The 57671-nt window shown below is 57.1% G+C and carries 47 protein-coding genes (2 of these 47 cut by a window edge); 17 read left to right on the top strand and 30 right to left on the bottom strand.

Annotation, left to right across the window (positions count from 1 at the left end; translation table 11 throughout):
- The 4 genes from J4D97_RS00440 to J4D97_RS00425 all read right to left on the bottom strand — a co-directional run.
- On the bottom strand, positions 1-493 hold the 5' portion of the coding sequence (locus J4D97_RS00440) for an ABC transporter permease (protein ID WP_208305912.1). It extends 926 nt beyond the left edge of the window; the window shows 493 of its 1419 coding nt (coding positions 1-493); its start codon is at positions 491-493; its stop codon lies beyond the left edge, outside the window.
- Between the two features lie 179 nt (positions 494-672).
- Complete coding sequence (locus J4D97_RS00435; RefSeq protein ID WP_243900074.1) at positions 673-1380, bottom strand: ABC transporter ATP-binding protein; 708 nt, start codon at positions 1378-1380, stop codon at positions 673-675.
- Between the two features lie 146 nt (positions 1381-1526).
- Positions 1527-3923, bottom strand: coding sequence for a TonB-dependent receptor (locus J4D97_RS00430; protein ID WP_243900116.1), 2397 nt, complete (start codon positions 3921-3923; stop codon positions 1527-1529).
- Between the two features lie 868 nt (positions 3924-4791).
- A complete protein-coding gene (locus J4D97_RS00425; RefSeq protein ID WP_208306474.1) occupies positions 4792-5244 on the bottom strand; it encodes a type I restriction enzyme HsdR N-terminal domain-containing protein in 453 nt (150 codons plus the stop codon).
- 263 nt (positions 5245-5507) lie between these two features.
- Here J4D97_RS00425 and J4D97_RS00420 point away from each other — a divergent pair, with 263 nt between their 5' ends.
- A complete protein-coding gene (locus J4D97_RS00420; protein ID WP_185283062.1) occupies positions 5508-6281 on the top strand; it encodes an AMP nucleosidase in 774 nt (257 codons plus the stop codon).
- Positions 6282-6542: 261 nt separating this feature from the next.
- Complete coding sequence (locus J4D97_RS00415; protein WP_208305910.1) at positions 6543-8198, top strand: amidohydrolase; 1656 nt, start codon at positions 6543-6545, stop codon at positions 8196-8198.
- A 52-nt stretch (positions 8199-8250) separates the two neighbouring features.
- On the opposite strand, the gene J4D97_RS00410 is transcribed toward J4D97_RS00415, so the two are convergent.
- Positions 8251-8760 (bottom strand): DinB family protein, encoded by a 510-nt coding sequence (locus J4D97_RS00410; protein ID WP_208305909.1) that lies wholly within the window; start codon positions 8758-8760, stop codon positions 8251-8253.
- Positions 8761-9026: 266 nt separating this feature from the next.
- Here J4D97_RS00410 and J4D97_RS00405 point away from each other — a divergent pair, with 266 nt between their 5' ends.
- From J4D97_RS00405 to J4D97_RS00390, 4 genes are all read left to right on the top strand, one after another.
- Positions 9027-9884: a fumarylacetoacetate hydrolase family protein gene (locus J4D97_RS00405; protein WP_208305908.1), complete on the top strand. Its 858-nt coding sequence runs from the start codon at positions 9027-9029 to the stop codon at positions 9882-9884.
- Positions 9871-10701, top strand: a complete 831-nt coding sequence (locus tag J4D97_RS00400) for an amidohydrolase family protein (RefSeq protein ID WP_208305907.1) — start codon at positions 9871-9873, stop codon at positions 10699-10701. Before J4D97_RS00405 ends, J4D97_RS00400 begins: the two co-directional genes overlap by 14 nt.
- Positions 10702-10880: 179 nt before the next feature.
- Positions 10881-11669, top strand: a complete 789-nt coding sequence (locus J4D97_RS00395) for an SDR family oxidoreductase (RefSeq protein ID WP_208305906.1) — start codon at positions 10881-10883, stop codon at positions 11667-11669.
- Between the two features lie 82 nt (positions 11670-11751).
- Positions 11752-12768 (top strand): zinc-binding alcohol dehydrogenase family protein, encoded by a 1017-nt coding sequence (locus J4D97_RS00390; protein WP_208305905.1) that lies wholly within the window; start codon positions 11752-11754, stop codon positions 12766-12768.
- Between the two features lie 66 nt (positions 12769-12834).
- Here J4D97_RS00390 and J4D97_RS00385 read toward each other — a convergent pair whose 3' ends face one another.
- The 6 genes from J4D97_RS00385 to J4D97_RS00360 all read right to left on the bottom strand — a co-directional run bounded on the left by J4D97_RS00385 (position 12835) and on the right by J4D97_RS00360 (position 20454).
- Complete coding sequence (locus J4D97_RS00385) at positions 12835-14253, bottom strand: MFS transporter (RefSeq protein WP_208305904.1); 1419 nt, start codon at positions 14251-14253, stop codon at positions 12835-12837.
- 102 nt (positions 14254-14355) lie between these two features.
- The gene (locus J4D97_RS00380) at positions 14356-14970 is read right to left on the bottom strand and encodes a nucleotidyltransferase family protein (RefSeq protein WP_208305903.1); all 615 of its coding nucleotides are present in this window, start codon (positions 14968-14970) and stop codon (positions 14356-14358) included.
- Between the two features lie 23 nt (positions 14971-14993).
- Complete coding sequence (locus tag J4D97_RS00375) at positions 14994-16190, bottom strand: XdhC family protein (RefSeq protein WP_208305902.1); 1197 nt, start codon at positions 16188-16190, stop codon at positions 14994-14996.
- 108 nt (positions 16191-16298) lie between these two features.
- Positions 16299-18674: a xanthine dehydrogenase family protein molybdopterin-binding subunit gene (locus tag J4D97_RS00370; protein WP_208305901.1), complete on the bottom strand. Its 2376-nt coding sequence runs from the start codon at positions 18672-18674 to the stop codon at positions 16299-16301.
- A 142-nt stretch (positions 18675-18816) separates the two neighbouring features.
- Positions 18817-19806 (bottom strand): FAD binding domain-containing protein, encoded by a 990-nt coding sequence (locus J4D97_RS00365; protein ID WP_208305900.1) that lies wholly within the window; start codon positions 19804-19806, stop codon positions 18817-18819.
- A gap of 6 nt (positions 19807-19812) precedes the next feature.
- Positions 19813-20454: a (2Fe-2S)-binding protein gene (locus J4D97_RS00360; protein ID WP_243900073.1), complete on the bottom strand. Its 642-nt coding sequence runs from the start codon at positions 20452-20454 to the stop codon at positions 19813-19815.
- A 338-nt stretch (positions 20455-20792) separates the two neighbouring features.
- Between J4D97_RS00360 and J4D97_RS00355 the strand changes: the two genes are divergently transcribed.
- Positions 20793-21458: a hypothetical protein gene (locus tag J4D97_RS00355; protein ID WP_208305899.1), complete on the top strand. Its 666-nt coding sequence runs from the start codon at positions 20793-20795 to the stop codon at positions 21456-21458.
- 184 nt (positions 21459-21642) lie between these two features.
- Here J4D97_RS00355 and J4D97_RS00350 read toward each other — a convergent pair whose 3' ends face one another.
- From J4D97_RS00350 to J4D97_RS00295, 12 genes are all read right to left on the bottom strand, one after another.
- On the bottom strand, positions 21643-24309 hold the full coding sequence (locus J4D97_RS00350; RefSeq protein WP_208305898.1) for an MGH1-like glycoside hydrolase domain-containing protein: 2667 nt from the start codon (positions 24307-24309) through the stop codon (positions 21643-21645).
- 93 nt (positions 24310-24402) lie between these two features.
- Positions 24403-25224 (bottom strand): SDR family oxidoreductase, encoded by an 822-nt coding sequence (locus J4D97_RS00345; RefSeq protein WP_243900072.1) that lies wholly within the window; start codon positions 25222-25224, stop codon positions 24403-24405.
- Positions 25225-25406: 182 nt separating this feature from the next.
- Complete coding sequence (locus J4D97_RS00340; protein WP_243900071.1) at positions 25407-28382, bottom strand: lamin tail domain-containing protein; 2976 nt, start codon at positions 28380-28382, stop codon at positions 25407-25409.
- 214 nt (positions 28383-28596) lie between these two features.
- Positions 28597-31122 (bottom strand): T9SS type A sorting domain-containing protein, encoded by a 2526-nt coding sequence (locus J4D97_RS00335; RefSeq protein ID WP_208305896.1) that lies wholly within the window; start codon positions 31120-31122, stop codon positions 28597-28599.
- 1219 nt (positions 31123-32341) lie between these two features.
- Complete coding sequence (gene murI, locus J4D97_RS00330) at positions 32342-33166, bottom strand: glutamate racemase (RefSeq protein WP_208305895.1); 825 nt, start codon at positions 33164-33166, stop codon at positions 32342-32344.
- Positions 33167-33234: 68 nt separating this feature from the next.
- Entirely contained in the window at positions 33235-34674 is a 1440-nt protein-coding gene (locus J4D97_RS00325) for a carboxypeptidase-like regulatory domain-containing protein (RefSeq protein ID WP_208305894.1), read from the bottom strand.
- 177 nt (positions 34675-34851) lie between these two features.
- Positions 34852-35223 carry a curli-like amyloid fiber formation chaperone CsgH gene (csgH, locus tag J4D97_RS00320; RefSeq protein ID WP_208305893.1) on the bottom strand — a complete coding sequence of 124 codons (372 nt, stop codon included), beginning with the start codon at positions 35221-35223 and terminating at the stop codon, positions 34852-34854.
- A 164-nt stretch (positions 35224-35387) separates the two neighbouring features.
- On the bottom strand, positions 35388-35975 hold the full coding sequence (locus J4D97_RS00315; protein WP_208305892.1) for a hypothetical protein: 588 nt from the start codon (positions 35973-35975) through the stop codon (positions 35388-35390).
- Between the two features lie 125 nt (positions 35976-36100).
- The gene (locus J4D97_RS00310; RefSeq protein ID WP_185283041.1) at positions 36101-36913 is read right to left on the bottom strand and encodes a hypothetical protein; all 813 of its coding nucleotides are present in this window, start codon (positions 36911-36913) and stop codon (positions 36101-36103) included.
- A gap of 250 nt (positions 36914-37163) precedes the next feature.
- Positions 37164-38570, bottom strand: coding sequence for a CsgG/HfaB family protein (locus J4D97_RS00305; RefSeq protein WP_208305891.1), 1407 nt, complete (start codon positions 38568-38570; stop codon positions 37164-37166).
- Between the two features lie 55 nt (positions 38571-38625).
- A complete protein-coding gene (locus tag J4D97_RS00300) occupies positions 38626-39054 on the bottom strand; it encodes a curli production assembly/transport component CsgF (RefSeq protein ID WP_243900069.1) in 429 nt (142 codons plus the stop codon).
- Between the two features lie 59 nt (positions 39055-39113).
- On the bottom strand, positions 39114-39677 hold the full coding sequence (locus J4D97_RS00295; protein WP_208305890.1) for a CsgE family curli-type amyloid fiber assembly protein: 564 nt from the start codon (positions 39675-39677) through the stop codon (positions 39114-39116).
- 397 nt (positions 39678-40074) lie between these two features.
- On the opposite strand from J4D97_RS00295, the gene J4D97_RS00290 reads away from it, so the two are divergent.
- Complete coding sequence (locus tag J4D97_RS00290; RefSeq protein WP_208305889.1) at positions 40075-41982, top strand: ABC-F family ATP-binding cassette domain-containing protein; 1908 nt, start codon at positions 40075-40077, stop codon at positions 41980-41982.
- A gap of 59 nt (positions 41983-42041) precedes the next feature.
- Here the strand turns inward: J4D97_RS00290 and J4D97_RS00285 are convergent, their stop codons facing one another.
- The gene (locus J4D97_RS00285) at positions 42042-42794 is read right to left on the bottom strand and encodes a hypothetical protein (protein ID WP_208305888.1); all 753 of its coding nucleotides are present in this window, start codon (positions 42792-42794) and stop codon (positions 42042-42044) included.
- Positions 42795-43019: 225 nt separating this feature from the next.
- Positions 43020-43406 (bottom strand): hypothetical protein, encoded by a 387-nt coding sequence (locus tag J4D97_RS00280; protein ID WP_185283036.1) that lies wholly within the window; start codon positions 43404-43406, stop codon positions 43020-43022.
- Positions 43407-43678: 272 nt separating this feature from the next.
- Between J4D97_RS00280 and J4D97_RS00275 the strand changes: the two genes are divergently transcribed.
- Entirely contained in the window at positions 43679-45415 is a 1737-nt protein-coding gene (locus tag J4D97_RS00275) for a phospho-sugar mutase (RefSeq protein ID WP_208305887.1), read from the top strand.
- A 179-nt stretch (positions 45416-45594) separates the two neighbouring features.
- Here the strand turns inward: J4D97_RS00275 and J4D97_RS00270 are convergent, their stop codons facing one another.
- From J4D97_RS00270 to J4D97_RS00260, 3 genes are all read right to left on the bottom strand, one after another.
- A complete protein-coding gene (locus tag J4D97_RS00270) occupies positions 45595-46869 on the bottom strand; it encodes an aspartyl protease family protein (RefSeq protein WP_208305886.1) in 1275 nt (424 codons plus the stop codon).
- A 71-nt stretch (positions 46870-46940) separates the two neighbouring features.
- Positions 46941-48008, bottom strand: coding sequence for an o-succinylbenzoate synthase (locus J4D97_RS00265; RefSeq protein WP_208305885.1), 1068 nt, complete (start codon positions 48006-48008; stop codon positions 46941-46943).
- A 124-nt stretch (positions 48009-48132) separates the two neighbouring features.
- Complete coding sequence (locus J4D97_RS00260) at positions 48133-48384, bottom strand: KGG domain-containing protein (RefSeq protein WP_185283032.1); 252 nt, start codon at positions 48382-48384, stop codon at positions 48133-48135.
- 253 nt (positions 48385-48637) lie between these two features.
- Between J4D97_RS00260 and egtB the strand changes: the two genes are divergently transcribed.
- The 6 genes from egtB to J4D97_RS00230 all read left to right on the top strand — a co-directional run bounded on the left by egtB (position 48638) and on the right by J4D97_RS00230 (position 55056).
- Positions 48638-49945 (top strand): ergothioneine biosynthesis protein EgtB, encoded by a 1308-nt coding sequence (gene egtB, locus J4D97_RS00255; RefSeq protein WP_208305884.1) that lies wholly within the window; start codon positions 48638-48640, stop codon positions 49943-49945.
- 179 nt (positions 49946-50124) lie between these two features.
- A complete protein-coding gene (gene egtD, locus J4D97_RS00250; RefSeq protein WP_208305883.1) occupies positions 50125-51123 on the top strand; it encodes an L-histidine N(alpha)-methyltransferase in 999 nt (332 codons plus the stop codon).
- Between the two features lie 49 nt (positions 51124-51172).
- Complete coding sequence (locus J4D97_RS00245; protein ID WP_208305882.1) at positions 51173-52294, top strand: pyridoxal phosphate-dependent aminotransferase; 1122 nt, start codon at positions 51173-51175, stop codon at positions 52292-52294.
- Positions 52295-52468: 174 nt separating this feature from the next.
- Positions 52469-53860, top strand: a complete 1392-nt coding sequence (locus J4D97_RS00240; protein WP_208305881.1) for an MATE family efflux transporter — start codon at positions 52469-52471, stop codon at positions 53858-53860.
- Positions 53861-54091: 231 nt separating this feature from the next.
- Complete coding sequence (locus tag J4D97_RS00235; RefSeq protein WP_208305880.1) at positions 54092-54658, top strand: DUF922 domain-containing protein; 567 nt, start codon at positions 54092-54094, stop codon at positions 54656-54658.
- A gap of 41 nt (positions 54659-54699) precedes the next feature.
- Positions 54700-55056: a tRNA-binding protein gene (locus J4D97_RS00230; protein WP_208305879.1), complete on the top strand. Its 357-nt coding sequence runs from the start codon at positions 54700-54702 to the stop codon at positions 55054-55056.
- A gap of 82 nt (positions 55057-55138) precedes the next feature.
- Here J4D97_RS00230 and J4D97_RS00225 read toward each other — a convergent pair whose 3' ends face one another.
- Complete coding sequence (locus J4D97_RS00225) at positions 55139-55516, bottom strand: DUF4296 domain-containing protein (RefSeq protein WP_185283025.1); 378 nt, start codon at positions 55514-55516, stop codon at positions 55139-55141.
- 37 nt (positions 55517-55553) lie between these two features.
- Between J4D97_RS00225 and J4D97_RS00220 the strand changes: the two genes are divergently transcribed.
- Together J4D97_RS00220 and J4D97_RS00215 are read left to right on the top strand one after the other, a co-directional pair.
- On the top strand, positions 55554-56456 hold the full coding sequence (locus J4D97_RS00220) for a DUF58 domain-containing protein (RefSeq protein ID WP_185283024.1): 903 nt from the start codon (positions 55554-55556) through the stop codon (positions 56454-56456).
- Positions 56449-57396 carry a hypothetical protein gene (locus tag J4D97_RS00215; RefSeq protein WP_208305878.1) on the top strand — a complete coding sequence of 316 codons (948 nt, stop codon included), beginning with the start codon at positions 56449-56451 and terminating at the stop codon, positions 57394-57396. The genes J4D97_RS00220 and J4D97_RS00215 overlap by 8 nt, the downstream gene beginning before the upstream one ends.
- Positions 57397-57550: 154 nt before the next feature.
- Here J4D97_RS00215 and J4D97_RS00210 read toward each other — a convergent pair whose 3' ends face one another.
- Positions 57551-57671 carry the end of an alpha/beta hydrolase gene (locus tag J4D97_RS00210; protein ID WP_208305877.1) on the bottom strand. Its footprint extends 677 nt past the window's final position, so 121 of the gene's 798 nt are visible here — the last part of the coding sequence; its start codon lies beyond the right edge, outside the window; it ends in the stop codon at positions 57551-57553.

Raw genomic sequence — 57671 nt, 5'->3', positions numbered from 1 at the left:
CGCCCTGACTAACAAGTAGCTTGAGCGTACCCGTCTCGCGTTCCTCCGTGAAAGCGCTGAAACACAGGAAAACAATGAGCAGCGGCACCAGCACTTGCAGCACAAACGCCACCGTCAGCTCCCCAAACCGAATCAGAGAGCCCGACTGCTGGGCCTGGCTGAAGTTGACGCTGTTCTGCTGGTGCGCCTCCAGAAACACCGACGCGCCAGTGAACGAGTCCAGCCCCGCATCCAGAAAGCTTAGCCCCGAGCGCGGCCGGAAGGCAAACGAGCCGTAGTGCGCCACCCGGTGCGGGTGGCGGTTGGGCTGGTGGTGAAACTGGTCGTTAACGGTTTGCTGGGCCACCATGCGCTCCTGTTGCAGGGTGCGGTAGCTGGCCCTACCTACCAGCGTGGCCGCCAGCAGCAGGGCCAGCAGCAACACGCTCAGCACCACAAAACGCCGGTCGCGCAGGGTGCTCACGAATTCTTTTTGGGCAATGCTCTGTATCATGAAATGGTTTTCTTAAGCTGTTCTAATCTGCGAGTCGCCCGCCGGTCCGACGCCGTAGGCGTCCGACCGGTTGTCGTTGCACGAGCTTCGTGCTGATGTTGCGGACGCCTAGTGCGAGCGGCGCGGCTGCCAGCAAACGACGACCGGTCGGACGCCTGCGGCGTCGGACCGGCAGGCGACTACTGCATGTAGGTGAGATAGAGCTGCTCCAACTCGTTGGCGTTCAATGTGGCCGTGGGGCGCACGTCTACCAGTTCGCCCTCGCGCATGATGCCTACTCGTGTGCCTACCTCCTTGGCTCGGAAGATGTCGTGCGTGGCCATGAATACGGCCGTGCCTTGCTGGCTCAGCTGGCGCAGTAGTTCCGAAAACTCGTTGCTGGCCTTAGGGTCGAGGCCGGAGGTAGGCTCGTCGAGCAGCAGCACCTTGGCGTGCTTGGCCACGGCAATGGCAATGCCTACCTTCTGGCGCATGCCTTTGGAGTAGGTACTCACGCGCCGCTGCACGGCCTCGACGGGTAGTCCGGCTTGGTCCAGGTAGGCCAGTAACTCCTTCTCTTTGTAGGAGAAACCCGCCAGGCTACTGAACAACGACAGATTCTCCAGCCCTGTGAGGTGTGGGTAGAGCATCACGTTTTCGGGAATGTAAGCCAAGTGCTGCTTGATCTTGAGCGGATTAGCGGCCACCTCCAACCCATTCAGGTAGGCCGCCCCGGCCGTTGGCTCAATGAAACCCAGAAACAGGTTGATGGTCGTGCTCTTGCCAGCACCGTTTTGGCCCAGCAAGCAGAACACTTCGCCCTCTTCAATCTGCAAGTTCAGGCCACGCAACGCCAGCTTATCGGGATACTGCTTGCGTAGGTCTTTGGCTTCGAGGATGTAGGTCATGTGTTGTTTATGGTTTAGCACTAGCTCCCCTCCATTTCTGAGGGGCTGGGATGGCTCTGGCTAGAGTTAAAGAGCTAGATTTAGTATCGTTCTGACAAGTTTTACCACCCCCTACCCCCTCCTTAAAAAAGGAGGGGAGCTAGCTTCTAGAAAGTATACCCCAGCGTTGCCATGAAATTGCGGGGGGCACCGGGACTGGTGCGGAAGAAATCGTAGCCGCCCACGAAGTAGTATTTGTCGAACACGTTGTTCATGTTCACGTGGAAGTTGAAGCGGTTGATGGTGTAGAACAGCGCCACATCGGCCACGGTGTAGCTAGGCCACTGCGCCCAGTATTCCTCGCCTGTACCCACTGCTTTCACCTGGTTTTCGCTGCGGCGGTTGCCCACGTAGTTGCCGCCTATCCCTACCCCGAAGCCACGCAAGCCTGGCACTGTGAAGACGTATTTTGCCCACAGGCCGCCCATGTGCTTGGGCGCATTGGCGAGCGGCTGCCCGTCCTCAGCCTGCAAATCGGCATCCAGCACTTCCGTGCGGTTGAAGGCGTAGTTTAGGTTTAGACTGAGGTTTGGCAGCACGTTGCCGGTTAGCTCTACCTCCGCGCCACGCGAGCGGGCTATTCCGTTTTGGCGGTACACCTGCCCGCCTTCGGCCGTGAGGCCGTTGGTGGCTACCAGTTGATTACGCTTTTCAATCTGATACACCGCCACCGTACCAAACAGCGCCTTATCGAAGAACTCGCCCTTCAGACCAGTTTCTACTTGGTAGCTGGTTTCGGGGCTGAAAGCCGAGCTGCGGCCGTAGCGCTCCGGGAACCGGATATATTCGGGCTTCAACGGCCGGAAACCGGAGCTGTAGCTGGCGAAGTAGTTCAGGTTATCGAGCAGGGAGTAGGTCAGGCCGGCGCGGGGTAGCAAGCGGCGCTGCGGAACAGTGGTAGAGCCATCGGGGTAGTCGCGCTCGTCGGCAAACAGCTCGTAGCGCACGCCCAGCAGCACGCCCAGGCGCGGCGTCACTTCCAGCTGGTCTTGCGCGTAGATGCCCACCGTGTGGTACACCGAGTTGATGTAGTCGACGAAAAACTGCGGCAGGGGCCGGCGGATGTACTTAGTCGGGTCCTGAATTTCGTACAGCGGGCTCTTCAAATCAAAGGTCAGCGGAGTGGCAACACCGTTCACCAGCTTTTGCCGGGCCTCAAACATGGTGCTCTGCTTATCAGTATTGAAGCGGATGTAATCGGCGCCTACTACCACTTTGTGGGCAATTGGGCCGGTGTTGCGGTTCAGCGAGAAGTAGGTCGAGAGGTTTTTGGTGTACTCCTCGGCGCGGCGGTCGAAGTAGCGCAGGTTCACAACTGTGTTGGCGGGCGCATCGGCAAAGCTGTTCAGGGTGCGGTGCTCGCTCAGGTTTTCGTTGTAGGTGAAGTCGAGGTAGGACGCGCTCAGCGTCAGCCAATCCGTAAATTTGTGCGTGAGCGAGGCGTTCAGGTAGTAGGTGTTGGTGCGGAAGTAGTCGCTGGGCTGGCTCAGCGTCAAGGAGCGCGGGGTGGCGTACAAGTCGTTGGCCCGGATGGGTAGGCCGCGGTCGAGGTAGCCGTCGATGTGCGTGTACACCAGCTCGGCGTTCAGCGTGGTTTTGTCCGATACCAGGAAGGTCACGGTAGGCGCTATCATCAGCGACTTGGTGTCATTCACGTCGCGGAAGGTGTTGGTTTTTTCATAGCCCGCGTTGAAGCGGTAGAGCACGTTCTTCTGCTCGTTGAGCGGCCCCGTGAAGTCGGCCGTGGCGCGGGTGGTATTAAAGCTGCCCGTGGAAAACGTAACGGCTTTGCGAGCTTCGGCCAGCGGCTTTTTCGTTACCATATTAATGGTGCCGCCGGGGTTGATGTCGCCAAACAACGCCGCGCCGGGGCCTTTCAGCACCTCCACCCGCTCCAGGTTCACCGTGAGTGGCGCCTGCGTAAACGAGTTACCGTAGCTGAAACCCGAGCGCAGACCATTGAGCAACCGGAAGCCACTTTCGTAGCCGTTGCGGAAGCCGCGCACGGTGAAGTCGTCGTAGTGCGAGTATTGCGCCACGCCGGCCACGTTGCGAACCACATCAGTAAGGCGAAATACCTGCCGGTCCTCCATCAGCTCCTTGGTCACAGTCGAGATGGACTGCGGCACGTCGATAAGCGCCGTGGCCGTGCGCGTGCCCACAAAGCTGTAGTCACTCTTATAGGTAGTCTCTTTGCGGCCCAGTACTTCCACCTCCTGCAAGGCGTTGGAGCTGGCGTTCAGCCGTATTTCGACGGTGGCACGGGGTGCCTCGGCCGTGAGCAGCACCGTGCGGCGCTCCTCGCTGAAGTTGAGGGTGCGCGTGACGAGCGTTATTTGCTCCAGCGGCAGCTGATCGAGCGTAAAGCGGCCCTGCACATCGGTGAGGGCAGAAAAGCGCCCCGTGGTTTCTACTACTGATACGCCCTCAATGGGCTTATTATCGGCGCTGAGAATGCGCCCTGTAATCTGTCCTTGCTGTTGCGCGAAGGTCAACAGTGGCATCAACCAGAGAAAAGCGAATAAAAGTTGTCGCATAAAAGTGCTGTGAAACCTATGGCGTACGCCCAGGCCGGCCACTAGGAAGTGGCAGTTGAGAGAAGAAATTGAAGGGATGGCTCGCAAAGCGAGACTAGGCGCGGCAACCGCTAGCGCATTGCAACCTTACAAAGGCGCCCGAATGGCAATTGAGAATAGGCATGCTACCCTTCTTCGGGCCTAGTGGGCTACGTGCAAACGCTACCCACACACGATGAAGGTATGTTGCACTTGAAAAGGCAGCCCGAAACCGACGTAGAGCCCGAAAGACAACCAGTACAGAAACACGGTAGTAGTTCGGCAGAATAAGTCAGCTTGCTACCGAAACAAGACTACCCCACTGGCGGCCCACGTAAGGCAGGTCGGCATCCAGTATAAGAGACGCGATGTACAGCAGCCAACGGCCGATAGCAACGGTAGGCCGATGCGCGCCACGGTGCTACTATGCGCAACGCAGCTACATGCTGAAGAGGCGCATCATAAAAATGCTCCACCGCACAATGCTGGTGCTGAGACGTTAACAAGGCCTTGGCGCTACCCTGGCCTGCCACTGCCCGAGCCGGCTCGACGGTGGTATGCTTATGCGCGTGCAGGCTCAGCACAGCCGTCTCTGGCGTTATAATACGCCCGAGCAACAGCAGCAGCCACCAGGCTACTAGTTGATGACGGCAAGCTCGTGTTAGCAGCAACGCATGAAAACTAGATGAACCACAAAGGTAGGCAGGCATTTCACAATGCAACTCTGTTGCGGCATAAAAATATCTTCCGCGTCTCTATCCCTGCCTTCCTCTAATTTGCAGAAGCTGCTTCAACACTAGTTGCCAGATGCTGGCCCCTACCCTGCCGCCACGTAAGGGGGCACTTCACTCAGCCGCTCGTTGGTGCGCTGCTCAAAATCGACACGCCAGCAGTGATGCTCCAGGCCATTGGTGAGCAGCAGCAGCGGCGCCCCGATGGTTTGGTTGTAGGTAGCCGCCTGCATAGCCACCGCGGCCGTAATAGGAACGGAGGGCGCTTTACACTCTACCAACAGCAGGGGTTTGCCGTGGGCATCGTAAGCACAGAGGTCGGTGCGTTTGCGGCGCTGGTTGTAGGCGTGGCCGCGTTCCAGAGAAAGCAGGCCCAGTGGGTAGCCCAGATGGCCGGTGAGGTAGTGTACCACGTGCTGGCGCACCCATTCTTCGGGCGTCAGAACTACGTGCTTGCGGCGCAGCACGTCCCAGATTAGGATATTTCCGCCCGAATTTGTAACTTTGTAGTCGAAAGGCGGCAGGTTTAAGGCTTGCATCACCTCCAAAGGTACGGCCCAGAACTTCGGTTCCCGCTTTTTCGCTCCGTGCCGTCGTATCCTGATTTTTCAGGGACCGACGGTTTTTTTGTACCCGGATACATGGTTGTATGGCTATATGTTTGAATGGTTGTTTTCACAACCAGCTACTTCGCTACACCCAAAATCTGTGGAGCATGTGGGGCGTCGTGCTGAGCGCAGTCGAAGCATGACAACAAAAACAACAATTTAACAATCAATAACTTAAACTTAAAAATCACTCTATGAAAACAAAAGCTGACATTGTAGAAAACTGGCTGCCACGCTACACGGGCGTACCCCTGAAGGATTTCGGACAGTACATCCTGCTCACCAACTTCTTGAACTACGTGCACATGTTTGCCGAGCAGTTTGGGGTAGAGGTGCAGGGCCTCGATAAACCCATGCAAACGGCCACTGCCGACGGCATCACTATCATCAACTTCGGGATGGGCTCGCCCATGGCAGCTACCGTAATGGATTTGCTCTCAGCCGTGAAGCCCAAGGCAGCACTGTTTCTGGGTAAGTGCGGCGGCTTGAAAAGCAAGACCAAGCTCGGCGACCTGATCCTACCCATTGCCGCCATCCGGGGCGAGGGTACTTCCGACGACTACCTGCCCGCCGAGATTCCCGCCCTACCCTCCTTCCGGTTGCAGCGTGCGGTATCCTCTACTATCAAGAAGTACGAGAAGGACTACTGGACCGGCACCGTATACACCACCAACCGCCGCGTGTGGGAGCACGACACGGCCTTTAAAGACTACTTGCGCCAGATTCGGGCTATGGCGGTGGATATGGAAACGGCCACCATCTTCACGGTAGGCTTCGTGAACGAGATTCCGCACGGCGCGCTGCTGCTAGTGAGCGACAACCCCATGACGCCCGACGGCGTGAAAACGTCCGAGAGCGACAAGAAAGTAACCGCCGACTTTGTGACCACGCACCTGCAAATCGGCATCGAGTCGCTGCTGGAGCTGCGCAACTCCGGCGAATCGGTGAAGCACATGCGCTTCGAGTAAGGAGTTCCTACCTGCGCTTTCGGCCCTGCCCTACCCGGCAGGGCTTTTTTGTGGGTTGTAGTCATTTGTTATCCCTACCTTATCTGTCATCTTTCATCTGGTGTCCGCTTGCGAAGGACCTTATCACGGTAGAACAACAGGCGTAACAACGACTCGTTCTCGCGTGAGAAGGTCCTTCGCTACGCTCAGGATGACAATGACAAGTGGAGTTGGGATGACAGATAGGCATTGTACCTTTCGATTCCTTTTCTACCTTCCTCTATGACCCGACGCCTACTACCGCTTCTGTTCCTGCTTCCGTTTCTGAGTTGCCAGTCTACCAACCGCCAGCAAGCCGATCTGCTGGTATACAACGCCACCGTGTACACCGTTGACTCCACCTTCAGCAAAGCGCAGGCGTTTGTGGTGCAGGACGGCAAGTTTGTGGCAGTGGGCGCAGCCGATGCGTTGCGGGCGAAGTATCAGGCGAAGGAGGAAGTGGATGCCAACGGCCAGTTCATCTACCCCGGCTTCTACGACGCGCACTGCCACTTCTACCGCTACGCCCTGGGCCTGCGCTCCGCCGACCTGGTAGGCACCGAATCGTGGCCTGCGGTGGTAGGGCGCCTGACCCAGCACCACCAGGAGCAGCCCAATGCCACCTGGCTTACGGGTCGTGGCTGGGACCAAAACGATTGGCCCCGCAAGCAATTTCCTACCAAAGACACCCTAGACGCGCTGTTTCCCGGCACGCCCGTGTTCATTACCCGCGTGGATGGGCACGCTGCCCTGGCCAACCAAGCTGCCCTCGATTTGGCCGGCATCACGGCCAACACGCCTATTAGTGGCGGCGTGATTGGTCGCGACCGGCAGGGCAAGCTTACGGGCTTGCTGGTGGATAACGCCGTGAAGCTGGTATCGGCTAGAGTGCCGGACCCTACCCCTACCGAGGCCGAAGAGGCCCTGCTGCAAGCCCAGCAGAACTGCGTGGCCGTGGGCCTCACCAGCCTCGCCGATGCCGGTCTGGACCGCGCCGACATTGAGCGCATGGCCGCCTTGCAGAAGCTCGGTAAGTTGAAGCTGCGCCTCTACGCCATGCTCAACCCTACCCCCGAAAACAAGGCCTATTACCTACCCAAAGGCCCGGTGTTTCAGAACCGGATGACCATCTGCTCCTTTAAGGTGTACGCCGACGGAGCGCTGGGCTCGCGCGGCGCTAGTTTGCTGGCGCCCTACACCGACCACCCCGAGGAAACCGGCTTCCTGCTCCAACACCCCGAGTACTACCGCGACTTAGCGAAAGAATTGGCTGCCACCAAGTTTCAGATGAATACCCACGCCATCGGCGACTCCAGCAACCGCCTGCTGCTGGATATTTACGGCGCCGCGCTCCAAGGCCAAACCGACCGGCGCTGGCGCATCGAGCACGCCCAGGTGGTCAGCCGGGCTGATATTCCGAAGTTTGGTCAGTATCACATTGTGCCCTCCATTCAGCCTACTCACGCCACCTCCGATATGTACTGGGCCGGCGAGCGGCTGGGCCAGCAACGCCTCGAAACCGCCTACGCCTACCAGGAGTTACTGAAGCAATACGGCCAGGTAGCGCTGGGCAGCGACTTCCCGGTGGAGGACATCAATCCGCTCTATGGTTTCCACGCGGCCGTGGCCCGGCAGGATGCCAAGAATTACCCCACCGGCGGTTTTCAGATGCGCAACGCCCTGAGTCGCCCCGACGCCCTGCGCGGCATGACCACCTGGGCCGCCCACGCCGCCTTCGAGGAAAAACAGAAAGGCCAGATCAAGCCCGGCATGGCCGCCGATTTTGTGGTACTGGATACGGACTTGCTGCAAGCCCCCAACGACAAGTTGCGCGGCGCTAAGGTGCGCCAAACCTGGATTGCTGGCGAGCAAGTGTTTTCGATTAAAAAGAAGAATTAAATGCTGGAATGGCGCGAGGCTGTGCCTCGCGCCATTCCAGCATTTCTAATCCCTACTTCTCGTCGGCACTAGGGCCATAGAGACCGGGTATTGGAATATCGAGCAGGCGCAGGTACACGGTGAGTTGGCCGCGGTGATGAATGCTGTGGTTGAGGCCCATCAGGCGGATGGCCGTGGCTTTGGGCGACTCAAAAATGGTATGCTCGCCGCGGTGCAGGCGGAAGCTGTCGGTCAGTTTTTCGTCGTCGGAGGCTTGTAGCGCTTGGCGGAGGGTAGCGCTGTGCTCGTCGAAGCGGGCCAGCAGTTCCTCGTGGCTGGTGGGCGTGGGGCCGGGCTTCGGGCCGTTGGGGTCGAGGAAGTCGCGGGAGGCGTGCTCTACAAACAGCTGCTTGAATGCCAGCAGGTTTACAACGTGCGTGGCCAGTTGCCAAAGCGTCATGCTTTTGGGGTGCGGGCGGTAATCGGCTTGGTCGTGGGGGACGCGTTCTAGCACCCGGCGGGTACTAGCTAGCTCGTGGTCCAGTTCGCTCAGGATATTCTGTTGGATGGAGGAGGTGTGCATGCGTAATGGGAAAAAGTGAAAACAGATCAATAAACCCAAAACTCGTAAAAAGTTATGGATCGAAGAGCCGCGGATCTTACTCTATCTAGCTGCCTTTGCGTCTGTTTTCGGCGGTTTTGTTCGCTTTCCTTGCACAGGATGGGCCAGGAGGGTAGGCTGCATTGCGGACCATAGCTTATTGGCTCAGAAGCTGGAACGGACCTGCACTTGCTGTTTTTTTGATAGTATGCGGTCCGAAACGTTCTATTCTTTCTTTTCCTGATTGCATGAAACTGATCCGCTACGGCCAGCCCGGCCACGAAAAACCCGGTATTCTGCTCCACAACCAGCCCTACGATGTATCAGCCTTTGGCGAGGACTACAACGAGGCGTTTTTTGCCAACGGTGGCTTACAACGCCTCGCCAAGTTTGTCCAAAGTCACGAAGGCCGGCTCACGCCTCTCGCCGATGGCGAGCGGCTAGGACCGCCGGTAGCGCGGCCGTCTAAAATCCTGTGCATCGGCCTCAACTACGCCGACCACGCCAAGGAAACCGGCGCCACGCCCCCGCCTGAGCCAGTGCTGTTTATGAAATCAACCACCTCCTACATCGGCCCGCACGACGACATCATCATTCCCAAAAACTCGGTGAAAACCGACTGGGAAGTGGAGCTAGCTGTGGTGATTGGCAAACGCGCTTCCTACATAGAAGAGGCCGACGCGGCCGATTACATTGCCGGCTACGCCCTGCACAACGACGTGTCGGAAAGGGAGTTTCAGCTGGAACGCAGCGGCACCTGGGACAAGGGCAAGGGCTGCGACACCTTTGCGCCGGTAGGCCCGTTTCTGGCAACTCCCGACGAGGTAGGCGACGTGGACAACCTGCGTTTGTGGCTGTCGGTGAACGGAAAAATGATGCAGGACGGCACCACCGCCAACCTCATTTTCAAGATTCCCTTCCTGATTTCCTACCTCAGCCAGTTCATGACCCTGCTGCCCGGCGACATCATCTCCACCGGCACGCCGGCCGGGGTAGGGCTAGGCTTCAACCCGCCCGTGTACCTGAAGCCCGGCGACGTGGTGGAGCTGGGAATCGACGGCCTGGGCACGGCCCGCCAGCAGGTGAAAGCGTATGGCCGGAATTGACGCCCACCAGCATTTCTGGCATTTCGATGCCGTGCGCGACGCCTGGATAACGCCCGACATGGCCGCCATCCGGCGCGACTTCCTCCCCGCCGATCTGGCGCCGCTGCTCCAACAGCACAACCTAGATGGCTGCGTGGCCGTGCAGGCCAGCCAAAGCGAAGCCGAAACCGATTGGCTGCTGGCGCTGGCCGACGAGCACGCTTTCATCAAGGGTGTGGTAGGCTGGGTGGATTTGCAGGCCGACAACGTGGCTGAGCGCCTAGCCCACTACGCGCAGTTTGAGAAGCTGAAAGGCTTCCGGCACGTGTTACAAGGTGAGGAAGACCGCGCCCTGATGCTACGGCCCGCGTTTCGGCGCGGGCTCGCGGCGTTGTTCGACGCGGGCTTCACCTACGATTTGCTGATTTTGCCCGACCAGCTTGGCTACGCCGCCGAGCTGGCCGAGGCCTTCCCTACCCAGCCCTTCGTGGTCGACCACCTGGCCAAGCCCCTCATCAAAGCCAGCACGCTGGAACCGTGGGCGCAGGACATTCGGGCACTAGCCGCGCACGAAAACGTGCTGTGCAAGGTGTCCGGCCTGGTCACGGAGGCCGACTGGCAACACTGGCAGCCCCAGGACTTCCATCCCTACCTCGACGTGGTATTCGAAGCCTTTGGACCCCAGCGGCTCCTGTTTGGCTCCGACTGGCCCGTGTGCAACGTAGCCGGGGGCTATGCCCGCCTGGTGGAGCTGGTTGAAGACTACCTACGCGCCTTTTCGACCGCCGAGCAAGCCCAGTTCTGGGGCGAAAATGCTGCCGCTTTCTATCGACTTTAAAAGCTATTCGAGCTGGAACGGTGTAGAGACGCATACTTGCGTCTCGTCGTTGAACGACCGGATGCACATTGCTGTCCGAATGACTCCAACGCGGTACAAATGGCGCGACTGACGAGACGCAAATATGCGTCTCTACATTGTTCAATCATCAACTCAAATAGTCTACAACCTCCCACCCCATGGATTTACAACTTCAGAATCAGGTTATTATCGTCAGCGGCGGGGCCAAGGGCATCGGCGAAGGTATTGTGCGGGTCCTGGCCGCCGAGGGCGCCATTCCGGTTATCATTGGGCGCAATGCGGCGGATAATGAGCAGGTAGTTGCCGACGTAACCGCCGCGGGCGGACAAGCTGGTCAGATAGTCGCCGAGCTATCGGACCCCGCCGAGTGCGCCCGCGCCGTGCAGGCCGTAGTAGAGCAATTTGGCCGCATCGATGGGTTGGTGAACAATGCCGGCGTGAATGATGGCGTGAGCCTGGAACACGGTACGTATGAATTGTTTATGCGCAGCCTGCACCGTAACATGGTGCATTACTACCTGCTGGCTCACTACGCCCTACCAGAGCTAAAAAAGTCGAAGGGAGCTATTCTGAACATCACCTCTAAAACCGCCGAAACGGGCCAGGGCAACACCTCTGCCTACGCTGCTGCCAACGGTGGCCGCAACGCCCTCACCCGCGAATGGGCCGTGGAACTGCTGAAATACGGCATCCGCGTGAATGCTTTGGTGGTGGCCGAGTGCTGGACGCCCGCCTACGAAACTTGGATTCAAACCCTACCTAATCCCGAGGAGAAGCTCCACGAAATCACTAGCAAGATTCCGCTGGAAAACCGCATGACCACGGCCGAGGAAATTGCCAACACCACCGCCTTCCTGCTCTCGCCGCGCAGCAGCCATACCACCGGCCAGATCGTGCACGTAGACGGCGGCTACGTACACCTCGACCGCGCCCTCGCCAACGCTTAGTAGGTAGCCATGGCGCGGGGCTGTGCCCCGCGCCATATTCGCCTGTCTATAGCTTGCCACTGTATCATCCTACCAACTATCCGTGAATACCCTCATCTGCTCCGCGCCTACCCAACTCGCCTACGAGCACCGCCCCGCCCCTACCCTACGGCCCGGCGAAGCTCTGCTGCGCATCCGGCGAATTGGCATCTGCGGCACCGATTTGCACGCGTTTGAAGGCACGCAACCCTTCTTCTCCTACCCCCGCGTACTGGGCCACGAGCTGGCCGGCGAGGTAGTAGACACCGGCGACGCCACCGATTTTCAGGTAGGCGAGGCGGTTACGTTCATCCCCTACTTTGGCTGCGGCACGTGCATAGCTTGCCGGCGCGGCCTACCCAACTGCTGCGTACAAATGCAGGTGTGTGGCGTGCACCTTGACGGCGGTATGACGGAACTTCTGGGCGTGCCCGCCGCCGCGCTGGTGCACGGCAACAGCCTCACCTTCGATGAGTTGGCGCTGGTGGAGCCGCTGGCCATTGGGGCGCACGGCGTGCGCCGGGCTGGGGTGCAACCCGGCGAGTTTGTGCTGGTGGTAGGTGCTGGCCCCATTGGGCTGGGCGTGATGGAGTTTGCCCGCATTGCCGGCGCGCACGTCATTGCCCTCGACCTCAATGAGCAGCGCCTGAGCTTCTGCCGCTCGGCCCTCGGCGTGACGCATACCATCAACGCCGGCAATGCAGACGTGGCTGAGCAACTCCGCCACATCACCTACGGCGACATGCCCACAGTAGTCATCGACGCTACAGGCAGCCAGCGGGCCATCAACAATGCGTTTCAGTACCTGGCCCACGGCGGCCGTTTTGTGCTGGTAGGCTTGCAGAAGGGCGATATCAGCTTTTCGCACCCCGAGTTTCACAAGCGCGAAGCCACGCTTATGAGCAGCCGCAACGCCACCCGCGCCGATTTTGAACACGTGCTGCACGCCATGCACCAGGGCCTGGTGCAGCCTACCACCTACATCACCCACCGCGTGCCGTTCGGGCAGGCCAAGGACGTGTTTGCCAGTTGGCTCGACCCCGCCACGGGTGTTATTAAGGCTATGATAGAAGTGGAATAAGCCCTCCTGCGCAAGCCAACTACGGCATGTTCACGGTAAGATGTATCACACCCCAAAGCATATAGCCTATAGCTCCTTAGCGGGCATGGCTACGTTGGGGGTAGCGGGCGGCGGACCGGGAAAAGCATCGGTGTCGGCAGGGTCTTCGCGCAACTTTTTGCCGCGCAGTTGAAGCAGGAAAATCAACCCCAGAATGAAGAACACGATGAGGGCGAGGATGCTGTTGCGCATAGAGCCCGTAATCTGAGCAATAACGCCGAAAACAGCCGTACCAATGACAATGCTCAGCTTCTCCGTCACGTCGAAGAAGCTGAAAAAGGCAGCTGTATTGGGGGTATTTTCAGGGATAATCTTGGAGTAGGTGGAACGCGACAGGCTTTGCACGGCGCCCATGGTAAGGCCAATCACCGAGGCCAGGGCGTAGAACGACCAACCGGCCTGTACGAAGTAACCCGCAATACAGATAAGCGCCCAGATAACGACCGACCAGCTCAGGGCCCGCGTGTTGCCGATGCGCTCCGAGAGCTTAGCGAACAGGTAGGCCCCCAGAATGCCTACCACTTGCAGCAGCAGAATAGTAACAATCAGGGCGGTGCTTTCGAGATGCAGCTCTTTGTCGCCGAAGATGGTGGCTACGTACATCACCGTTTGCACCCCCATGTTGTAGGTGAAATAGGCCAGCAAGAAAATCTTGAGATTGGGGAGCTGCTTGAGTTGGTCCCATACCTTGCTCAGCTCGTGGAAGCCATTGAGTAGCCAGCCCGAATCGGAGGTGGCGCCGGCTGGGCGGCCGGGGTCGGCGGGCAGCGAGAAGAACGTGATTTGCGCAAAACCGGCCCACCAGATGCCCGTTAGCAAAAAGCTCAGCCGCGTGGCGAAGGCCTTCTCAATACCCAGCGCTTCGTTGAAGGTAACCAACAACAGGCAAATAACGAGCAACAAAACGGAGCCGATATACCCCATCGAGAAGCCCCGCGCCGACAGAGAATCGTACTGCTCTTCCGAAGAAATGAGAGGTAGGTAGCTGTTGTAGAAAACAATAGACCCTGAAAAGCCGATGGTGGCTGCTATAAAGATGAACGTGCTGAGCGTGAGCGTCTCTGGGGTAAAGAAATACAACGCCGCGCAAGAGGCAGCTCCCAGATAGCAGAACACTTGCATGAACAATTTCTTACGCCCGGAGAAGTCGGCCAGCGACGTCAGGAACGGACTGACCAGGGCTATCAGCAGGAAGGCGGCCGAAATGGCGTACGTCAGCAGCGACGAGCCGGGCACTTCTACTCCTAAGAAATTGACAACGTCCGTTTTAGGACTTAGCTCCTCTGTGATGCTGCCCCAATAAATGGGAAAAATGGAACTGGTAATTACCAGTGGATACACCGAGTTAGCCCAGTCGTAAAACGTCCAGCCACGGGTGATGCGCTTGTCGTCTTTGGGTACGCTCTGAAAGCCCGCATCGGGGGCAGGAGTAGCGGTAGCACTCATACAATCATAGGATTAGGGAGGGAAAGCAGGACAAATAACGAGATTCCGGCGCCCCGGTTGTTGCCGTCGGGCTCAAACATACAATATCCCGATGTGCTACTCCTATTTCCCTAGCAAAGCCGCATACTGCGCCTCCGTATCCACATCAATCGCCCCGGCCGGGAACGGCACGGTGGCTACCCACGCCGAGTGCTGGCGCAGCAGTTGCTGCGCTCCCGCCGCGTCGGGCAATGCTTGTAGCAAGGGCAGCACGCTTTCCCCAAACAACACCGGCACCCCACGCACGGAGCCATACTCAGTTGCCACAATGGGCTGCTGCGTGGCTAGCTGCGCCACTACCAACTGCCGCAGCAAGGTAGGCGTAATGTGAGGCTGGTCGCAGAGCAGCACGAGGACGCTGGTTGGTGCTGGCTGGTGCTGTTGCAACTCCGCCAAACCTGTTTTCAGCGAAGCGCCCATGCCTGTTTGCCAAGTAGGGCAATGCACCGTTTGCACAGCTAGGTCTGCTAATTCCGGTAACAACTCCTCGTGCAATGCGCCCGTTACGACAACAACCGGCCCCAGCACCGCTTCTACGGCCGTGGTAGCAGCTCGGCGTAAGAGGCTTTGTCCTTCGTATGGGAGCAACTGTTTAGGCCGCCCCAAACGAGACGACGAGCCTGCTGCCAGCAATAGTACGCCCACTACGGGCAGAGAAGAATCCTGACTTTCTGACACTAGCGTATTGATAGTCAAGGCCCCTACCCTCCTAACTCGCACACCGCCGATACGGCCGCGCTAGCGGCCAGCTCTCCATCAGAAGCAATGCGGTGGTGAATGGGGTGCGGCGAGTCACGCAGGAATCCGGCCGGCCGGCCAGCCAGTACAGCTTGTATTTCGGCTACAATGGAAAGGGCAATTTCTTCAGGGGTTTCGCTACCCAGGTTTAGGCCAATGGGGCTGTGCAGTCGTTGTTGCAGGCGCTGGGCGGCATCGGGCACATCCTTTTCCAATTCCTCCAACAAACGCAGATACTTTTTGCGCGGACCTAGCAGACCGATGTACGGCGTAGGCGCATTGAGCAAATGGCGCAAAGCAGCTAAATCATAGTAGTAATTGTGGGTCATGAGCAGGGCGAAGCTGCCGTCTTGCGGTAGGGTAGACACTTGGTCTACGGGTACTACACGCACTGCTTCGGCCTCGGGAAAGCGCGTGGCTTGCGCCAGTCCGGGGCGGCCATCTACCACGCGCACGCGCCATCCCAGCGTCGAAGCCATACGCACTACGGGTTTCACGTCGTTGCCGGCTCCGAAAATAAGCAGGCGCACGGGAGGCCGCAGAATTTCCAGGCTCACACGTACTTGTCCTACCTCCGAAGGGTAGCTGCGAGTGGCTGGCTGATTGTTGGTCAACGCTTGCCGGGCGTCGGTTAGAATACGCTCGTATAGCGCTGAGTGAGTTGGCAAGCTGCCTTGCACTGCGCCGCTGGTCGTGAGGAGCAGCCGCTCCCCTACCCTAGCCGGTGCTGTGGAGGGGCCGTCTAGGTGAAACACAGTAGCGACTACTGCTGGCTCTTCTACCCCTTCCCACCAGTTGCGCAACAATTCCAGTGGGTTGCTGGCATTGTCGAAAGCCAACGGTTCCAGCAAAATCTGCACAATGCCCTGGCAACCCAGCGCCGAACCAAATTGCAGGTCGTCGTCGGGGTCGGTGGAATCGTAGGTGACGACGGTAGGCTGTTGGCGCTGGATGCACTGGCGGGCGCGGCGACGGGCGTCACCTTCGAGGCAGCCGCCGCTGATGGCACCCGTAAGCTGACCATCGGCCGTTACCAGCATGCGGGCGCCCGGCCGGCGGTAGGCCGAGCCAGCCAGATCAACCACCGTAGCCAGCGCGCACGGCCTATCCGCCGCGCGGTGCGCGTCGTAGGCGATGAGAAGGCGTTGGAGTTCAGTCATGCTTAATTCATTACTGCTGTCATCCTGAGCAGAGCGAAGGACCTTCTCACGATAGAACGGTGAAAAGGTCCTCCAAGCTCAGGATGACAAGCTTTTATATCTTCAAGTCTACGCCGAAGTGCGCAGGGCTTGCAGCATTTTGTCTGGCGTCATGGGGAGGCTGCGCATGCGCTTGCCGGTGGCGTTGTATACGGCGTTGGCAACGGCGGCGGCCACGCCCACAATCCCGATTTCCCCGATGCCTTTTACGCCCAGCGCGTTAATATAGGGGTCCTTTTCCGGCACAAACTCAATTTTCATGTCGGGAATGTCGGCATTGACGGGAATGTGATACTCGGCCAGGTTGTGATTGGTGTAGCGGGCGTAGTTGGGGTCACGGAAAGTCTCTTCCATCAGCGCCGAACCAATCCCGAAAATAGCGCCGCCGTAGAGCTGGCTTGTAGCAGTTTTCAGGTTGAGCACCTGCCCTACCCCGTGCACCCCTACCCAGCGCGTCACGCGGATGGTACCGAAGTCTGGATCGACCTCTACCTCGCAGAAGTGGGCGCCAAACGAGTGCATAGAGTGGCCCGAAGGCTTCTTTTCCTCACCCTTTTCGTTCTTACCACCTGGCTCCTCGGGGCTTCCAGCTGCGCCGCCTGCCGCAGCAAAATGCTTTTCCTCGTAGCCGGAGCCATACTTGCCCATCGCCATGCCCTCGATGTCGGTCATGCCGCTGCGCGAGAGGGCGGCCACCAGGGTTTCGCCTTTTTGCGGGTTCTTTTTCAAGAACATGCGGCCCAGCTCTACCTTCACATCGGTAGGCTTGGCCTTGTAGAGCGGTGATTTTTTATCGCCTACGGCCATATCAATCACCTTTTTCCACAGGTCTTCAGCCGCTGCCATAATGGACGACGACACCGTGCCGGCTGCTTGCGAGCCGCCCGAACCGGGAGCGGTGGGCAGGCGCGTATCACCTAGCTCGAACCGCACTTTTTCGGGTGGTAGGCCCAGCGCATCGGCGCCTACCTGCGTCATCACGGTCCAGGTGCCGGTACCCAGGTCGGTGGCGCCGCTCTGCACCACGGCGTGGCCATCGGCAAATAGGCGCACGCGGGCCGTGCCCTGCGCGCTGTGCACGGGGTAGGTGGCCGTTGCCATGCCCATACCTACCAACTTCTTACCCCGGCGGGTTTGGCCGGGCTTGGGGTTGCGCTTGCTCCACCCAAACAGCTCAGCGCCACGGGTGTAGCACTCTTTCAACGACTTGCTGGACCAAGGCTTTTCGTTGTCGCTGTAGTCTTTATCGGCGTAGTTGAGGAGGCGGAATTGCAGCGGGTCCATATTGAGTTGGTGGGCTAAATCGTCCATGGAGCTTTCGAGCGCAAACGAACCGGGGGCCTCGCCAGGGGCGCGCATCCACACCGACGTCATCACATTAGCACGGGCCAATTCGTAGCGGGCCGAGAAGTTCGGGCACGCGTACAGCATGTTCACCACCTTACTGTTCGACTCGGCATAGTTGTCCCAGGGCGAAGTCGTCGATTTTTTCTCGTGGATCATCGACACCAGTTTGCCTTCCTGAGTAGCGCCTATTTTTAGGGTTTGCTCCTGGTCTTCGCGGTGGCCTACCGAGGTATACATCTGCGGACGCGTGAGCACCAGCCGCAACGGCCGGTTTACGGCGCGGGCCGCCAGCACCGTCAGAATCGTGTGGGGCCAAAACGAGCCTTTGCACCCAAAACCGCCACCCAAATGGTGCGTCACAATGCGTATCTGGTCACGCGGAATGCCCAGCAGATTCGCCAAAGAACCCTGGCTCATGGTAATGTTCTGGGTCGATTCGTAGACCGTCAGCCGGTCGCTACCCTCCCATACGGCGGTGGTAGCGGCAGGCTCCATGGGGTTGTGGTGGTTGATGGCGTGCACGTAGGTAGCTTCGTGCTTCACCGGCGCGCTGGCATAGGCCGTCTCGGGGTTGCCGCGCACCTTGTGCCCATCGGTCTTGCCGTTCTGAATCTTCTGCGGATCAAACAGATCAGCCTTCGGATCGTGGTAGGAGTCGATGGGCTTTTCCACCTGATACGATACCTTGATGAGGGCCGCCGCCTGTATAGCGCGCTCCAGCGTGTCGGCCACCACCAGGGCCACGGGCTCACCGGCATAGTGAATTTCGGCGTCTTGCATGGGCAGGTACGACTGCGCCGCCTGCCACTTTTTTTCTTCCTTCAGGGCGCTGGGCACCTTGGCTGGCTTCGGGATATTCTGGTAGGTGAGAATACTGATAACGCCTGGTTCTTTGGCCGCCGCCGAGGTGTCGATATTAGTTATCTTGCCTTTCGCTATATCGCTGGTTTTCAGCACGCCGTGTACCAGGCCATTCACCGGATACTCGGCCGAGTAGCGGGCGGCACCCATCACCTTTGCCCGACCATCTACGCGGTCCATGGGCTTGCCTACCGCATTAACGGGGGGCAGAGTAGGTTCAAAAAAATTGGTTTCCATATAGGTAGGGGCGCCTTGCAGGCGCCCGTTTATCGTTGCTGTTGCTGATGCGTCAATCCAAGTCGTTTTTCGTGGTGGGGTGTGTGGCACCCGCCCTATACCGACCTTGTTCTGTCGGTTTACGGGCGCGTGCAATGCGCCCCTACCCCTTGGCAGCTACCTCGGTCAGGGCACGCACCAGCGTATTTTGCACCATCTCTATTTTGAAGGCATTGTGCTCGTAGGGTTGCGCACCGCGCACCGCAGCGGCGGCCGCAGCCCGGAAAGTAGCCTCGTTAGCAGGCTTGCCCACTAGCATCTGTTCCGCCTCTTTCGAGCGCCAGGGCTGGGCTCCTACCCCACCCAGCGCCACCCGCGCCGAGCGAATAGTACCACCCTGCACATCGAGCCCCACGGCAGCCGACGTTAGCGCATAGGCGTAGCTGGCCCGGTCGCGCACCTTCATATACAGCGACTTGCGGGCGTGCTCGGCCTTGGGCACCGTCACGGCCACAATCAGCTCGTCGGCTTCCAGGGTATTTTCAATGTGGGGCGTTTTGCCGGGTAGGCGGTAAAACTCGGTGATGGGCACGCGGCGCTGTTTGCCTTTGGCGTTTTCCAACGTCAGGACAGCATCCAGGGCAATAAGGGCCACAGACAAGTCGCCGGGGTAGCTGGTGGCAATGCAGGCATCGGAAGTACCCAGGATGGCTAGGTTACGGTTGTCGCCTTCCTTGGCGGGGCAGCCGGTACCGGGCTCGCGCTTGTTGCAGGGGAAAGCAGTATCACGGAAGTAGGGGCACCGGGTGCGCTGCAAAATGTTGCCGCCAATGCTGGCCATGTTGCGCAGCTGCGCCGACGCCGCCAGTAGCAACGACTGCGAAATGGCTGGGTACTGGTCTACTACTAGTTTGTGCTCGCCCACGTCGCTCATGCGCTCTAGGGCGCCAATGCGTAGGCCGTCGTTGCTTTGTTCGATGCCCTTGAAAGGCAGCATATTCACGTCAATCAGCTGATTGTGGTTTTCCACGTTCAGCTTCATCAGGTCGATCAGGGTGGTGCCCCCGGCAATAAACGCCGATGATTTATCGTCGCGTTTGGCCCCGGTGGCTTCTTTGGCCTTGGTGGCCTGGAGGTAGGAGAAGTTATTCATAATCAATTACGCCTTCATGCTTTTTTCAGCTTCCAGAATGGCTGCTGTGATGTTGGGGTAAGCGCTGCAACGGCACAGGTTGCCGCTCATCCACTCCCGCACTTCGGCCTCGGAGCCAGCGTGGCCCTCCTTCACGCAAGCAACGCCCGACATAATCTGACCCGGTGTGCAATACCCGCACTGGAACCCGTCGTGCTTCAGGAAAGCCTCTTGCATGGGGTGCAGCTTGTCGCCCTGGGCCAGCCCTTCTATGGTGGTGATTTCTTTGCCTTGGTTCATCACGGCCAGGCTAAGGCAGCTCACAATGCGGCGGCCGTCTACGTGCACGGTGCAGGCACCGCATTGGCCATGGTCGCAACCTTTCTTGCTACCGGTCAGGCCCATATACTCGCGCAGGGCATCGAGTAGGCTTACGCGTGGCTCTAGTTGCAGCGTGCGGACGGTGCCGTTTACTTTCAACTGTACCGGCGACACGCCCGCTACTTTTTTGGAAAGCGCTGTGAGGCGTTCGGCCTGGCTAATGAAGGGCGGCGCCATCACTAAGCCCAGGATACCCCCGGCCTGCTTCATGAAATTCCGCCGCGAGCCATCGTTGGGCGTAACTCCGGGGTTATTGCCGCTCTGGTCGGCCGGAGAATCGTTATACATCAGAAAGAAGAGTTTAATGAGAAATTAGGTGGAGGGGGCTACGCTCAGCAGGTAGCGTTGGCACATCCTACAACTGTTGCCGAAATGCGTTTGTTTGGTAATCGCTTACTTAGAATCTATCTTAATTAGCAGATTCACAATATTTTATATTTGAAAAGCAAGCAGCCTCTGGTCTACGGCTATGCCGAAAAGTTGGTTGCAAGCAATTAGATATCTGTTGCCTTATTGGTGGTTGGCAACTGGTATCTTTGTCGGCCGGATCTGCTTGTAACTGAGCAGTCGGCGGGGCGTAGCGCCCTACCGCTTTATCCCTCAGTAGCTTGCCCGTTCTTTTGTCTATGCCTGCTTCTTTTCTGCGCTTCTCTGGTTTGGCTGCTTTGCTGCTGGCCGCCGCTTGTACCAGCAACAAAAACCTGGAGCAGGACAGCCCCCAGGTCAGCGCCGAGGTGGTAGCCCCTACCCCGCCAGCCGCCCGACCCAAGGCACCCCGCCTAGCGCAGTTGGATACCACGCATTTCTCGCCTCACTTTATCCGTAGCTTTCAGGAAGCTAACAAGGCCGAAACCAGCTTCGATGTGCACGGCAACTGGCTCCTGCTCAGCCCCACCGACTCCGTAGCGTTTCCAGTGGCCGAGCTGCCCGCAAACGCGCCCGTGGTATACGCCGCCACCGATAAGGGCCGTACGTATCGGCTCACGCTCACGCGCCGCAATTATTCCACGGTGCACTACGTGGCCGAAGCACGCCAGGGCAGCAAGCTCCTGAGCCGACAAACCGGCCTGGCTGACTTGAATCCGAGCTTCTTTGCAGACATCGAAATCCCAAAGGATAGCGAAACGGGCCTACCCTATAGCGGCTACGAGTTTCAGGCCACCGCGCCTCAGCAACAGGGGTTTGCTGTCCTCATTGGCCGCAGTCAGGATGCCGACAAAGCGCAGGTATACGGTGGAACTCAACCGCAGCAAAGCGCGTGGCACAACCTGCCTACCCTGCGGCGGCAGTGAATGGTGAAGTTGTGAGTTTGTGAAATTGTGAATAAAAAGCGCGTGTCATCCTGAGCGTAGCGAAGGACCTTATTACGTCTGAACGATTGACGTGACAACGACTCGTTCTACTGGCATAAGGTCCTTCGCTACGCTCAGGATGACACGCGCTTTTTATTCACAATTTCACAAACTCACAACTCTCTTACAACTCCTCAGCTGGGTGCTTGTCTTTGCGGCGGGGTTGCAAAAGTTTGGCAATCAGTCCAGTCCAGCCGGTTTGGTGACTAGCGCCGAGGCCGCTGCCTGTATCACCGTTGAAGTATTCGTGAAACAAGAGATAATCCTTGAAATGCGGGTCCGTTTGTAGTTGCTTGTTGTCGCCTAGGGCCGGGCGCTTGCCTTCTGCGTTGCGCAGAAACAGGTTGCTCAGGCGCTCCGTCAGGGCGTCGGCCACGGCTAGCAGCGATACATACTGGTTGGAACCCGCAGGGTATTCTACCACGAAGTCGTCGCCATAGTAGTGATGAAACCGCTGCAACGATTCGATAATCAAGAAGTTGACTGGAAACCAGATAGGTCCGCGCCAGTTGGAGTTGCCCCCAAAAAGGTCCGACTGCGACTCGCCCGGCTCGTAGCCTACGGTGAAGCTCTTGCCATCGGCTTTGTACACATACGGGTGCTCCAAGTGGTAGCGCGAGAGGGCGCGCACGCCATACTCCGAAAGGAACTCCGCCGTATCTAACATGCGGGCCAGTAGGCGCTTCACGCGGTGACCACGCAGCAAGGATAGCAGGCGGGTAGCGCCCTCGCCCGGCTGCTGCCAGTGCGACACCAGCTTGGCCAGATCGGGGCGGTGAGTCAGAAACCAGTCCATGCGCTCCTTGAAACGGGGCAGCTCCTGCAACATATCATCATTGAGTACCTCCACGGCAAACAGCGGAATCAGCCCTACCATGGAGCGCACCTTCAGCATCTGGCGGCCCCGGTCGGGCGAGTTCAGCACGTCGTAGTAGAACTCATCCTCTTCGTCCCAGAGCGAATAACCACCCCCTACTTTGGTCATGGCCTCGGCGATGTAGAGGAAGTGCTCGAAGAACTTGCTGGCCATGTCTTGGTACACGGGATTGGTGCGGGCCAACTCCAGGGCAATGCGCATCATATCCAGGGCAAACATGGCCATCCAGCTGGTGCCATCGGCCTGCTCGATGAACACGCCCTTGGGCAGATCGGCGCTCCGGTCGAACACGCCAATGTTATCGAGCCCCAGAAAGCCACCCTCGAACACGTTGCGATTTTCGGCATCCTTGCGGTTCACCCACCACGTAAAGTTTAGCAGCAAGCGATGAAATACCGACTCTAGGAATTTTGTATCGCCTTTGCCACCTCGGTTTTTCTGATCGATTTTGTACACCCGCCACGTGGCCCAGGCATGCACGGGCGGGTTCACGTCCTCAAACTTCCATTCGTAGGCGGGCAGCTGGCCGTTGGGCTGCATGTACCAGTCGCGGGTGAGCAGGCGCAGTTGCTGCTTGGCAAACTCCGCATCCAGCACCGCCAACGGCAGGCAGTGAAACGCCAGATCCCAAGAGGCATACCAGGGGTATTCCCAGGTATCGGGCATCGAGATGATGTCGGCGTTGTTGAGGGTAGTCCAGTTGTGGTTGCGGCCCTCTTTGCGTTGGGGTGGTGGCGGGGGTAGGGCCGGGTCACCCTCCAGCCACTGGCGCACATTATAATAGTAGAACTGTTTGCTCCAGAGCATGCCCGCATACGCCTGCCGCTGAATGTTGCGGGCGTCGTCGCTGCGCATATCGCGCTGCACTACCTCGTAATACGCATCAGCTTCTTCGCTGCGTTGCTGTACCAAGTCATCGAACTCAGCAAAAGGTTCGTCTATGTTAGGCGCGGCCAAGCGCAGGCGCACCACGCGTTCCTCGCCAGCCGGAATGGTTAGGGAGTAGCGCACGGCCGCCTTGGTGCCACAGCGCGCCGGATTTACGGCCTGTTCGTGCCCATATACCACATAATCGTTGATGCCGTCCTTGAAATACTGCGCATTGGAGGGGGCGTTGTAGAGGCGCTGGGTATTGGTTTCGTTGTCGCAGAACAGCAGTTCGGGCTCACCATCGTAGTAGAGGCGCCGCTCACCCAGTTCCCGATGGTTGATGGTGATGCTGCTACCTTCCTCAGCTGCCTGCAACTGCGGGCGGTAGTCGTCGTACCCCCACGCCCAAGTATTCCGAAACCATAATTGGGGTAGCACCTGCACGGTGGCTTCCTCGGGGCCACGGTTGCATACTTTTAGCTGAACCAGAATATCTTCCGAGCCGGCTTTAGCATACTCAATGAAGACATCGAAATACCGGTTTTCCTTGAAAATGGCCGTATCCAGCAACTCAAACTCCGTTTTGTGCCGCCCCCGGCGCGCATTTTCCTGAACCAGCCACTCATACGGAAACGCACGTTGCGGATACTTGTAGAGCATCTGCATATAGGAGTGCGACGGCGTGTTGTCGAGGTAGTAATACAACTCCTTCACGTCCTCGCCGTGGTTACCCTCAGGGCCGCTCAACCCAAACAACCGCTCTTTCAGAATAGGGTCTTGACCGTTCCAGAGCGCCACTGATAGGCATAACAGTTGGTCATCATCGCAGATGCCCCCAATGCCATCTTCGCCCCAGCGGTAGGCTTTGCTGCGGGCCATGTCGTGGGTGATGTAGTTCCAGGCGTTGCCATCGGGGCTATAGTCCTCGCGCACCGTGCCCCACTGCCGCTCCGAAAGATAGGGGCCGAACCGCCGCCAGGGTGTTTCGGGATTGTCGATTTGGGCCAACCGGTGGTGTTCGGGGCTCTGTTCTTTTGTGGTCATACTACTTCAATTGCCGATTTCGCAAGTATGTACTGCTCCATCACATTCCAAACAATGGCCAGTGATGGAGCAGTAGCAGGTCAGCAATGATGGTTAGCCATTATCGGCAAAGCCGGGATAGAGAGTCATACCGCCATCGGCAAAAAGGGTAGTGCCCGTCACGTAGTCCGACTCGTCGGAGGCCAGCCAGGCGGCTACCTCCCCAATGTCGTCGGGCTGACCAATGCGGCCGTATGGAATCAGTTCTAGCAGTTTGTTGAGTGCTTTCTTCGTCCCCCAGGCTTCTTCGTTGATGGGCGTCTGAATCGCGCCCGGCCCAATGCTGTTCACTCGGACTTTGTGTGGCGCCAACTCCTGCGCCATGCTTTTCATCATCAGCATGATGCCGCCCTTCGACGTAGCGTAGTTGACGTGCCCGGCCCACGGAATTACCTCGTGCACAGAGCTCATGCAGATGATTTTGCCAGCTGCCTTCGAAATTTCTGGTTGCACGCCGCGCTTCACAAATTCGCGGGCAGCTTCGCGGGCACACAGAAACTGACCCGTCAGGTTTACGTTGAGGACGGCATTCCACTCGTCCAGGGTCATATCCAGAAAGCTGGCATCTTTCTGAATACCAGAGTTGCTGACCAGGATATGCAGCGTGCCGTAGCGCTTCTTAATATCCTCGAACATCGCCAACACCTCGGGCTCTTTGCTCACATCGGCACGCACAGCGTAGGCCTCGCCGCCTATTTTTTCGATGGCCGCCACGGTTTTATCGGCGCCTTCTTCGTCGCTGTGGTAGTTCACGACCACTTTTGCGCCGTCGGCGGCTAGGGCTAGGCATACCCCTACCCCAATGCCCGAACTGCCGCCCGTTACCAGTGCCACCTGATTGCGCAACCGTGGTTGTGCCTTCATTTCTATAGCCATATGCAAAGTCAAAAAAAGAGAAAACGGAATAATCCGTAGACTGCTAAATGACCCCGCAGGTTACAGGAATGTGGTAAACATCCCAATAGTTGCCACTGAGAACGGGCCGTTTGATTCGCGGCCTTAGCGGCTACGGTAGAGCTATGCGCTTTCTAATTTGCCGTTTGTAACTCTACCCTTTTTTATTTGACAATCAGCAACCTCTGTCTAACCGCTGCTTGTCCGGCAATCTGAATTTCAAGTATATACAGCCCCGCCGGAAGTGCCGCCAGCGAGTGTGTAGTCGTACCAGCAGCAGCGCATCCCATATACACCACTTGCCCGGCCCCATTTATAATCTGAAAGGTGGCAGCAGAAGCCAGATGCAGCGTCAGGTGCTCTCCTATCGGGTTCGGGAAATAGACAGCCGGCTTTTCTGATGACAGTGCCGCGATGGAGCGCGTGGGCGTATTGGTAGCGTGTTCGTCTGTATCTATCTGCCGCAGCCGGTAGGTAGCCGCTTCGTCACCAAGGGTAGTGTCAAGGTAGCGATAAGCCTGCGCCTGTGTGGTGGTACCATGGCCAAGTAGGCTGCCTAGCAGCGTAAATGTTTTATCATCGGTACTGCGCCACACTTCAAACCGCGCACTGTTCAGCTCCGTGGCCGTAGTCCAGCGCAACAGCGCCCCAGTAGCGCAACGTTGTGCTGTAAACGATGTTAGCTCAACTGGTAATGGGTTTTCAGAAACAACAGGACTGGTGCTAGCCAGTGCAAACCAACTGAACGAGGTGAACTCACCTGACGTAACGGTGCCGCTACTAGCGGTACCCGAGTAGGCACTTCGGCCGATATTACTCCAGGCGTTGTTGTTATTCTTAGCAATGACGAGGGAACTGGCTTCGGGAGCATTCACAAAATCATCAGCGCCATAGCTTACCGTCACGGTACCGGCAAAATCGCCGGCAGCTGGGGCGGGCGTGGGCGTGATTTCGAAATAGCGCACCCGACTCACTCGCGTCAGGCCACCGCTCAAGCTGCCTATACCGCCTTCTTCTACCTGCGTGGCTGTGAAGGTGGTAGGCGAGGCCAACTTTGTGATGGTAAGCACAATCGGCCGATACATATTGCCCCGAACTCCTACCCTACCCAGTGGGAACCGTAAGCTACCGGCGCCATTGGCCACACACGCCACCGGCCCATTAATGAAGCTATCCGCTGATCCTCCGCTCGTTGTGCCGCCCGCAGCCAGCGTTAACGTATTAACTGTGCTGGTAATGAGCGGCCCCGCCGTGAGTTGCAGCGTGCCGTTTACCATCACAGGCGTTGCCAGCAGCACCCCACTGGGATTGTTTATTTGCAGCGTTACGCCGGCACTCAGGTAGCTATCGGTTCCCACGGCGCCCAGGGTAGCCCCGCTGATGGTTTGGGGTAGTACGCCATTCAGTACCAATTGGCCCTTAGCCGGCGCGCTCGTATTGGTAGGTGCAAAGCGTAGCGCACCTTGTATATTCAGGTTACCGGCTATTTTCAACTCTCCCGTTACGTTGGGCGCAAATACCACTCCTGGCTCAATTACCAAGTCGCCCCGGATAGTTAGGGCAGTGCTGCTGCCTGTATAGCTGGTGATATTGGTGGCGGCAGGATTGGCGCGCAGCACCAGCGTAGGATAGCTGCGCTTACCTATGGAGAGAGTAGTGGAAAACGTGGTGTTGGAAAGACGAAATTCCCAACGGCCGACCTCTGTTCCGGCAACAGGCGCTAAGTTTTCTACTACCGTTGCGTGCCCGCGGTTGGTATAGTGCTGATAGGTGCCACCATTGTAGATATACACCGTCGGGTTGGTGCCGGCCACCGTCAGCGCCACTCCTGTACTATTGTTGTTCAGGCCAGCGCTGTTTGTCACCGTTCCTCTATTGTAAATAGCTAATGCTACCTCATTTGCGGCACTACGCATTAGAGTCAGCGCGCTACCGTTAGTGTTGAGAACTGGTATCTCAAAGCCGATCGGCTCCCCGCCCACAGGGTTCACAACCAGGGACTGAATCGAAACGGAAGGCTCTATCGTGGCAGTTGTGGTAGCAGCAGATTGTAGCAGCACTTTGTAACTGGTTGTTACAAACGTGTGGTCAAGCACCACATCAGTGGCGGTATTAGGAACGACATCGTTGCTCCAGTTGGCCGCGTCGAACCAAAAATTGGTGCCAGCACCTCCGTCCCACCGCACAGTCTGGGTGCTTGTAACCGGCGCATTAGTTGCTCCCGACACTGCAACGCCAGCTGAAGTAGCACTACTGTTATTGGTGATTGTTCCGGCCACCGTGCCAACCGTGGCGCTACGCAGCACCACGTATACCGTAGCCGTCAAGTTACCACCAACCGGAGCGCCGGTAGTTACGGAGGTAGCGTAAGGCCCGCCCGACACTAAGGATACTGCGTATCCCGTCGGCGCCGTGACGGTAGCAGCGGTGTTTAGCTCACTCCCTGTTAGGGTATAACTCTGCTCATCCGAGTCGGTCCCGGTAGTCGCCACAAAGTTGGTAAGCGCAGAGGGCGATGCTGTTAGCGTGGCACCGCAGTTGTTGGCAGGCGTGCTACTGTTGCGCGCAACAGGCATGCCCGGCATGAAGTCAGTGCGGTTGTTGTCGGTATCTGTGCATCCATTACTACCTCGGATAATGCTCGAGGTATTACTTGGTGGCTGCGTAGGCTGACTACCTTCATAATCGTTTGCCGAGCCATACCCTACGAAATCTACCACATTAGCGCCCGTAGAGCCTGTTACCGCTACAGTACTATTTGCCAAGGCCACCTTACCAGCAGATACCGCCATATTAATCGACCCCATTACATCTGGTGTGGGTAGATCGGTGCCAACAGTCCCACCACTAGCTAACTGAATCAGATAATAACGGCCAGGGGCAATAGTACCGGTAAGGTTAAGGCTTGCGGAAAACGCCGCTACCGAAGCCGCATACTGCAATGTCCAGCCTTTCAGTTCAACGGTGGTATTGCCACGGTTGAATAACTCCACAAAATCGTTCTTGTAGGTAGCCCCGCTGTTACCCCCTCCTCCATACACCTGACTTATCACAATGGAAGAGCTAACAGCCGGCCGTGCGCTGTTTAGTTGCTGTGCCCAACCGTGCAATGATATGGGTACGAGCGCTCCTGTTAGCATAAACCATAATTTCCAACATAGACGAACCTGCCACACCACACGAATATTCATAATTTAAAAAAGGTTAATTACAACACACACAATAGTGGCTATGCTATCGAATAGTTATACAAAATATGATCCAATAGTTTCTATAACTAAACCACCCACCCTAAAATACAAAAGCGTCCCAAGCCTACCCTTGGGACGCTTTCGATACCTAAATGTAGTTACGCTATTCCTTCACCACTTTGCGGGTTACTTTTCCTGAGGCTGTTTCCACAGTCACCAAGTAGGTACCGGTGCGCAGAGTGCTCAGCGAAATGCTATTGGCAGCATCCAGTTTGCCGGTCAACAGCGTCCGTCCCGTCAGATCGGTTATCACTACGCGCGCACCCACAAGCGACTCGCTGGCGCTGATGTTCAGCATATCGTGGGCGGGGTTCGGGTAGAAGGATACCTCACGAGCGGCCTCCGTGTTGGTGATGGCAGCTACCGGCGAGTAAGCAAAGGTACCGTCCTCGTCTACTTGCTTCAGACGGTAGTAGGAGATACCCGAGAGGGGCTGGGCATCCAGTGCCGAGTACACCGTTGCGCTGCCTTTAGAGCCATGACCCTTCACAAACTGCAACACCGTGAACTGTTCGCCATCCTGGCTGCGCTGCACCTCAAATCCCTTGTTGTTCTTCTCGCTGGCTGTAGCCCAGTCTAGCTTCACACCGCGGGCGGTGAGCTTAGCAGCAAACGACTTCAGCTCTACGGGGAGTGGGGTGCCGGGCGCTACGTATGCAGGCACAGCATCAGGCGTAGTCGGCGTCAGATAGTTTTCAGCCGTCTGTACGCTGGTGAGGCGGCCGTTAATCGTTGTGATGTTATTATACTCAAACGTATAAAAGTAATACGTTTTCGTAGGATCCAACGACTCAATCACAGCCTCTGTATTAGCGCCCGAGTACACCACAAAGTAACCAGGTGAGCCCGTGAACGTCTGCCCACCATATTTCTGATTGTTAGTTGTATAAGGCGTGCCATTGGCGGGCAATTGCGTGAGAGCAGCGTTTTCGCTGGCAATTACCAAACGACCTTCACCATATCCCAGTGAAGCGGAATTGTTAGGCAGTTCAAAGTTAACCGTAGCGGTAGAGCCATTACGGGTTATCTTAATAGCCGCTTCACGACTTGGACGCGTATCAATCGACCAGCCTACGACAGATGCGTTTGATGGGAATGCCTGCGTTTTGCTATCTACAAAATCATTGCTTTGGAACTGCAATGTGGCGCTGGCTCCACTCTTACCACCCAGATAGGTAGGTGAGTAGCGCACGTAGATTGGACGGGAAATGCTCCGCGACGCCTGATCCGGCATAATCGTCAGCGTGTTGAAAAACGTCTGATTATCCAGCGACAGTTGGAACTGAGTCGTATTGGATGGGTTAGCCGTATTGGGTGACTGCGCCAGAGAAATAGTCACAGGCTGGTTCACGCGGCGGCCCCGCAACGTCAGGCCTTGGCCGGCACTGTTGGTGTTCAGTATTACCTGTTCATTATTGTTATAGGCATTCTCCAGCGTCAGCGATGGTTGGCTGGAGCCTGTTACGGATAAGGATACTTGTACGGCTGGGTCGCTGTTGTGCAGGATGGTTCCGCTGTTGGTTTGCGCGGCGGTAGGGAAATAGCGCACATAAATAGTCGTTTCCGTGAGGTCATTACCCGAATTGCGCGGAATCGAAATGGTATTACCCGTTCCCTTTATCGACGAGAAATCATTTGTGAGCGATATCTGGAAGAAGTTTGGCGCTTCTACCTGTACGTCCTGCAACAGGTTGGTACCCGTGATGATGTACGACTGCGATTCTGAAGGCTGACCCGGTACCGCGTCAAACTCATCCAACGAACCTTTGGTATTGATGGTAGAGTTGCCGGCCAGTACAGGCGAAGCCGTTACATTCACCGTTTTGGGAAGTGCATTACCACTGCCCACACTAATAAAGCCAGAGAAGTTGCCGGCAGCCACCGGGCCGATCAGTCTTACTTCAATCGTGAGGTTTGATACGGTCCCGTTTATGGGAGCAAAAGATAGAGCAGAACTTGTAAAGTCACCATCGTTTTGCTTGCGAATTCTAATGTTTGAATTCGATGGTGTGATAATCAGTTCTTTCGTGAGATTAGTACCACTTACATCAAAAGTCAGAATATTGGATGAGCCACTACCCGAAGCGGTGCCAAAGGCCAGATCAGTGGGTGCTGCGTTGACGGTTGGCTCCGTAGGAGCGGCCGTAGCCGTAGCGCTCAGCGCAACTGCCTGCTCACCAGCATTCGTGGAAGTCACCCGAATGCTGCCCGATATTGCACCGCTTTCTGTGGGCACAAAACGTACCTGCATCGTCGTTTCGGCCAGCGTACCGCTGGTTGGCGTGAGGGTAATAGGATTGCTCGTGAAACTACCTATGCTGCCTACCCGAATCTGATAGTTGCTGGAAGGCGCTACTGTTACATTACCTACCAGGTTACTACCCCTCACCGTGAAGTCTTCGGGGGCGGACACTTGCCCTACTACTGTAGAACCACTAAACGTAATAGAAGAAGGTGCCACCAGCGTAGCGGGTGGAGGAGTTACACCAGTGCCGTTCAACGTTACGCTCATGGCAGCAGAGCCTTCGCTGGTAACTGAGAGGGTAGCACTGTAGGTTTTTGCAGCAGTAGGCGCAAAAATCACATCTACCGGCGTATTTTCTACCACGCCGCTGCTATTGCGGGGCAAAGTAGTGCTGATAGCATAAGCTTCCGTCCCCTTACGAACCAGAAATCCATCGGGCGCTGTCACTACAATATCATTCTGTAGGCTAGCACCTGCAATGCGAATTTGCTGTGCTGCTGAGCGCGTATTTACGTTGGTATTTCCAAAGTTCAGTGTAGTAGCTGATACGCTGATGTTATTGCGAACACCGGTGAGCTTAACGTCGTCAATAGCGTAAAGTACATTAGCATTAAGCCTTTTCCGAAACCGGATACTTAATGTACTTGAGGGAGTTATTCCATTTGTGGTAAAAGCTCCCCAAGCGTTACGCAATGATGAAGTTGCACCATCTGCTCGAGAATATTCTACAGCAGAGTAATTTATGCCGTCTGTACTTATTTCAAGAATAAAGTTGCTACGTGTCGTACCAATTGTTTCATTACCAGATCTGCCACCTACGTAAAGAAAAAATGTGAAAACTGGATTATTAATTGGACCTAATATATCACTTATAGTCAGAGTGCGTTCAGTAGTAGTAGATACTGCTGGTCCAGTTCTAGTATTAGAGTAATCTATATTACCAAAAAGAATGTATCCATCTGGATCATTCTGATTTGATGCACCACTTAAAGTATTAACGGGAATATTCGTTAAAGTTAAATCGCCTCCGGTTGCTGAACCAGAGTATGTGAGTTGCTGCTCATCAAAATAACCATCAGCCTCATCGTCATCAATATTATCGCCAGCAAATACTTGGCTAAATGCTTCATTAAAAATGACATTTTGAGCGACAGCATGGCTAGCAGACAGTGCTAGGATGACCATGAGCATTACCCACGGTCGAGCGTATTTTCCCCAGGGTAATCTGTACAATTTTTTCATAGTAAGTGGAAAAAGGAGATTCTTTGGAAATATGCTTTTTTCAGGAGCATAATGTTTGTGCTTCTACGCAATAGATCAATTCAGTATCATAAATATTTAATGAAAATTTATTATTTTTACAATAATAATTATGAAAAGCGTTTCTGCTTCAGTACTGGGTATATAGGGCCACAATTCATGCCAAGCCCTATAATGGGATGCCACATAGACCATACTGAATGGCAATACATATTGAATTATAACACTTTAAGCTAGGACAGCTTCCCAAATAAATACAACTAACAACTCAACATCCTCTTTCAGGGCGTAAAGTACTTCATATAACTTTTCCAGCTATCCAATTCCTGACCAGTACAAAAAATTATTCCCACAGGGGATATAATTCCAGGTCTACCTCCTGTCCGAAGAAAATGCGGGTGCTCTCCTCAAAGCTGCGCGTGAAGTCGGATACGTAGAAATGGTGCTGCGGACGGAAGGTAACCGGGGATAGTAGCTGATGCGTCGTGAGCAACTTTTTCAGGGCCAGCGCTACCACGTCGGAGGGGTCGAGCACGTCGATACGATCCTGATAAAAATGCGTTATCTGCTCCCGAATCAGCGGATAGTGGGTGCAGGCTAACACTAGGGCCTCAATGGCTTCAAGCGACGAGTCGGATAAATAGTTCTGGATAACGCTTTCACTAATCGCGTTATCGAAAAAGCCCTCCTCTACCATAGGGGCCAGCAGTGGGGTGGCCAGCGCGTGTAGTTGAATTCCGACGGCCAAGTCGTCAATCTTTTTACGGTAGACGTTGGAGCCTACCGTTTGCTTGGTGCCAATCAGGCCGATGGTGCGCCCGGCGTAGTGCTGCCCTACATACGCCACGATGGGGTCTATAACATTCAGCACTAAGGCTTTACTACCCACGTATTCGCGCACTAGCTCATAGGCCGCCGCTGAGGCTGAGTTACAAGCAATGAGAATGGCCTTGCACTGCTGCCGAAGCAGCACGTCGCAGATCTTGACAGAATACGCTTGAATGGCCGCGGTCGACTTGTCGCCGTAGGGCAGATGCGCCGTATCTCCAAAGTAGACCAGTCGCTCGTGGGGTAGGGCGCGGTTTACGGCCCGGGCTACCGTGAGGCCGCCAATACCGCTGTCGAAAATGCCGATGGGGCGTGATGCAAACTCAGGAGAAGGCGCCATAACAGGCACGAAGGTAAGGTCTTTCTCCCGGTCAGCCTTATTGTTGGTTGCTGGTTTTGCAAAGCAAATTACTTCCAATCAGGGTAGGTAGCATTCTCAAATAAGCGCATCCGGTTGGCACCATTCAAGTCAACGATCCAGACTTCGGGCACTGAGCGGGCCACGTTGTTTACCTGCACGAAAATCACCTTGCTCCCATCTGGCGCGTAGTGCGGCAGCACATCATTGAAACCCAATGGCTTACTATTAGCGGCACTCGCTCCAGAACCTGTCCCAGCCGAAATATCAACCAGGTTGCTACCATCCAATAGCTGAGAGAAGATGTGTGCGTTGAGTTGCCGACCGGTTCCATCGTCGTACCCATCTACGTCGCGGGTGTAAAGCAGGCGGCGCCCATCGACGCTGAATGACGGTGAATCGAGGCGGCCCGGCAAATTCCCTATTGCCAGGGTCAGGCCTGTACCATCGGGCTTGAGGTAGTACAGCTCAGAATCATAGACACTGACGCCCACTGTTTGCACCACAATCCGATTGCCTTGGCTTGTCCAGTCGCATTCACGGAAGTGCCGCTCGGCGGGGGCTGTGGCTATCAATGTTAGGCCTGTACCGTCGCGGTTGATGCGGTAAAGCTTGTTGTAGCTACTATACAATAGCTGCGACCCGTCGGGCGACCAGCAATAGCCCGTACCAAAATTGAAGTAGCCTTCCACAGGCAGCTGCGTAATCTGCCGTTGATCCGACCCGTCGCGGTTTATCGTATATAGCTGATACTGCCCGGTGGCGTTGGAAGCATACGCTATCCGGTCGCGGTTGGGACTCAGCCGCGGCGCGGTTTCTACAGAAGCGGAGGTGGTCAGGCGCAGTAGCATGTTGCCCGTAGTGTTGGAAGAATAAATATCTGTGTTTCCGTTTACCTCGCGGGCGAATAGGTAGCGATTATCGGGTAGGGCGCCCGTAGTAAAGCTCCACAGATTGGAGCGTGTAGCGGCTCCACTCCCATTCCGGATCGTTACTTGCCAGAAGTAGGTGGTGTTGTACTGCAAGCCGGTGGCGCGCACCGTAGTATCGCGAGAGTTGGTGAGCAGCTGGCGCCGAACAGTGGAGTTGCTTTCGTATAGCAGCACATCGTAGCGCAGAGAGTCGCTGAGGAGTGCAGGGCGCACCGGGTGCCACTCCAGCGTCACATCGGGGCCAGGCACGTTGGCCTGGTCGGCGGGCGCGGGCCGGGTAGGCGCGGCGGGCGCAGTGGCCGTCTGGCTTTTGGTGAGAATAATGGCTACTTGGGCCGTCTGGTTTTCCTCTACTGTAATGGTAGTAGTAGCAGGTTGATATTCCGTTTTGGAAGCTGTAATGGCGAGGCGCCCGGTAGGCACTCGCTCCAGCAAAAAACTCCCCTGCGCATCGGTTACCACGGCCGAGGTAGCAGGTGTAGTGCTAATGGCAACGTTGGCAAGGGGCTGGTTGGTGCGGGCATCGCGTAGCACACCCGACACGTTCCCGTAATACACAGGCTCTACCGGAGTGTCTTCGCAAGCGCTCAGCGCCAGCCAGCAGAAACAACAGAACAGCCAATGGCACCAGGTTGCGCGTACATAATGAAGCATCACAGCAATATGATAAGGAGTGGGTGGTAGGGAGCGGGTAGGGCGAACGACATGCGGCTATGCAGCACCGAGATAAGCAGGCTAGTGAGTGGGCGTAGACTGCCACACTGAGTCGCGGGCTAGCAGAACACCGGCGTGGGTGAAAATGCGCAACCGTCCAGCATAGGCACCACCTGCATCTACTGTGATATGCGAAAGCCGCACCGTCTGACCAGGCAGCAACTCAAACTCGCCGCTTTGTCGACTCGTTGCCTGTCCACCCTGGCTTTTTTTTGCCACCACCAACTCGTAGCGGTAGCTGGCTGGCTGGGTGCTCTGGCTGTGGCAATACCCGGTGATGCGTAATTGAACCGCATCACGCTCCAGCGCAATTTTCGCCTCGCAAGGTTTTTCCCTATCCTGAAAGGCCAATAAACAGCCAGGAAGCAGCACGTGTAGTATATGTTTTATCATACGCTAACCAAGTAGGTGGTCTGCTTTTCAGCAGCATGGGGTGGAAAGCATTATTAATCGAGACTAGGGTAGGCTAATCGTACAGCATGGCTTTAGCACCGCTGCCCGCAATGGGAAAGACCAACCTGATGGGCTGGTCTTTCCTACTGTACTGGGGCTGCCTATTACTGCCCTACTTTGCCCTGCTCAATGCTCAGACGAATGCCGTTGCCGCGCATTTCGATACTGTAGCCCTGCGGCACCGCTGGGCCCGCATCGCGCGTGTTCAGCAAATTGTTGTTGCCTTCTTGCAACACGCTGTATTCCATATTGGAGGTTTGGGCTTGACGGTTCAACAGGTTGCCATTGCCTTTCTGCACGAGGGTAGTCAGGTTCTGGTCGCCGAGTACCTCGCTCACGGCCATATTGTCTTGGCCTTGCTGGGTGATGCGGGTGGTATTGCCCGTGCCCGTTTGCACAATGTAGGCTTTGTTCAGGCTCCCTACCTGCTCAATGAAGGCCCGATTGGTCTGGTTGCCTGCATTTTGCTGGGTAGTGAGGGCCAAGTTTCTATTGCCCTGCTGCACAATTTCCGACAGGTTTTGCAGGTTCACGAGCAACGGTACGGGCAGGTTTTTCCAATTGGCCCCCAGGTCTTCCACCAGCCGCTGCTCAGGGGTAGCGGCTTCGCTGCGGCCAAGCTGCTGGCCCAGTACGGGGTAAGCGCCCCAGCTTAGCAAGCCACTCAGTACCAAAAGCAGTGCGTATTTCATGGTTTTTCAGAGAAAGGGTACTCTTGCTTTGCCATTGCTAAAGCCGTAGCTGGGTGCTGCTCCCCGGCGAGAGACTTACGCACCCAGCTGGCTAGGCAGGCGGCCAGAGTACCACCCGCCACTGCTTAGCGACGGTCTTGCGAAACAATAGCGGCGTTGGAGTTGCCGCCTTGCTGAATGGAGCTGCGCTGATATTGGTCACCGCTCATAATGACGCCGCTTGCCAGCGTTTTGCCCTGAAGCGTAACGGCCGTATTAAGATCACCTGTCTGCTGCTGCACGGCGGTGCTGTAGTTGGTATGCTGAAAAACATCCCCACTGTTGCTGTTGCCTTGCTGGTCTTGCGAGGAAAGGTTGTTGTTGCCGTACTGGTTGAGGTTGGCAATGTTGTCGTTACCCACGCCAGTTCCTGTGCCTTGCTGACGCTGCTGTGCCCAGTTGTTATTGCCGTTTTCAGTGCTGCCGGGAGTATACGAACCATCTACCTGGTCTACGTTGATGCCAGCTTTGTTGCGGCTGCCGTTCTGTAGTTGAATCGTTGTGTTTTGGCTACCCCATACAATGGTCTGTGCTTGGTTGCTAGTACCGGTTTGCACCTGAAGCCCGTAGTTGCGGTTGCCTTCGCGTTGGTAAAGTTGGGCGTTATTCTTGGTGCCACTTTGGTCTACCACAGCCACGTTATTATCACCACGGTCTTTAGCAGGCGCGCCCGATGCCTGGCCCTGAATTACCACCGAGCAGTTATCAATAGATGCCAACGATGGAGCGCTGTAATTAGGATTGGGGTTGCTTTGATTCACAGGCCGAGCGTTCAAGCTAATCGTTTCGCAGCCGATGCAATCATTCACGTTACGGAACTCAGCGCGGGTACCAGTCTGTGCATGGGCGGCTCCAGCCAATAGCACAGCACCTGCAAGCAAAAGTTGAATCTTTTTCATGTTGGAGGTATAAGTATGATTATGTTGTGTTTTAGCAACAGATACCCTCTGCCGCTATCAGAAAATTTTTCTTGCTCTTTCCGGAAGAACAAGTCAAATATAGGGGTGTGAAACAAAACCGCAAACGATTTCGTATTGAAATAATATTTTTTTATGTAAAAATAATTATACTATTAGCGGTTAATAGTACTAATCCTTTTCCTACTCTCAAAACAGTACTATTCCACTGTTTTCACCATATTTTTTTCTTCTAATTACCAGCCGTTTTCGGACGCCTTTTTGCGTTGCCTACTATATAGGTCAACCCCACTTGTAGGGAGGTGGTGTTATCGTTGTACTGGCCCACGCTTGCGCCGTCTAGGTTGTCGCGCAGAAATAGCCGCCCGTCGGCGCTGCCGGTAGCGCACCACTTGCCGCTTAGCTGATACTCCAGGCCCACGCCCAGGGTAGCGTGGGGCACTATCCCGCGCGGGCCGGTCTCGTTGCCGCGGCCGTGCTGCGTAGCCCCTCCGGCCAGCGTTAGGTAGGGCGAGAGCCGGTCGGTGGGTAGCAGGCGCATCTGCACGCCCGCCTCGGCATAATAGATTGACTGGTTGAAGAAGCGCTCTGTGGCCAAGCGCCCACCTCCAACCGACACAAAGGGTAGCCAGCGGCCACCTTCCAGCTGGTACAGCAGTTTGCCCTGCATTACGGGCGTAACACGCGGATTGGCAAAGTCGCCGGCGTAGCGTTGGGCGCCTGCCGTGAGGGTGGCGTGAACGGCCGGATGGCGCTCCAGCACCTGCCGGCCCAGCACGTCGTAGTGCAGGCCATACTCCCGCTCCCGTACATAGGCCAGCATTTTGCTACCCGTGCGCTCCGTCGAGTCCTGCACCGCCCACAGGTTTAGCTGAATACCTTCGAATACCAAAGCTTGCACAGCCTTCTCAATGGCATCCTTCACGGCCATCTCGCTGGGCTCGTTGTAGGTGAAGCCGGTTTCGGTTTCCAGCAGCCGCTTAAACTTCACAAAGCGAAACAGGCTGGCGTCTACCTGCTGCGACAAAATGGTTTTGGACGTGTATACGGTCTTCAAAATCTGGCCGGTGCTGGTGCTGATGGCCCGCAGGTACACCGTCACGCGGTCTTGCCGGTATTGCCCGGAGGCACCCGCCCCAAAGTAGCGCAGGCCGGCCCCGCCGGTCAGCATATTGGCATCGTACGATATGATGCCGCCCTCCAGGATTACGCCCGCAAACAGCAGCGGAGGAAGCACCGGCTGCTTCACACCAGTTTGCTCGGCAAACTCGGCGCGCGTGGAGCGAATGATTTTGCGCTCGTTAAGCAGGTTGCCCAGGTTTTCGCGCTCAATCGGGTCAAACCACCCCGATTCTTCCAAGGCTTTCAGCAAAATGGTGGTAGCCCCCTGCGTGATGGCCGTGGAGAAGCTAGACCCATTGAGTTGGGGCTTGTATTGGCCGGTTTGGTCTCGAAACTTATACACAGCCACTACCGTGCGGGCTTTAGGGGCGGGCAGGTTTCGCATCTCGCGGTTGGCGTTTACCTCGGCACCCAACCGGGCGCGCTCCGTGCCGAAAGGCTGGTGAAAATAGGGCGTGCAGCCAGCCAACAGCAGGCCGCATACTACAGGTAGGTAGCGGAGTAAGCGTAGATTCATACGGGTGGGATGGGGCGGGTAAACGAACTGATAGCAGCGGGTAGGCAGCCCGCGCCTACGGGATATTAGGGATAGTGACGGTGGTTTGGTTGCCGGTGGCCGGGTCAGAAATCTGGATAACCACCCCCGCGCTTCCCGGCGTCACCTGAATCTGGTAGCCGCCTACTTGGTAAGTGCCCGCCTTCACGGTGCTACCCTGCCCAAACTGCGAGGTAATAAACCGGTCTGTTAGCTGACTCAAAATCTGCCGGTTCAGGCCCGCCGCAAAGTCAGCCAGCGGGTCGGTGGCGGCTTGTGCACGGCTGCTATTAGGGTCTTTGTTGGTGTCCTGGGCAGTGGCGGCGCTCAACATCCAGGAATAGTTGAAGGAGTTGCCGCCCCCAAAATTGGGGTTCTTCGGCTCGTATATGAAATCTTGCGCCTGCGCAAAACCCGGCAGTAGGTATACACTCAGCAGCACCAAACAGAAGCGAAGCATTTTCATGAGAGAAGGGTAGGTAAGAGGGTGGAGAGATAAGTGGCTGTAGTAGGGTAGGACGGCGGCTAGTATACTTCCAGGGTGCGCCGCTCGCCCCGCTCCAGCTGGCGGCTGATTTCCTGACTGGTTTGCAGGTATTCTATTGCCAGAGCAATGGCCTGACTGGCAGCTTCCTCTACCAACTCCTGCCGCGGTTGCAACGGAAATTCAAGCAAGTCTTCGTTGTTGACGCTCACGGCTACCAAGGCCGAGTTGCCGCGGGCCGGTCGCTCGCTGATCGTCACCAGAAAGTCTTGCACACCCACGGGCGCCTCGAAGCCGGCGTAGAAGGCATCGTAGAAATCGTGGCCAATCTTCGTCACCGTCTGGTCCATTACCAAGCCGCTCGCTTCGGGGCCACCAATAGGCGCCTGAGTGGACTGGAGCGAATCGGCGCGGAGCAATAGGCGCAGGGCCTCTTCCACTTTCTTGGGGGAGAGTTGCCGACTTTCTTGTTTGCCCGGCAGCTTGGAATCCGCTTTGGAGGGCTGGTTTACACGCACCGGTGCCCGGCGCTCAGCTTGCCCATAGGTAGTGGGCATACCCAGCAGCCCTACCCAGCATAACAAGCCGCCACATACCCGAACCATAGCAGAAATTCCCGTGATGTTCATACAATTGTCTTATTCTTATGAGATATGACTTACTTTAAACAAAAATCAATTCCTGTACATACAGAGATAAAAGCCAATAAATAACTCAAAAATGGATTTATCAAACGGTTCACATAAATGTAACTGTCTGATAAAATAATACAACTCCCGCAACCATTATTTGCATTATAATTATTAATTAATCAATATTTTATCGAATAAATCATATAATATACACTGTGTTTTGCCTGGGATTTACATCAGGAGCACTAACCGCATATTTATCAGCCTTTCATCCGCCAGGACTGGAGAACGGTGCTGCTGTTTTTCCTCAACCATGTGAAATGCAGAGAGACAGGAAGCTTTAGGATGGTCCTTATCTTACCTTTGTAGCATGAATCTGCTTTCCGCTGAGAATATCTCGAAAAATTACGCCGACCGTTGGTTGTTCCGCGACCTGAACTTTGGCCTGCAACAAGGGCAGCGCGTGGCGCTGGTCGGCATCAACGGCACCGGTAAAACCACGTTGCTGCGCATTCTGGCCGGTATTGAGCCCGGCGATACGGGCTCGGTGAGCGTGCGCAAGGAAACCCGCGTGGCCTTCCTGGGCCAGCAGCCGGTGTTCGACGAAAACCTGACGGTAGAAGAAACCATCTTTGCCAGCCAAAACGCTACCCTCGCCGCCATCCGCGACTACGAGCATGTGGTAAACGACCCCAACCACTCGCCCAACGAACTGCAACGGGTGCTGGAGCTGATGGACACGCACAATGCCTGGGACTACGACTCGCAGGTGAAGCAGATTCTGGGCCGACTGGGTATCCTGGGTGAATTGCTGGAACGTAAGGTCAGCAACTTGTCGGGTGGGCAGCGCAAGCGTGTGGCCCTAGCCCGCGTGCTGATTGAGGAGCCCGATGTACTGATTCTGGACGAGCCTACCAACCACCTCGACCTCGATACCATTGAGTGGCTCGAAAACCGCTTGGCCTCCCCTACCCTCACGCTGCTGATGGTAACCCACGACCGCTATTTCCTGGATAAAGTAGCCAACGAAATTGTGGAGCTGGACCAGGGCCGCGTGCACCGATACCAGGGCAACTACTCCTACTTCGTAGAGAAGAAAGCCGAGCGTGAGCAGATGGAAACCGTGGAGGTGGAAAAAGCCCGCAACCTGTTGCGCAAGGAATTGGAGTGGATGCGCCGCCAGCCCCAGGCCCGCGGCACCAAGCAGAAAGCCCGCATCGACGCGTTCTACGAAACGCAGGAGAAGGCCAAAACCAAGATTGGCGGTCCGCAGCTGGAGTTGTCGGTGAAAACGACCCGCCAGGGCGGCAAGATCATTGAGGTAGAGCACCTGCACAAGCAGTTTGGCGACCATGTGGTGCTGGACGATTTCAGCTACGTGTTCAAGAAAAAGGACCGCATTGGCCTAATTGGGCCGAATGGTGCGGGCAAGTCTACCCTGCTCAACATGCTCACGGGCCGCTTGGCGCCCGACTCGGGTACCGTAGATGCGGGCCAGACTACCGTATTTGGCTACTACACCCAAACCGAGCTGGAATTCGATGAATCGCAGCGTGTGATTGACATTGTGAAGGAAGTGGCCGAGGTAGTGGAAATGGCCAACGGCGACGTGGTAACGGCTTCGCAGTTTTTGCAGCACTTCCAGTTCCCGCCGGCGCAGCAGTATACGTTGGTAAGCAAGCTGAGCGGAGGCGAGAAGCGCCGCTTGCAACTATTGCGTGTACTCATCAAGAACCCCAACTTCCTGATTCTGGACGAGCCGACCAACGACCTAGACATCATCACGCTGAATATCCTGGAAGATTTCCTCCTAAATTTCGCGGGCTGTCTGCTTATCGTGTCGCACGACCGCTACTTTATGGATGCGCTGGTGGAGCACGTATTTGTGCTGGAGCCAGGCGGCGTGATGCACAACTTCCCCGGCAACTACACCGACTACCGCGAGTGGCAGAAAGAGCACAACACGGCCGAGTATCAGCAGCAAGCTGCCAAAACGGCCAAAGCCGCTGCTGGGGTGGCGCCTGTTGCCGCCCCGGCAGCCCCTACCCCTGCGGCGACGCCCAAGCGCAAGGCCTCTTTCGCTGAAAAGAAGGAATACGAAACGCTGGAAGCTGCCATTGAGCAATTGGAAAACGAGAAGCAGCAACTCGTAGACAAGCTCAGCAGCGGCAGCGGCACACCCCAGGAGTTGGCCGACTGGGCGGCCCGCCTTAAGAAAATTGATACAGAGTTGGATACCAAAGGCGAACGGTGGCTAGAGCTAGCCGAATTCGTGTAGACAATCTCCACAAAGCAAAAGCGCCGACTCCCACGAGCCGGCGCTTTTGCTTTCTGAAGCTACTGCTTCGTCCGGTCTTGCGTGAAATCGAACGTGGCGGGCTGCTGCTCGTTGACAGGCACTACTACCCGAATAACATCGGCCGCATCGGTGCGCGGAAAGTAAACGTAGCCGCGGATGTACTGGCCCGGTGGCAACGTGTTTTTGCGCAACAGCCGTTGCTCTACCTCCTCCTTCGTGTATCGTACTTGGTCGGCCGCTATGCTGTGGTCTATGCGGTGGTTGGTGTAGTAGTCTCGCTCGCTTTGCTGCCGTTCCTCGCGCTCGTCTATTTCTTTCTCCGTCTCTTCTTTCTTGATGCTGGCCACATTTTCTGTAATGTGGCTTAGCGTGGTGAGCAATTCGCCGAAACTGACTTTGGTGGCTTCTTTGGATTCGTACGCCAGCTGCGTTTCCAGTTGCTGCATGCGTTGCTCTGGGTCGATGGCCGCTACGCGCCCCGGCACATTGGTGGGGGTACCTGCCGCTGCGGCCTGGGTAACCACGGGTTGGTAGTAAAACTGCTCGGGGGCTACCAGAATAGGCTGTGAGGAGCCATTTTCTACTACTGCCTCAAATACCAACTCTCTACCTTCATACCGCACGAAGCTCATTTGCACCAGCATACTGTCCTGCTCTTGCAGCATCATTTCGCGCCCTTCATACCAGATAGTATCCGCCGCCGTGGGTTTCATGGTGAGGAAGTAAGACGGTCCGCACGCGCTTAGAAAGCCGCCGAGCATGAATACAGATAGGAGTTGAGGTAATTTCATAATGGGTAGCAAGCTAAAGGGTAATTCTGATAGAACTGAGCATTTTTTAGCAAGTCATCTTCTATCTGTCATGCTTCGACAAGCGGACGCCAGATCAAGCATGACGTTTTGGCGATTCTCTAAACAGATTCAGTTACGCTAACGGAATATGCGGCATATAATATATAAAACAAAACCCAGGCTACGCTAGCGCAACCTGGGTTTCAACAGTAGATTCTTTCTAGCTTATGCTTTCCACACCTCCTGACGCACGGTCTTGCCTACCGTCAGAAAAAGGCGAGTAGGGTTAGGTATCAAAGTAAGACGGGCTTCCTTGCCGGAATATTTCTCTGAGTCGATCCAAACGCCTTCCTTGGGGGTAGGCTCGCCGCTGATGTTGGCGGGCAGGTAGGCCGTGGGCAGCAGCACGTCGGTATCGGAGCCCAGGTCGTCGTGCACTTTCTCCAGCGCTTCTTCCAGAAACTGGCCGTACTCGTCGTTGAAATCATCTTCCAGATCGTGCAGTTCTTCTTCTACGTCGTCGTAGCGGGCGTCGTCGTAGGTGAGGGTTTGCAGTTCCTGCTTTTTCTCAATCAGGGTAACGAGGGCTTGGTTTAGTTCAGTAACGTTCATAGGTGGTACAACGGCGGAGGTTAGAGTTAACGATACAAAGGTGGGGAGGAATCCCTACATTTCTACGGTGGCAGGGCGTAGAAACCCACGAAGGGCCTACCGGTAGACTAGTATACGGGCCAACGAACAGTTGTTTTCGCAAGTTCGCTCCAGGCCTCTTTTACGTAGTAACGGAGATTCGTCAGTGCTTTTCGCGCTGATATTGTGTAAACCTCTTTTCTTTACCGCCGTTCTCAAAAGACCGACTTTTTTTACTTCCACAATTCCCTTTTATGGCTCTCTCCCCCGACGTTCAGCAGAAAATCAATACCTGGCTCTCCGGCAACTACGATGCGACCACCAAAGCCGATATTCAGCAACTGGTAGCCACCGGCCAGGACGATGCGCTCAACGATGCCTTCTACCGCGACCTGGAGTTTGGTACCGGTGGCCTCCGCGGCGTGATGGGCGCCGGCTCCAACCGCATGAACCGCTACACGCTGGGCATGGCCACGCAGGGCCTGAGCAACTACTTGCTGCACTCGTTTGGCGGCCAGGAAATTAAAGTGGCCATTGCCCACGACTCGCGCAACAACAGCAAAGAGTTTGCGCGCATTGCGGCCGATATCTTCTCGGCCAACGGCATCACGGTGTATTTGTTTGATGCCCTGCGCCCTACCCCAGAGCTGTCGTTTGCCATCCGCTACCTGGGCTGCCAAAGCGGCTGCGTTATCACGGCTTCGCACAACCCCAAGGAGTACAACGGCTTCAAGGTGTACTGGAACGACGGCGCCCAAGTGGTAGCACCGCACGATAAGAACATCATTGAGGAGGTGCAGAGCATTCAGTCGGTGGATGAGGTGAGGTTCCAGGCCGACGAGTCGAAGATTCACCTGATTGGGCCGGAGCTGGACGAGGCCTACCTCCGGCAGGTACAGCAGCTCAGCATCAACCCGGCCGCTATTCAGCGCCAGTCGGACCTGAAAATCGTATTTACCCCACTACATGGCACCGGCATCACGCTGGTACCGAAAGCATTGGAGCGCTTTGGCTTCCAGAACGTGCACGTGGTGCAGGAGCAGGCTACCCCCGACGGCAACTTCCCTACGGTGCAGTCGCCGAACCCCGAGGAAAAGGCTGCTATGCAATTAGCGCTAGATCAGGCTAAAGCCTTGGACGCCGACATTGTGCTAGCCACTGACCCCGACGCTGACCGCGTGGGCATGGGTGTGAAAAACGACAAAGGCGAATGGGTGCTGCTGAACGGCAACCAGACAGCTGCCCTACTCACGCAATATATGCTGTCGGCCCGCAAGCAGGCTGGCAAGATGACCGATAAGGACTTCATCGTGTATACGATTGTGACCAGCGACGTGCTGGGCGACATCGCCAATCGCTACCAAGTGAAGGCCTATAACACGCTTACAGGCTTCAAATACATTGCTGGTATTATCCGCGACCTGGAAGGTAAGGAAACGTATATCTGCGGCGGTGAGGAAAGCTACGGCTTTATGATTGGCGATTTTGTGCGCGATAAAGACGCTGTATCGGCGTGTGCGCTGGTGGCCGAAATGGCAGCCGTAGCCAAGGACAAGGGCCGCACGCTCTATGAAGAAATGGTGCAGATGTACGCCGACTACGGCCTCTACAAAGAACACCTGATTTCGCTGACCAAGAAGGGTCAGCGCGGCGCCGAGGAAATTCAGGAGATGATGCGCGACCTGCGCGCCAACCCGCCCGCTACCATCGCCGGCTCGCCAGTGGTGGAAATCCGGGATTACAAAACCGGCAAAATCACCGATCAGAAAACCGGCCAAACCACCGACACTGGCTTGGAAAGCAGCAATGTATTGCAGTTCCTGACCGAAGACGGCAGCAAAATTTCGGCCCGTCCCAGCGGCACCGAGCCCAAAATCAAGTTTTACTTCAGCGTGAAGCAGCCGCTGAAATCTACTGTGGATTTCGACTTGGCCGACCGTACGTTGGATCAGCGCATTCAGGCGATTATCGAGGATATGCAGTTGAAATAGGGTTAATTTAGGTCCTGATAGACTAAAAAAAGGCCTGTCATCCTGAGCGGAGCGAAGGACCTTCTCATGCGTGAACGACAATCGTATTAACGACTCGTTCACGCATGAGAAGGTCCTTCGCTCCGCTCAGGATGACAGGCCTTTTTCATTTTTACAATACTCTCTACCCCAGCCCTACCCTATATCTGCCGCTTCAGGCGCAGGCTCGTAGAGAACAACTCCCCGTTGGGGCGGCGCACGATGAATATTAACTCGCGCTTGTCGCCGGAGTGTAGCAGGCGGCTGATTTGCGTGAGTGTCATGTTGCCGGTAGGCTGCATGTTAATGATGAGTAATTCGTCGTCGGGTTGCAGGCCGGCGGCGGCGGCGGGCGAGCCGGGCTCTACTTTCAAAATGAGATAGCGGCGGTAGTCGGTACCAACCGCCAGCAAGTCAATGCCGCTCATATCGTGCTCGAAGGGGTCGTGGTAGAGCGCGTTGGGGCGCAGCAGCAGCCTACCCCGCTGGTAGTCGATGATGGTGGTGAAGCGCTTGAGCAGCTCGAAGCCCAGGCCACCGTCGCGCGGCACGGTGGTCTTTAGGCGTACTTCCTGCGCATCGGGGAAGGATGTGAGGAGCGACTTCACCCGGTAGCGCCCCAGCTGCATGCTCTGTACCCGCGCCAGGTAGCCGTTGATGTTGCCACTCAGGCCTAGCCCTAGCTGCGCCCGCAGCCGACGTTGGGGTAGGGGAATATCAGACGCCGAGCCGGTTTCCAAGGACAGAGCATGACCCGCGCCCGTGTCCAGAAGCAGTTTTAGGGGCATCGTCAGGGTGTCGTTGAGCTGCACGGCGGTGGTCAGGTAGGTGCGGTTGGCCCGTAGCGTTAGTGGAATGCGGGCCCACCGCCGCGAGCGGGGCGCCCGGTAGCGGATGGGGTCGTGGAGGTAGAGCAAGGCCGGGTCGGCGTGTATTTCCACCACAAAGCTCTGGAACACATCATAGCCCAAAATGCCGTGAATGGGCATTCCTACATAGGCCGACAAATTGAGTATGTCCTCCGAAAGCGTGAAGAACGTGAGGGCCGGTGCTACCGCGCCTGGCAGCTGCACCTGCACGCTATCTACACGGTAGGCCAGCAGCGGCTGCTCCGATTCGCCGGCACCCATCAGCCGGATTTCCTCGCCGGTGCGCAGTTGCAGGAAGTTCTTCACGGCCGGATCGGTGAGAATGGAAATCCCTACCCCCGAATCGAGCAGAAAATTGTACGGCCCCTGCCCGTTGAGCCGGGCACTCACAATAACCAGGTTGCGCTGCAACAGAAACGGTAGGCTGATGCGGCGCGCCCGTGGCCGCTCGAACCGAAAGGCTGGCTTTTCCTGCGCTACCAATGGCCCGGCGCTCAGCAGCAGCGCCGCCAGCAGCCACAAACGACTACCCTGAAAAATCAGTGTAAGTACTTGAACCAAGAGCATATAGGGTAGGAAAGAGCGTTGGGTAAGATACGCAAAAAACGTACGCCCCGCCACTTCACCCCTACCCTAGCCTACTCCGGCAATTCCCACGTACCCTGCGGATTGTAGTGCAGCGCTCCGCCCTGGATGTGCAGCGGTGCCGCCACGTTGTTGTGGTACAGCTGGCCCGTGCCCAGGCCCTGCGGAAAGCCATCCATTACGTACTGCCCGGCAAACTGACTGATGGCATTCAGCCCCACGTTGGATTCCAGCGCCGAGGTCAGCCACCAGCCAATGCCTAGTTGGTTGGCCGTGTGCAGCCACTGAAGCGTGCGTTGTAGCCCACCCAGTAGGGTTGGTTTCAGGATGATGTAGGCCGGCCGGATTGTCGAGAGCAACGCCGTTTGTTCTTCGGCCGGTATCCCAATCAACTCCTCATCCAGAGCCACCGGCACCGGCGACTCTTGGCAAATGCGAGCCATTTCCGGCCACTGCCCTGCCTGAATGGGCTGCTCGATGGAGTGCAGCGCAAACTCGCTGAGCGCCGTTAGCTTGGCCAGCGCCTCGGCGGGTGCAAAGGCCCCGTTGGCATCCACACGTAGCGTCAACTCCTCGGGGCCGGCCACCGCCCGGATTTCGCGCAGCAGCTGCAATTCCGTGGCAAAATCCAGACTTCCGATTTTCAGCTTCAGGCAGGAGTAGCCGTCGGCCAGCTTTTTCTGGATCTGCTCGCGCATGAAGGCCGCGTCGCCCATCCACACCAGCCCGTTGATGGGTAGGCCCGCCTCGCCCCGGCTGAACGGCGTATCGTAGAGCAGGCGTCGGCCGCCGTGTTGCAGGTCGAGCAGGGCCGTTTCGAGGGCGAAGCGCAGGGCTGGCAGGTCTTCTCCCACCAACTGGTGCGCGTGTTCGGGTAGTAGCTCTGCCAGGGCACGCCGGTTGAACTCGGCACACAACGCCTGAATTTGTGCCTCGAAACCGGGGCCATAGTCGGGGCTGAGGCCAGCTAGTGGGGCGGCCTCGCCCAGCCCTACCACGCTGGGCTGAGCTGTGTCGTGCACGTGCAGGTACCAGGCCACGTGCTCGGTGAGGGCGCCGCGCGAGGTGCGGGCCGGGAAGTTGAAGCGAAGCGGGCGGTGCGAGTAGCGGAGCGTGAGCATAGAAAACCGGCGGTATGTGGGCCGTCAGTACACAACCGCGCACGTTGATTTCGGTTGGCTGCCACAAAAAAATAAACCCTTGGCTTGGCCAAGGGTTTACGCATGTAGTAAGTATAGCAACTACCTAGCGGGTAGCCGTCTCCGGACGTGTGCGGCTGGCCATACCACCTTTGCGGCCGGCAGCGCGAGCCTCTTCCGAGGTAAAACGGTGTCCGCGGCCGCTGGCGTGCGAGGCTTTTCCGCCTTCGCTGGCAATGCGGCGCTGCTGCTCAGGGTCCATGGCGGCAAAACCGCGAGGGCTCTTCGTAACTGTTTTGTTGGCCCGGCGCTGTGCTGGACGACGAGTGGTTGTGGAGGAAGTGGCGTTGGTTTGCATAGCGCTTAGTGGTAAAAGGATGAAGAATAGAACTTGCCATCTGCGTAAGCAAGTCAGGACAAGAGACGATAAAAAGAAAAGAAAGGACCGCTTTTATGCCCATAAATCAAGGTTTATACTGAACAGTATGGTTACTTACCGCACCACGCCGCGATAAATACGGATGAGCTTGCAGAGAGCTGTATTTATCACAATTCGTTGTCCAACGCCTACCTTTTGCCGTACGTATTAACAACCTGCCAACTCCACTAGTATGTCTACCACTGCTTCCCCAACTACTGTTACCACTACCCCTACCACCCTCAATACCAACTGGCTAACCCGCTACCAAGCCGTGCGCGAGCAGTCGGTGGCGCTGTGCCGCCCGTTGCTGGCCGAGGATACCGTGGTGCAGCCTACCCTCGATGTGAGCCCACCCAAATGGCACTTGGCGCACATGAGCTGGTTTTTTGAGACGTTCCTGCTGCGCGAATACCTGCCGGGCTACACGGTATTCCACCCCGAATACGCCTACCTGTTTAACTCCTATTATAACTCGCTGGGCAGCCGCGTGAACCGTGCCGACCGCGGCACCATTTCGCGCCCACCGCTGGCCGATGTGTACGCCTACCGCGCCCATGTAGACGCGCACATGGCTCAACTGCTGGCCCTAGCCGACACCTTACCCGCCACGCTTGCCGAGCTGTTTGAGTTGGGTTTGCAGCACGAGCAGCAGCACCAGGAGCTTCTGGCTACGGACATCAAATACATTCTGAGCACCAGCCCGTTGGCACCCGCCTACCTACCCGCGCCAGCCGACCAGAAACCAGCTACCTCAGCCCCCCCCGCTACCTGGCTGCCCGTAACCGGAGGCATGCACCAGGTAGGCTACGAGGGCACCGGCTTTTGCTTCGACAACGAGCTACCGGTGCACGACACTTACGTGGCTGACTTCGAGTTGCAGAACCGCTTGGTAACCAACGCCGAATACTTGGAATTCATACAGGCCGGCGGCTACAAGGATTTTCGCTATTGGCTGGGTGAGGGTTGGGAACTGGTGCAGCGCGAAGGCTGGCAGGCTCCCTTATATTGGGTGGAGAAAGATGGGCAATGGTTGCGCTTCACTCACCACGGCTTGCAACCCCTGAACATGGCCGCGCCGGTCACGCAAATCAGCTTTTACGAGGCTGATGCCTACGCGCAGTGGTCCGGCCACCGCTTGCCCACGGAACAGGAATGGGAAATTGCGGCCCGGCAGTTTCAGCCTACCGCAGCCACTGGCACCTTCCTGGAAAGCGGCCTCTTCGACCCGCAACCCCTCCCCGCCGATGCCGACCCCAGCCAGTGCCACCAGCTCCTCGGCGACGCCTGGGAGTGGACCTACTCGCCCTACCATCCCTACCCTGGCTACCAGCGTGCGGCTGGGGCACTGGGCGAATACAACGGCAAGTTTATGGTGAACCAGCTGGTACTGCGCGGCGGCTCCTGCGCCACCCCCGAAAGCCACATTCGCCCTACCTACCGCAACTTCTTCCACGCCGATAAGCGCTGGCAGTTCACGGGTATTCGCTTGGCCCGGTAACGTCTGTCATCCTGAGCATGTGGCGCATCAAGCCAGTGTCGAAGGACCTTATCACGATTGAACGACAGACGTAACAACGACTCGTTCTGCGGGCATAAGGTCCTTCGACACTGGCTTGATGCGCCACATGCTCAGGATGACAATCTCATTGTAAAACCGCACCCGATACTTTTTCTTTCATGCCCCACATCTCCTCCCCTACCTCCACTGAGCCAGCAGCACCCGCTTCTGCTACTGATCTGGGCCAGCACGTAGCCGACGGCCTGAGCCGCACGCCCAAAATGCTGTCGTCGATGTATTTCTACGACGACGAGGGTAGCCGACTGTTTCAGCAGATTATGGCGCTGCCGGAGTACTACCCTACTCGCACCGAGTTTGCCTTGCTCACGACGCACCAGGCCGCCATTGCCGATGCACTACGCCCCACAGCCGCCGACGAGCATTTTTTTCTAGTGGAGTTGGGAGCTGGTGACGGTCTGAAAACAAAAATCTTACTCCGTCATCTACTCGATACCGGCGCCCGTTTCACCTACGTGCCGGTGGATATTTCGACGGGTGCGTTGGATGGCTTAGTAGCCAGCCTGACCGACGAGCTACCGACGCTACCCGTGGAGCCCGTAACGGCCGACTATGCCGACGCGCTGACGCTACTGGCCGCCCGGCCCGGCCGCAAAGCGGTGCTGTTTCTGGGCTCCAACATCGGCAACTTCTTACCCAAGGATCGGCATGAATTTCTGCGGAGCGTAGCCCGGCCGCTTTCGTCCGACGACCGGCTGCTCATTGGCTTCGACTTACAAAAAGACCCGCGCCTGATTCGGGCGGCGTACGATGACACGCAGGGTATCACGGCGGCGTTCAACTTCAACCTGCTCAAGCGCTTGAACCGCGAGTTGGGTGCCGATTTCGACCTGGAGCACTGGCAGCACTACACTGATTATGACCCGCTGAGCGGGGCTGTGCGCTCCTTTTTGGTGAGTACCCGCGCCCAAACGGTGCAGTTTGCCGCCCTGGATTTGCACGTGAAGTTTGCGGCCTGGGAGATGATTCATACCGAAAACTCCTACAAGTTCACCCTACCCCAAATCGAGCAGCTGGGCCAGGATGCCGGGCTCACACTGGTGCATTCCTTCTCGGATGCGCAGGCTTATTTCGCCGATGTGGTGCTGGCACCTGAGTAGCCGCGGCCTAGCTTGCGGTTTCCTTTCTATCTTCTGACTTCTCTGGTATATGTCCTCTTCGCCTCTGGTTAGTCTGGCTTCTGGCTACGGCCCCTACCCTACCCCCGCCGTGGCGGTGGAAGCGGCTATGGCTACTCTGCGCAGCAACCGGGCCCTGCCCGTATCGGCGGCCGAAGGACAACCGGAATTACGGGCGGCTCTGGCGTCGCACTACCGGCAGTGGGGCGCCACCCACGTCACGCCCGAGCACGTGGTGGTGACGCCCGGCGGCAAAGCGGGTCTGCTCACGCTGCTGCAAGCCGTGCTGCAACCCGGCGACGAAGTGCTGGTGCCGACTCCCGCGTGGTTTGGCTTCTGGGAGGTGATTCAGCGGGCGGGCGGCGTGGTGCGGCTGCTCCCGCTTTCCGCCGATGATAACTACGCCTTTACCCCGGCGCAGCTCGCGGAGGCCCTCACGCCTCGCACCCGCCTGCTGCTGCTCACCAATCCCAACAACCCTACCGGCCGCCTCTACACGCGGGCCGAGGTAGGGGCGCTGCTGGAAGTCACGCAGCAACACCCGGAGCTACTGGTGCTCTCCGATGAAATCTACGACCTGGTGCAGTTTGGCGAGGACCCAACTCCTACCCTGCTCTCCTTCCCTGACCCGCACGCGCAACACTTGGTGCTCAACGGCTTCTCGAAGTCGCTGGAGTTGGTGGGCTGGGGTGTGGGCTACCTGGTAGTGCCGCCAGCGCTGGCCCGCAAGTGTGCGGCCATTCAGTTTGCCACCGGCAAATCGGTGCCCGCGCCGGCCCAGGCGGCAGCCCAAGCGGCCGTAGAAGCTGCCGCTGCCATTGCGGCCGACCTGTTGGCCCGGCTGGCGCCCAACCGGGCCCAGCTCTTGTACGCCCTGGCTGCCCTACCCCACGTGCCCGCCCTACCCCCGCCGGCCGGCACCTACTACGCCTTCCCCGATTTGCGCGCCTACCTACCTCCAGCCGAATCGAAAGAGGTTGCTTCGGCTGCCCTGGTGACCCATCTAAAATCCAACGGGGTAGAGGTGGTAGACGGCACCAGTTGCGGCACGCCGGGCTTTGTGCGGCTTTCATACGCCGTAGAGCCCGCGGTGCTGACTGAGGCGCTGCCTCGGCTACGGACGGCGCTGGAAGCAATGCGTAAGCGAATTTAGGCCGCTGCTGTTCACCCCACCCCCGTCCCCTCCCCTCCGGGAGAGGGGTGCCAGGCGACATATGCAAGAACCGTTGAACGCACCCCTCTCCCGGAGGGGAGGGGACGGGGGTGGGGTTACGCTAGCACTCGCTTCGCATTACGCTACCTTTGCCGGCCCATTCATCTGCTTGTTATGTCTTTCACCGCGCTTCGTCCACACATTAAACCCACCTTGCTGCTGGCTTACCCGGTGGTGCTGAGCCAGTTGGGCCACGTGCTCGTCAACGTCTGCGACAGCGTGATGGTGGGGCACATTGACCCGCCTGCGCTGGCGGCTACGTCGTTGGCAGCTATATCCCTGGGCGTGAGCACAAGTACGGTAGGACTGGTGCTGGGCCTGGGCGTGTCGTTGGGCATCACGCCGCTGGTGGCCGCCGCCAATGGCCGCCGCGACGTGCCCGCATTGGGTAGGCTGCTGGTGAATGGCGTATGGCTGTGCCTGGCGGCCGGTCTGGTGCTGGCATTGTTGGGCTTTGCCCTAACGCCACTGCTGCGCTACCTAGACCAGCCGGCGGCCGTAGAAGCCCTGGCCCGCCCCTGGATTCAGGTGCTGTTCCTGTCCTACGTGCCGCTGATGCTCTTTCAGGCTTTCAAGCAGTTTGCCGAAGGCCTGGGCCTCACCCGCCAAGCCATGTACTTGTCCATCATGGCCAACGTAGTGAATGCCTTCCTGTGCTACGTCCTGATTTTCGGGCACTTCGGCGTGGCCCCAATGGGGCTGATGGGCTCGGCCTGGGCTACCCTCACGGCCCGCATTCTGATGGCGCTGCTCATGGGCACCTACGTGCTACGAGCGGCCCGCCTGCAACCCTACCGCGAAGCGGCCAGCACGCAGTTCCTCCCCGATGCCGTTACGCTGCGCCGGTTGTTGGGCCTGGGCGCGCCCATTGGCGTGCAGATGATGTTCGAAATGGGCGCCTTCAGCTTTTCCGCCATCATGATTGGCTGGTTGGGCGCTACGCCGCTGGCTGCCCACCAGATTGCCATCAACGTAGCTTCCGTTACCTATATGGCGGCCAGCGGCATTGCGGCCGCGGCCACCGTGCGGGTAGGCAACTTCTACGGCCTCGGCGACGGCCCCGGTGCCCGACAGGCGGGCTTTACGGCCTATTGGCTCACCTTCCTGTTTATGGGCACGATGGGCCTCATATTGGTAGCAGGCCGCCAGGTGATTCCCTACCTATACAACGACACAACCCTGGTGGTAGAGCAAGCCGCCGGGCTGCTGCTCATTGCCGCGCTGTTCCAGGTATCCGATGGCTTGCAGGTGGTAGGGCTGGGCGCGCTGCGCGGTCTGGAAGATGTAAAAGTACCTTCTATAGTAGCCTTGCTGGCATATTGGGCGGTGGGGCTGCCCATAGGCTACGGCCTGGGCTTTGGGCTGGGCTGGGGTGCAACCGGCGTATGGGTAGGGCTACTCACTGGCCTCACGCTGGTAGCGGGCGTGCTGCTCTGGCGCTTCCGGCAGCACAGCGCCCAAACGCCGGCAGCCGTGAATTTGGAACGGATTGTAATGGCGCATTAAGTGGTGAGGTTGTGAATAAAGAATACGGCTGTCATCCTGAGCCTGCGAAGGAGCTTCTCATGTTAGAACGAGTCGTTGGTTACGCTTGTCGTTCACGCGTGATAAGGTCCTTCGCAAGCTCAGGATGACAGCCGTATTCTTTATTCACAACCTCACAACTCACCATCTCATCACTTCGCAACTAAATAACTTCCTTTCAGCGTTGGCACGGAAGTAGTATTCCTGTCTGCCATGTCCTTCTTCTCGTTTCTGTTGCCTAGCCTGCTGCTGGGCGGCTTTTTTTCCGTTCCTACGCCCGCCCAAACCACGCCGCCTAAGCCCGAGGTTATTGCGTGGTCGGCGCAACGCAAGCTCACCTGGGCCGATTTCAAGACTAAGCCTACCCCTACTGACCGCTTGGCGGCCCTCACCTCAGCCAATATTGATGTGCAGGTAGGCTGCAAGGATTTCGTGTTTTCCTCGCAGGTGCAGGCTGTCTTTATGCCCACTGAATCGTGGGTACGGGAGGCCACCAAGGCCAGCCCCGAGCTGCTGCGCCACGAGCAGCTGCACTTCGATATCACGGAGCTGTATGCTCGCCGCATGCGCCAGAAGCTGAGCCAAACGCAGTTCGATTGCCAGCATCTGCAACCCAAGTTTCAGAACCTGACCAAAGCCATGTTTTCGGAGTGGCAGCGCGAGGAAGCCCGCTACGACCAGGCCACCAACCACGGCCTGAACAAGCCGCAACAGCAGCTATGGGAAACCCAGGTGCAGCAAAAGCTGGCGCAGTTGGAGCAGTTTGCCTTGGCGCAATAAGAACCGTTGACCTTGCGTGAAGTGCTACCTTGGCGTTACGTATGGCAGAATCCACCACTCCCGCTCCCCTTTCTTGGGACGAATTCACGCGCGTCGACTTGCGCGTGGGCACCATTGTAGAAGCCCGCGAATTCCCGCAGGCGCGTAAGCCAGCCTACCAGTTGCTGGTTGATCTAGGACCTAAAATCGGCCTAAAACAATCCAGCGCCCAGATCACGCACCACTACCAGCCCTCCGACCTCGTAGGCCGCCAAGTGTGGTGCGTGGTCAACTTCCCACCTAAGCAAATCGGTCCGTTTCGCTCCGAAGTACTCGTGACGGGCACACCCGATGCCGATGGGCATATTGTACTGGCCACAGTGGCTAGCCCTGTGCCCAACGGCAGCCGCTTATTATAAGAATGGTGAAGTTTTGAACTTACACTCGCATTCCATGCTCTCCTGCACTCACTCGGCTATGCCGAGTGAGTGCGAACAATAGCTATTTCGTTTGATTGTTCTGGCTGGCTTCTTCCAGCTTCTTTTCGCGGGCCGCCAGGCTGTCGATAATTTCCCCGTAGATTCCATCCAAGTCTTTGTCGTGGATGGCGTAATAGCGGTAGCTCTGCTGAAAGACCGAATCCGTGACTTGGTGCTGCTGCAATACCAGGCGCTGCTGCTCGTTGTAGAGCGCCCGCGCCGAATCGGTGCTCAGGCGGCCCGACTCGATGCGCGCTTCCAAGATGTGCAGGTCGATGAGGATGCCGCGCATCTGTTCTTTGGAGAGCAGTTGGGCGGGTGGTACGGCCATTTCGGGCCGGTCGCAACTGCTCAGCAACAGGCTCAAAGACAGCAGGGCGTAGGATAAAAGAGTTTTCACGTGGGCAAAGTTAGCCAGATCCCGTAGTTTAGCCGTGATGAATACGCCCGAATCCACGCCTTTCCAGCAACTTGTGCGCCGTTTGCGGCAAATGGAGATACGTATTCTCAAAACTGCCGACGCGCAGCTACAGGGCGATTTCAGCTCGGTGTTCAAGGGTACGGGGTTGGAATTTGATGATGTGCGCCTCTACCAGTACGGCGACGAGGTGCGGGCCATCGACTGGGCCGTATCCAGCAAAGGCCACGGCACGTTCGTCAAGACGTACAAGGAAGAACGCGAACAGTCGGTTTTATTGCTGCTTGATGTCAGCGCCTCGCAGCAGGTAGGCGCCCAAGGTAGGCGCAAGCTCGATGTAGGCCGCGACATCTGCGGCCTGTTGGCGCTGGCTGCCGCCCGGCAAGAGGCACAACTGGGCATTTTTGCGTTTTCGGATCAAAAAGAACTGTTTCTGTCGCCGGGCAAGGGTATTCGGCACGCCTACGCCCTCATTAAGCGGTTGTTTGACCTGGAGCCCCGCTCGCGCCAAACCAACGTAGCCGAGGGTATCAAGCAAGCATTGGGCCTATTGAAGCGGCGCAGCATTGTGCTGCTGATTTCGGATTTCATCGACACCAACTACGAACGGGAGCTGACCATGCTGGCCCGCAAGCACGACCTGATTGTGGTGCAGCTCCTGGACCAGCGCGAGCGGGAGTTTCCGCCCCTGGGCATCATTCCGCTGCTCGACCAGGAAACCGGCCGCACCGTGTGGACCAATACGTCCTCGGCGGCGTTTCGGGCACGCTACCGGGCCACCTACGAGCAAACCCGTGAGCAAATCGGGCAAATTTGCCGGCGCCACCGCACCGAGTTTCTATCCATTGCCACCGACTCCGACTTTGTGCCGCAGCTGGTGAGTTTGTTTCGGAGGCGCAACCAGCGGGGCGGCCGTGGGTAATCGCGTCGCCTGGGTAGGGCCGCTACTGGCGGTGCTCTTGTTGCTATCTGGTAGCACCGCATACGGACAAACCGCGCCTCGCACCGACACCTTGCCGCGTGGCCGTTTTGTGCAGCCTACCGTGCGCGTGGGCCAACCTATTCGCTACGAGCTAACCTACCGCCACGCGCCAAACCTGGAAGTAATTTTCCCGGATTCGACGGCCAGTTTTGCGCCGTTTGAGCTGATTCGGCGCTCCTACCAGCCTACCCGCACCCGCCAGGGCCGCAGCCTCGACCGCACCGTGTACCTGCTGCGCACCTTTTCCCTGGACCCAGTGCAGCGCCTGCGCCTACCTGTGCTGGTGCTGCGCGGCCGCGATACGCTCACGGTGCCCGCCCTCCCCGACTCGGTGCAGCTAACGCGCACGGCGGCTCCTTTACAACCCGGTGTTCCTACCCCTACCCTCCGCGCTAATGTGCAACCACTGCCCATAGAAGCGCGCTTCAACTACCCCTACTGGCTGGCGGGCTTCGCAGTGTTGGCACTCGTGGCCGGAGGGCTGGTTCTGGGCTTTCGCAAGGGCCTGCGTCGGCGCTACCAGCGGTACCGCCGACGCAAAAACCACGCGTATTTCCTTACTCAGTATGCCCGTCACATCGAGCGGTTTGAGCTGTCGCGCTCCCTCACCAATATGGAGCGCGCCATCACGCTCTGGAAAAACTACCTCAGCACCCTCGAAAACAACAGCATCAACAGCCTGACTACCCGCGAGATAGTAGCGCACTACCACCACGACCCACGCGTGGCCCAGGCCCTGCACCTAGCCGACCGCATGATCTACGGCAACCAGCTGATGGAAGAAGAAACCGAAAGTCCGCTGGTGTTTGACCTGCTGCGCGAGTTTGCAGAAGTGCGCTACCAGGCCGATGAGCGCTCATTAAATCCAGCACGAGGGTAACTTTGGAACTGCGCTATCCTAACGTAGAATCTGTTCTGTTCAGCGGATGAGTTCCTAGCCTACTCACAGAGCTTTGCGAAAAGCCAGGAGCGTTAGGCCTACGTGCCTCTTGAAGAAGATGTTGAAGCAGGACACATACTAGAAGTATAAACAGTTACTTACCAGCTGTATTTGTAGTAGGTTTGAAAACAGTGCGCAACGCTTTCAGCGCGGCTGGATGATAGATTGTTGCGTGCGTTTCCTCAGGCATGGGTTCGTAATACCACCGGATGGTG

Origin of the sequence: Hymenobacter defluvii, from assembly GCF_017589435.1 — a bacterium.
In the GTDB taxonomy this organism is placed as follows: domain Bacteria; phylum Bacteroidota; class Bacteroidia; order Cytophagales; family Hymenobacteraceae; genus Hymenobacter; species Hymenobacter profundi.
Note: the sequence above shows the minus strand (reverse complement) of the source record. Positions and strands in the feature narration are given on the sequence as shown.

Excerpts from the sequence above, each read along its gene's own strand:
- J4D97_RS00300 (WP_243900069.1), bottom strand. The coding sequence starts at position 39,054 with ATGAAAATGCTTCGCTTCTGTTTGGTGCTGCTGAGTGTATACCTACTG.
- J4D97_RS00305 (WP_208305891.1), bottom strand. The coding sequence starts at position 38,570 with ATGAATCTACGCTTACTCCGCTACCTACCTGTAGTATGCGGCCTGCTG.
- J4D97_RS00345 (WP_243900072.1), bottom strand. The coding sequence starts at position 25,224 with ATGGCTATAGAAATGAAGGCACAACCACGGTTGCGCAATCAGGTGGCA.
- J4D97_RS00295 (WP_208305890.1), bottom strand. The coding sequence starts at position 39,677 with ATGGTTCGGGTATGTGGCGGCTTGTTATGCTGGGTAGGGCTGCTGGGT.
- J4D97_RS00355 (WP_208305899.1), top strand. The coding sequence starts at position 20,793 with ATGCCTGCTTCTTTTCTGCGCTTCTCTGGTTTGGCTGCTTTGCTGCTG.
- J4D97_RS00430 (WP_243900116.1), bottom strand. The coding sequence starts at position 3,923 with ATGCCACTGTTGACCTTCGCGCAACAGCAAGGACAGATTACAGGGCGC.
- J4D97_RS00260 (WP_185283032.1), bottom strand. The coding sequence starts at position 48,384 with ATGCAAACCAACGCCACTTCCTCCACAACCACTCGTCGTCCAGCACAG.
- J4D97_RS00370 (WP_208305901.1), bottom strand. The coding sequence starts at position 18,674 with ATGGAAACCAATTTTTTTGAACCTACTCTGCCCCCCGTTAATGCGGTA.
- J4D97_RS00315 (WP_208305892.1), bottom strand. The coding sequence starts at position 35,975 with ATGAAATACGCACTGCTTTTGGTACTGAGTGGCTTGCTAAGCTGGGGC.
- J4D97_RS00275 (WP_208305887.1), top strand. The coding sequence starts at position 43,679 with ATGGCTCTCTCCCCCGACGTTCAGCAGAAAATCAATACCTGGCTCTCC.
- egtD (WP_208305883.1), top strand. The coding sequence starts at position 50,125 with ATGCCCCACATCTCCTCCCCTACCTCCACTGAGCCAGCAGCACCCGCT.
- J4D97_RS00270 (WP_208305886.1), bottom strand. The coding sequence starts at position 46,869 with ATGCTCTTGGTTCAAGTACTTACACTGATTTTTCAGGGTAGTCGTTTG.
- J4D97_RS00395 (WP_208305906.1), top strand. The coding sequence starts at position 10,881 with ATGGATTTACAACTTCAGAATCAGGTTATTATCGTCAGCGGCGGGGCC.
- J4D97_RS00290 (WP_208305889.1), top strand. The coding sequence starts at position 40,075 with ATGAATCTGCTTTCCGCTGAGAATATCTCGAAAAATTACGCCGACCGT.
- J4D97_RS00230 (WP_208305879.1), top strand. The coding sequence starts at position 54,700 with ATGGCAGAATCCACCACTCCCGCTCCCCTTTCTTGGGACGAATTCACG.
- J4D97_RS00340 (WP_243900071.1), bottom strand. The coding sequence starts at position 28,382 with ATGCTAACAGGAGCGCTCGTACCCATATCATTGCACGGTTGGGCACAG.
- J4D97_RS00420 (WP_185283062.1), top strand. The coding sequence starts at position 5,508 with ATGAAAACAAAAGCTGACATTGTAGAAAACTGGCTGCCACGCTACACG.
- J4D97_RS00220 (WP_185283024.1), top strand. The coding sequence starts at position 55,554 with ATGAATACGCCCGAATCCACGCCTTTCCAGCAACTTGTGCGCCGTTTG.
- J4D97_RS00265 (WP_208305885.1), bottom strand. The coding sequence starts at position 48,008 with ATGCTCACGCTCCGCTACTCGCACCGCCCGCTTCGCTTCAACTTCCCG.
- J4D97_RS00235 (WP_208305880.1), top strand. The coding sequence starts at position 54,092 with ATGTCCTTCTTCTCGTTTCTGTTGCCTAGCCTGCTGCTGGGCGGCTTT.
- J4D97_RS00405 (WP_208305908.1), top strand. The coding sequence starts at position 9,027 with ATGAAACTGATCCGCTACGGCCAGCCCGGCCACGAAAAACCCGGTATT.
- J4D97_RS00245 (WP_208305882.1), top strand. The coding sequence starts at position 51,173 with ATGTCCTCTTCGCCTCTGGTTAGTCTGGCTTCTGGCTACGGCCCCTAC.
- J4D97_RS00280 (WP_185283036.1), bottom strand. The coding sequence starts at position 43,406 with ATGAACGTTACTGAACTAAACCAAGCCCTCGTTACCCTGATTGAGAAA.
- J4D97_RS00365 (WP_208305900.1), bottom strand. The coding sequence starts at position 19,806 with ATGAATAACTTCTCCTACCTCCAGGCCACCAAGGCCAAAGAAGCCACC.
- J4D97_RS00425 (WP_208306474.1), bottom strand. The coding sequence starts at position 5,244 with ATGCAAGCCTTAAACCTGCCGCCTTTCGACTACAAAGTTACAAATTCG.
- J4D97_RS00375 (WP_208305902.1), bottom strand. The coding sequence starts at position 16,190 with ATGACTGAACTCCAACGCCTTCTCATCGCCTACGACGCGCACCGCGCG.
- J4D97_RS00415 (WP_208305910.1), top strand. The coding sequence starts at position 6,543 with ATGACCCGACGCCTACTACCGCTTCTGTTCCTGCTTCCGTTTCTGAGT.
- J4D97_RS00400 (WP_208305907.1), top strand. The coding sequence starts at position 9,871 with ATGGCCGGAATTGACGCCCACCAGCATTTCTGGCATTTCGATGCCGTG.
- J4D97_RS00350 (WP_208305898.1), bottom strand. The coding sequence starts at position 24,309 with ATGACCACAAAAGAACAGAGCCCCGAACACCACCGGTTGGCCCAAATC.
- J4D97_RS00240 (WP_208305881.1), top strand. The coding sequence starts at position 52,469 with ATGTCTTTCACCGCGCTTCGTCCACACATTAAACCCACCTTGCTGCTG.
- csgH (WP_208305893.1), bottom strand. The coding sequence starts at position 35,223 with ATGATAAAACATATACTACACGTGCTGCTTCCTGGCTGTTTATTGGCC.
- J4D97_RS00360 (WP_243900073.1), bottom strand. The coding sequence starts at position 20,454 with ATGTATAACGATTCTCCGGCCGACCAGAGCGGCAATAACCCCGGAGTT.
- J4D97_RS00285 (WP_208305888.1), bottom strand. The coding sequence starts at position 42,794 with ATGAAATTACCTCAACTCCTATCTGTATTCATGCTCGGCGGCTTTCTA.
- J4D97_RS00435 (WP_243900074.1), bottom strand. The coding sequence starts at position 1,380 with ATGACCTACATCCTCGAAGCCAAAGACCTACGCAAGCAGTATCCCGAT.
- J4D97_RS00385 (WP_208305904.1), bottom strand. The coding sequence starts at position 14,253 with ATGAGTGCTACCGCTACTCCTGCCCCCGATGCGGGCTTTCAGAGCGTA.
- murI (WP_208305895.1), bottom strand. The coding sequence starts at position 33,166 with ATGGCGCCTTCTCCTGAGTTTGCATCACGCCCCATCGGCATTTTCGAC.
- J4D97_RS00410 (WP_208305909.1), bottom strand. The coding sequence starts at position 8,760 with ATGCACACCTCCTCCATCCAACAGAATATCCTGAGCGAACTGGACCAC.
- egtB (WP_208305884.1), top strand. The coding sequence starts at position 48,638 with ATGTCTACCACTGCTTCCCCAACTACTGTTACCACTACCCCTACCACC.
- J4D97_RS00310 (WP_185283041.1), bottom strand. The coding sequence starts at position 36,913 with ATGAAAAAGATTCAACTTTTGCTTGCAGGTGCTGTGCTATTGGCTGGA.